This is a genomic window from Malaciobacter halophilus (assembly GCF_002837275.1).
Taxonomy (GTDB): Bacteria; Campylobacterota; Campylobacteria; order Campylobacterales; family Arcobacteraceae; genus Malaciobacter; species Malaciobacter halophilus.
This window is the reverse complement of sequence record NZ_NXIF01000002.1, coordinates 1-57,671: the sequence shown is the minus strand read 5'-3', so window position 1 is coordinate 57,671 and position 57,671 is coordinate 1. Positions and strand designations below refer to the sequence as shown.

Below are 57,671 nucleotides of genomic sequence, written 5' to 3'. Positions count from 1 at the left end.
TTTCAATAAATTATGAAGAATTATATAGCGATTGTTTTTAGTATAAACTTATATGAAGCACTATTTTTAAATTAAGTATAAAATTTAAGTTAAACTAAAGGTCTTTGATAAGTTCATCTCTTTTTTTTTCAAGAATATTACAAGCATCATAAAATCTATTTTTATCTTTTAATTTGGCATTTTGTAATAAAGGTTTATATTTTATATAAACAGGCCAAACTTTTATAAAACCTGATGGCCTTTTTTTTATATGATATAAAGCAAGAGCAGTCGCACCATTTATAAGTCCTTGTAAAGCTTTTGCTTCAGTAGTCTGTTTTTGTCTTTTAAAAGCTTTCCAATCATCTTCTAAAAGTTCATGAGCTTTTATAAACTCATGCTCTTCTAGTGCTTTAATAAAGTTATCAATTGCTCTATTATTTTTCATTTAACTCTTTATTTAAATAATATCCTGTATATGAGTTTGTTTTTTTATGAGTTTTTGCTAACTCTTCAGGTGTACCCTCTGCAACAACTTTACCACCTTTATTTCCGCCTTCTGGTCCAATATCTATAACCCAGTCAGAGTTTTTGATAATATCAAGATTATGTTCAATTACAAGTACAGAGTTTCCAACTTCTACTAAGTGGTGTAAAACTTTTGTAAGTCTATCTACATCTGCAAAGTGAAGACCAGTTGTTGGTTCATCTAAGATATATAATGTATTTCCTGTATCTTTTTTACTTAACTCTTTACTTAATTTAATTCTTTGTGCTTCTCCACCACTTAAAGTAACAGCATTTTGTCCTAAAGTAATATATCCTAATCCTACATCACTTAATGTTTTTAATTTTGCATATATTTTTGGAACTTTTGCAAAAAACTCTAAAGCTTCATCAACACTCATATTTAATACATCAGCAATACTTTTACCTTTGTATAAAATTTCTAAAGTTTGTCTATTATATCTTTGTCCATCACATTCATCACATTTAACCATAATATCTGGTAAGAAGTGCATTTCAATTTTTATTTCACCTTCACCTTGACATTTCTCACATCTTCCTCCTTTTACATTAAAAGAGAATCTTCCTACTTTATAACCTCTTAAACTAGCCTCTTTTGTTTTTGAAAATAGTGTTCTAATTTCATCCATTAGACCAGTATAAGTTGCTGGATTACTTCTTGGTGTTCTTCCAATAGGACTTTGGTCAAGATAGATTACTTTATCTAAGTTTTCTAGTCCTGATATTTCAACTCCATCAACTTTTTTTACTCTTTTTGCATGATTTAATAACTCTTTTGCTACTGGTAATAAAGTTTGTAAAATAAGTGATGATTTACCACTTCCACTAACTCCTGTGATTGATACAAGATTTTTAAGTGGAATTTGTACATCTAAATTTTTAATATTATTGATATTTACATTTTTTATTTCAATATATTTTTCTTGAGGTCTATTGTGAGAATAGGCTATTTGTTTTTTACCTGACACATATTGAGCTGTTAAAGTGTTTGCCTTTAGCATCTGTTTTAATGTTCCTGCAAAAACAATTTCTCCACCATATTTTCCAGCATTAGGTCCAATATCTACTATAAAGTCTGCTTCTTTAATTGTTTCTTTGTCATGTTCTACAACAATTACAGTATTGCCTTTTTCTTGTAAAGCTTTAAGTGTTTTTATTAGTTTATTTGTATCTCTTTCATGAAGACCAATTGAAGGTTCGTCTAGTACATACATAACTCCTGTAAGTCCAGAACCAATTTGACTAGCAACTCTAATTCTTTGTGCTTCTCCTCCTGAGATTGTCCTTGCATCTCTTCCTAAAGTAATATATCCAAGTCCTACATCATTTAAGAAGAAGATTCTTTCTCTAATCTCTTTTAAAATAGGAGCTGAAATCATTTTATTTTGTGCATTCAAATAATCAAAGTTTTTTTCATCTTGAAAAAATTTATGTGCATCTTCAATTGGAAGATTTATAATGTCTGATATTGTTTTTTTTGCTACATAAACACTTTGAGAAGAGGGCTTTAATCTATTTCCATTACATGAATCACATGTTTTTTCAGTCATATATTCTGCCATGTCTTTTTCATCTTTTACCATGTTATATGCAATTGTTACAATACCTTCCCATTTTCTTCTTAATTTATGTCTTTTCCAAGTAAATACAGCTTCTTCTACTCCACCATGTAATATGGCTTTTTTTTCATGCTCTTCAAGTTCTCTAAAAGTTTTATTCATATCAATATTTGCTGCTTCACAAAAAGCAGTTAGCATTTTAAAGTAGTAACCCTTATTGAAACCATAAATAATCTTAATAGCACCATCTTTTAGACATAAGTCTTCATTTATAATTTTTTTCATATCAAGTGAATATCTAATTCCTAAACCATCACATGAAGAACAAGCACCTTTGGGTGAGTTAAATGAAAAACTTAAAGGCTCTAATGGTTCAAAAGAGATTTTACAATCAAAACAAGCCATATGCTCAGAATAGTGCACATGCTTATCACAGTCTAACTCTTTGTGATTAATAATTTCTACTTCTAACTCTCCAAAACTCTCTTTTAAACCTTTTTCCACATCTTGTGCGATTCTATCTCTGTTCTCTTCTTTTACTACAACTCTATCTATTACTATTTTAATAGTATGCATTTTATTTTTTTCAAGTTCAATCTCTTCATCAAGTCTAACCATCACACCATCAATCATTGCTCTTACATAGCCTTTATTTCGAAGCCCTTCTAAAAGGTCTGCAAAAGTTCCTTTTTTTCTATTAATTAGTGGTGCTAGTATTACAATTTTTGCTCCATCTGGAAGTGAAAGAACTTGTTCAATTACATCTGAAGAACTCATTTGTGATATTGGTTTTCCACATTTATGACAGTGTTGTTTTCCAACTCTTGCATATAAAAGTCTAAAATAATCATAAACTTCTGTAATAGTTCCTACTGTTGAACGAGGATTTTTAGATGTAGTTTTTTGGTCAATTGCAATTGCTGGTGTTAATCCCTCAATTCTTTCCACATCAGGTTTTCCAACTTTATCTAAAAATTGTCTTGCATATGCAGAAAGTGATTCTATATATCTTCTTTGTCCTTCAGCATAAAGTGTATCAAATGCTAATGTAGATTTTCCAGAACCTGATAGCCCTGTAAAAACAATAAGTTTATTTTTAGGTATTTCTAAATTAATATTCTTTAAGTTATTCTCTTTTGCGTTATAAATTTTAATTGCATCTTTCATAAATAATAGTCCATTTTAAATAGGTTTTGTAAAAAATAAAGCTCATATTATACCAAAGAAAGATGAAACTAAATATATAAAAAATGTAAGTTTATAAATTTGTGTTTATTCTAAGAATCTTTATTGTTTAATATAAAAAATAATTAAAGGTAATAAATGAATAAACTAATTAAAATAATCGCTTTTTTTATTGCTTTATTTTTGATTCTTTCTTTACTATCTTTTGTAGTAGAGCCAAGAGCAATTAAGAATATTTACTCTTGGCAAGAGGTTTTTAAATAGAAATTTACTTAATAAATAGTTTTCTTGGATAATCACAAAGTGATTCACATCCATCGTCATTTATTAAGATACTTTCAGTTATTTCAATTCCCCAATCATCTTGCCAAATGCCTGGCATAAAGTGAAAGGTCATTCCTGATTTTAAAATTGTATCATCAGAAGCTCTTATACTAAAAGTTCTTTCTCCCCAATCAGGAGGATAACTAACTCCTATTGGATAACCACATCTTGCACCATGTCTATCAATGCCATATTTAAGCATTACTTTATCAAGTGCTTTTGCAATATCACTTGTCTTATTACCAGGTTTTGCTTGTTCAAGTCCTGCATCAATAGCCTCAAGAAGAGCTTTTTCTGCATTTAGAAACCTTTGGGAAGGTTTCCCCATGTATAAAGTTCTTGACATTGGGCAGTGGTATCTTTTATAACATCCTGAAACCTCAAAAAATGTACCTTCATTTGCTTTAAAAGGTTTATTATCCCAAGTAATATGTGAAGCAGATGCCTCTTTCCCTGAAGGAAGTAAAGGGACAATAGAAGGATAATCTCCACTATATCCATCAACTCCTTCAATTGCAGTTTCATAAATTTGTGCAACAACAAAACTTTTAGGAATTCCAACCCTTGCAACATCAAGTATTCTTTGATGAATTTTGGAAGTTATTCTACCTGCAATCTTCATATACTCTATCTCTTTATCAGATTTAATACATCTAGCCCAATTTACTAGATTTTGGCTATCTACGAATCTTGCTTTCCAAAGATTAGATACTAAACTTAAATGTGCTTGTGCAGAGTAGTAATAATTATCCATCTCTGTAGCAATAGTTGCATCATGCCATCCTCTAGCAAAAAAGATATTTTTTGCTAACCACTCCATTGGATGCTTATCAAGATTTTGAACATACTCTTCTGGATATGCAATTAATTTATCATCTTTCATATAACATCTAAGTAGTGCTGCACTTTTATCCATATGTCTTCCAAACCAAATAGGCTCTTCTTCATCTAAAGATACAATTACTCCTTGGTGTACATAAAAAGACCAACCATCATAACCAGTTAGCCAATTCATATTTCCAGGGTCAGTTGCAATAAGTACATCAATGCCTTTTCTTCGCATCTCTCTTTGTACTTTTTTTACTCTTTTTACATACTCTGCTTTAGGAAAAGCTAATTTCATTTTTCTCTCCTTACTAGAAGAAGTAAACTACCCTTTAGCTGGACCTATCCAAACTTGTTGTGTGTTTACAAACATTTTTATACCATGTGGCCCTAATTCTTTACCAAGTCCTGATTTTTTAACTCCTCCACTTGGAAGTCTAGGATCTGATTTTACTATACCATTTATAGATACTTGTCCTGTAATAATTTTTCCAGCAAGTTTTTTTGCTTTTTCTATATCTTTTGTCCAAATAGAGCCACCTAAACCATATTCTGTATCATTTGCAATTTTTATTGCTTCTTCTTCATCTTTTGCTTTTATTACTGCTGCAATTGGGCCAAAGGTTTCTTGACAAGATACAACCATACCTGGTTCAACATCAGCAAGAAGAGTAACAGGGAAGAAAAATCCTTTCCCTTGATGTTTCTCTCCTCCTAAAATTAATCTTGCTCCAGCCGCGATAGATTTATTAACTTGTTCATGCATTTGTTCTACTAACTCTTTTCTTGCAATTGGACCAATTACTGTTGTTTCATCTTTTGGGTCACCAAGTTTAAGTTTTTCAAATCTCTGTTTTAAAAGAGCGATGAATTCTTCATATATTGGTTCTTCAACAATAATTCTTTTAGCAGCTATACACGATTGACCTGCATTTATATATCTTGATAGAACTACTACATCTGCGGCTTTTTCTAAATCTTGTGTATCTTTTAAAATTATAGCTGGGTCACTTCCTCCTAACTCTAAAACTACAGGTTTAATTTCATTTCCTGCTATTGCTCCAACAGCTGCACCCGCTTTTGAAGAACCTGTTAAAGAGACACCTTTAACAATAGGATTTCTTATCATTGATTCTAAATTAGAGTGTCCTACAACAACATTTTGAACAACATTTTTTGGAAAACCAGCCTTTTGGAAAGCCTCAATGATTCTTACTGCACATAAAGGTGTATGAGAATCATGTTTCATAACACAAGTATTTCCAGACATAAGTGCAGGTGCTAAATATCTAAATGCTAACCAAAAAGGAGCATTCCAAGGTAAAATACCTAATGTTACACCTAAAGGTAAGTGTTGAACATAACTTTCAGTAGCATCTGATTCTAAATATTCAGTTTTTAAATACTCTTGTGCAAATTTTGCATAATGTTCTGCTGCCCAAGCTGCCTTATTTACTTCTCCTCTTGCTTCATTTATAGGTTTTCCCATCTCTTCTGTCATTGGTAAAGCATAATAGTCAAGATTGTCTTTCATTTGTTTTGCAACAGCATTTAAAAGTGATGCTCTTTGTTCAAAAGTTGTATTTATCCATTCATTACAAAATGCTTCTTGAGCATTTTGTAAAATCTCTCTTGTTTGTTCTAATGTATGCATAGGTATTTCATATACAACTTCTTCTGTATATGGATTTATTGATTTAAAGTGTGTTGTGCTGTATCCCATAATCTTCTCCTTTTAAGATAAAACAGCTTCAACAGAAGCAGTAAATCTTTCTAATCCTTTATTTAACTCTTCATCAGTAATTGTTAATGGTGGAATAAACTTAATAATCTCACCCGTAGAACAAGCACCTATAATTAAACCATTTTCATATGTTTTAGTAGTTATCTTTTTAACAGTATCTGCACTATCAAACTCAATTGCTAGCATCATACCTTTTTGTCTAACATCAACTACTTTTTCGTATTTTGAGTTTAAATTATCTAAAACTTCTCTTATTATATTTCCTTTTCTTATTGTTTCATTATTAAACTCTTCATCATTAAAATACTCTAATCCTATTTTACCTGCAACAAATGAGAGTCCTTGTCCTCTAAATGTACCTGTATGTTGTCCTGGATTCCATTGTTTATCAATTTCTGGTTTGTTTACTAACATCCCAATAGGAGTACCAAATCCACCTAAACCTTTTGCAAGAATGATAATATCAGGGTCAACATCTAAATCATCAAAACTAAAGTAACTTCCACATCTTCCACAACCACACTGAATACTATCTAAAATAAAAAGTGCACCTGTGTCTTTTGCAAGTTGTTGTACTCCTTGAAGCCACTGTTTAGTAGCAACTCTAACACCACCTTCTGCTTGTACAGGTTCAACTAAAAATGCGGCAGGAGGAAGCATACCTGATGCTAAATCAAACATTTTTTGTCTTAAATTTTCTAAAGCATCCATATCATTAAATGTATCTCTAATTACATGTGTTAAAGGTACTCCAGCACTACTTCTAAAAGCATTATTTGCTGTGCAAGCTAATGCTGCTAAAGTCATTCCATGAAAACCTCTATTAAATGCTACTACTTCTGTTCTTCCTGTAACTTTTCTAGCAAGTTTTAATGCAGCCTCTACAGCATTTGTTCCTGTAGGTCCTGTAAATTGAAGCTTTCTATCTTCCCATCCTCTTGGTTTTAATATTGTATTTGCAAATGTTTCAATAAAATCTCTTTTTACATCTGTAAACATATCAAGAGAGTGAGCAACACCATCTCTTTGTATAAACTCTATTAGTGCTTGTTTCATTTTTGGATTATTGTGACCAAAGTTTAAAACTCCTGCACCTCCAAAAAAATCTATAAACTCTTTATTATTTTCATCAATCATTGTTGCATTTGATGAAGCCTTAAATACAGTAGGTACCGCTCTACAATAAGCTCTAATTTCAGATTCATATGTTTCAAAAATTTCAGTATTGTTAGCTACCATTTTAGACTCCTTATTTATATAAATTCACATTCAAGATTTACAAGTTTTGTAAAAACTTTGCAAACAGGTTCTATTAACTCATCATTAAAATCATAATATGCATTATGACAAGGTTTACCATGTTTTTCTTGACCATCATTGCTTCCTATTAATGCAAATGCACCTGGTATTTCTTGTAAATAGTAACTAAAATCTTCAGATGCCATAATTGGAGTGGCAATATCGCTTTTATAATCTTTACCTAATACTTCTTCTAATTTTTCTCTCATTTTAGAAGCTGCATTTTCATGATTTATTGTAGGAGAATATCTATTTCTAAACTCTACAATAGCTTCCACATTATAAGCTTTTGCAGTATTTTGTGCAATTTGCTTTATTGATTGTGCTACTTCATCTCTTGTTTTTAAATCAGGTATTCTAATACTTCCTTCAATTTTTGCATGAGAAGGTATTGTTGTTAAACCACTTCTTGCATCAATTGAAGTAACAGAAACAACTCCTGCTTTTTGAGGAGCTATTCTTCTACTTACTATTTGTTGTAGTGCCATTGTTATAGCACTAGCAGCAAGTACAGGATCTTTTGATATTTCTGGCTGAGAAGAGTGTCCTCCTTGTCCATTTATATCAATATGAAAAGTCCCATTACCTGCCATAACTACTCCATCGGGGCATACTGCTTTTCCAAATTCTATTGCTGGCCAGTTATGCCATCCATAGATGAACTCAACACCTTTTAATGCTTCTTCTTCAAGCATTTTTTTTGCTCCATGTCCACCTTCTTCAGCAGGCTGAAAAACTAAAGAAACAGGACCTGGAAGTTTATTTTCATGTTGTTTTAACCAAATAGCAGTTGCTAAAAGAGTAGCTGTGTGACCATCATGGCCACAGGCATGCATACAATTTGGTTTTTGTGATTTATAAGGAACTGTTGTTTGTTCATCTATTTGTAAAGCATCAATATCACCTCTTAGTGCGATATGAGTACCTTTTGCATTTGGTGCAAGCGTAACAACAGTTCCTGTATTGGCAAACTCTTTATAGGGGGTATAGTGGGCTTTAAGTGCTGCTCTTATGGCTTTAGCAGTATCTATTTCTTCCCAAGTTAGCTCAGGATTTTTATGTAACTCTCTTCTAAAATTTTTTGCAAACTCTATTATTTCTATCCATTTAAGTTTCATAATACATCCTTAAATATTACCTAGATTGAAAAATTGTATCATATAAAAATGCAATTTACAACACTTTTTTAATTAAAGTCAAAATTTGTCTTATTTTAATTCTATTTTAACTATTATTTAAAATTGAACAATATTTATTACTCCCCAACATGGGGTGTTTACAGTTTTATATTAGCTTAGAGTGTGCAAGAATGTAACTTCTGTAAATCACTTTAGAATGTATTTATGTGATAGTATTATTTGCAAGTTTTATTTTGAACTTAAATAAACAGGAGTATATGTAAAAAGTAATATTATATTGTATAAGGAATATCTAGTGTAAAATTAGCACCTTTATCTTGATTCTCTTGATAATTTTCTACTCTTATTTCTCCTTTTAAATGACTTCTTATTATTTCTTGTGACATATAAAGTCCAATTCCAGTACCTTGAAGTTTATCTTTTGTTGTGAAGTATGGCTCAAATATTTTTTCCATAATATTATTTGCAATGCCACCTGCGTTATCTTTTATACTTAAATGTGTTAGCTCTTTACCTAAAGTATTTGAAATAATAACTTTTTTATTCTCTATGTTTTTTTCATGAAAAGCATCTTTTGAGTTATTTATTATATTTAACATTACTTGTACAAACTCATTTTCAACACCATATAATTTACAATCATTTATGTGTGTGATAATATCTATTTCATTATTTTTAAGTGAAGCACTAGATAATTGAACAGCTTTATTAATTGCATCTTTTATTGAAAACTCTTTTTTCTTATTTTGATTTTTAAAGAAGTTTGTAAAATCATCGATTGTTTCAGATAAGTATTTAGCAGATTTAAGAATTCCATCACAAAACTCTGGTATCTCTTTAGGTTCAAGAAGTTTTAACTCCTGTTTTAGTTTTAATCCAGATGCTGATGAACTAATAACACTTAAAGGTTGCCTCCATTGATGAGCAATATTTCTTAACATCTCTCCCATACTTGCCATTTTTGATTGTTGAAACATAATATGGTCTTTTTCTCTTAATAGTTGTTCTTGCTCTTTTATTTTACTAAAATCATTAAAAACAGCTATATAATTAATTGGATTGTTTTTTAAATCATAAACTGTATTTATTGTAAGCCACTGAGGATAGTTTTTCCCTTCTTTATTTTTATTTATTATTTCACCCTCCCAAAAGCCTTTAGATTTTATCTCCTCCCAAAGATTTGAATATAAAGAGTTTGGGTGTTTATGTGATTTTAAAAATCTAGGATTTTTACCAATTACTTCTTCTTTTTTATAGCCAGTAATATTTGTAAATGCTTTATTTGAAGAGAGTATATTTCCTTCTAAATCGGTTATAAAAATTCCTTCTTTTGTATTTTGATATATTGTATTTGCTTGTCTTAAAGCTTTTTGTACTTTAACTTTATTTGTAATATCATGTATTAATGAGTATAAAACTTTTCTATTTTTATATTTTAAAGGTCCTGAAAAAACTTCTACATCTTTTATTATTCCAGATTTTAATCGATGTTTAAAAATAAAACTATCTCTTTTTTCTTCATTAGCTAAGTGCATTTCATGATGAACTTCTTCTTTAGTCAATGTGTTAATATTAGAAATCTTTTCAGCTCTAATCTCTTCAAGTGTGTATCCATAAAATTTTAAGGCTGCTTTATTTGCATCTATAATATAGTAAGTTTGTGGATCTATAAATAAAACAGGAACTTTATTTGCTTCAAAAAGCCGTATATATGTTTTTTTACTCTCTTCAAGCTCTTTTTCTTTCTGTTTTTTTGAAGTTAAATCCCTTGAAATACCAAGTATTGCAAAGGGTTTATTTTGTTTATCTTTTACTAAAGTTTTTTTAGTTTGTATGAATCTTTGATTATTATTACCATCAGTTATCCACTTTTCAGAAAGTATAGACTCTTTTTTATTTAAAAGTTCATTATCATACCAATTTACAAAATTTGCTGTATCTTTAGTAAATATTTCGGAGTCTTTTTTACCTATAATTTGCTCTTTTTTTCTATTAACATAGTTACAAAATGCTTTATTACACTCTATATATCTAAAGTTCAAATCTTTATAAAATATAAAATCATCTATTGAATCAATTATATTAGTAATATTTTTTGTATCAAGTTTATAGTTTAGATTTTCAGTTATATCTTTACATGTACCAATATAGATTGATTGTTTGTTATGTATAAATTTAAAAGAAGAATCACTAAAAGTTCTTATTTTTTTATTTTTGTCTTTTATAAAAAAAACTATTTCTATAAAATCTTTATTGCTATTTTTTTTATCTAAAAATTCATTTTGAGAATCATCTGTTATTAATGAATAAAACTCTTCAAAGCAATCATTACTATTTTTTAAATTGAAATATTTATTTATATTATTGTGCCATTTTAAAGTTTTTGTAGAGGAATTAAACTCATATACTAAATCATTTGTACTTTTTAATAGTAGTTTAATATAATTATTTATCATAATTCACCTCTAAAAAATAGCTACTTTAATTATTATCATACACAAAAAGAGATTAAATAACTTATTAAATAAGTTATCTAATTTAATTTTACATTGAGTTGTTAAGTTTTATATAGTTTTGTAAATCATCATAAATAATACAGTTGTATTTAATAAAAGTATATATTTTTTATAAGAGTTTGAGTGTATTAATCCTTTTACTTTTATACCAATATAAACACCCAAAAGAGAAGCAATCCCTACTGTAACTCCTTCTACTAAAAGCATATGCCCATGAAGAGATAATGAAATAAATCCAGCAATTGATGAAAAAACTACAAAAAATAGTCCTAATGAAGTTGCTCTTTTTAAACTATAATGCATAAATCCTACTAATATTGGTGTTAACATAATAGAACCACCTATTCCTATACTCATTGCAATTAAACCAATAAAAAAACCAATTAAAATAAGTAATATTTTATTTTGCTTTTTTTGCTCTTTTATTGGTTCAGCAGGAGAGAAAAAGATTCTTAATATTGATAAAATTACAATTAGTATAAAAATATATTGTAATGAAGTGTTTGTAAAATTTGAGACAATATATCCACTAAAAAGGCCTCCAATCATACCACCTAAACCTATGAAAATACCATCTTTAAAAACTTGAGCACTCTTTTTTATATTTAAGAAACTTCCAAAAACTGAGCTAAATACCATTTGTACAATAGAAATAGAGATAGCTTCTTTCATATCAAAACCTACGTAAATTAGTAAAGGAACAAGTAACATTCCTCCACCAACACCAAAAAAACCAGAAGTAAATCCAGTCATAGTTCCTAAAAGAAGTAATTCAAACATTTTATTGTTTTATAGAGTTCATTGCTTGAATAAATCTTTCATAAATATCTTCAAGCTCTTTATCTTCACTAGTTAAATCTATACCCTCATATCTTTTGACTGCATTTTCAAGAATACCAACTCTTTTTAATAAGTAATCAAACATCTCTTTATTAATATCTGGTAAGTCATTATGAGATAGTTTGCATTTTTTGTCATCTCTTTTTATAACTTTTGCGGGTACTCCCACAGCTGTTGAGTTTTTAGGTACATCACAAATAACAACTGAGTTTGCTCCAATTCTTGAGTTTTTTCCTATTGTAATATTTCCTAAAACTTTAGCTCCACTGCCAATTACTGAGTTAGATTTTATAGTTGGATGTCTTTTCCCTTTATTTAAAGATACACCACCAAGTGTTACTCCTTGATAAATAAGTACATCGTTTTCTACAATAGTAGTTTCACCTATTACTACGCCAATTGCATGGTCTATGAATACTCTTCTTCCTATTTGGCAACCAGGATGAATATCTGTTTTTGTAAGAAAAGTTGAAATACCACTAATTATTCTTGAAAGTCTTTTAAAACCTTTTTTATGTAAAGCATTTGCAACTCTATAATTAATTATAGCCCAAACTCCTGGATAATTAAAAAAAAGTTCTAAGTTTGAGTGTAGGGCAGGGTCATTTTGTTTAGGAACAGAGAAATCCTCTTTGATTAGTTGCCAAAGGGTTAACTCTTCTTCTGTTTTTTCTGTCATCGTCAGCTCCAAGTTGTCTTTAAATACGAATTATCGTATAAATAATTTTCTAATATTGAATATATATTTTTATCTAATTTTTCATTTAATATAGATTTTATTTCATTTGTATCATAGTCAATATCATCTAATATATCAATAATTTTTTGAGATTCTACAACATCTTCTAACTCTACTTCTCCATTTTTATTAAAAATTACATTAACTTCTGTTGGGTGAGAGAAAAGATTATGTTTCATTCCAAGAACATCTTGATATGCTCCAACTTGAAAAAAACCTATAAAATACTCTTCTTTATCTAAGTCTACATCATGTAAATATAATGGTTTATTAGGATTAAACTCAATTTCTCCATCACTATCACAAGTAATATCCCAAATAGAAGCGCTTCTTGTGGGTTTTTTATCTAAGTGTGTAATTGGCATAATTGGAAACTCTTGTTTAATTCCCCAAAAATCTGGTAAAGATTGAAAAATTGAGAAGTTTAATAGATATTTTTCTTGAATTTTATTATCAATTCTTTTAAGCTCTTCATAATCATCAACTTCTAAGAATGATATGGCTTTTTTTATAATTAGATTTGTTAAAATCTCTGCATTTGACCTATCTTCTAAATCAATATATCCTAAATCAAATAGTTTTAATAAAGAGTCTAAATGGTCAATACTATCGTGCATATATTCTAAGGCATTTCTTTTTTTCATATCTTTAAATAGTTCATTTAGCTCTTCAATTAATGGAGGATTTTTCTTTTTAAGTCTTAAATGTGCTGCTTCATATTCTGCTGAAAAAAGTTCTAATACAGGAGTTATTAAAACAGCACTAGAAGCTGAGATAAATCTTCCTGACTCTGTGAAAATATTTGGTTCTTCAACACCTTTTTGTTTTGCAATATTTTTAAGTGTGAAGATAACATCACTTGCAAACTCTTGTAAAGAGTAGTTTATAGTTCTGTTAAATTGTGAATATTCAACGGCAAGTCCACCTCCAATATTAATTGCACTTAAATTTGTAGCTCCTAAATTTTTAAGTTCGGCGTAAATGTGACCAGACTCTTTAAGAGCATTTTTTAAAGGCTTAATACTATTCATAGAAGAGCCAATATGAAAGTGAATCATTGTCAAATACTCACAAAGATTGTTTTTTTCTAACTGGTCATAAGCTTCAAGAATCTCAGTTGAACTTAATCCAAATTTTGAATCAATTCCTCCTGATTTTGCCCATGCTCCACTTCCACTATTAAAAAGTCTAACTCTAATACCAATATTAGGAGATTCAAGTTTAGTCTCTTTTGCAACTTCAATAATTGTTTCTAACTCATTTAATCCTTCGATTATTAAAGTTATATTATGACCCATTTTTTTTGCTATAAAACCAAGATGAATCATCTCTTTATCTTTAAAACCATTAACAGTTATTGGTGCATTTTTATTATATGTCATAGCAATAAATAGTTCAGCTTTACTTCCAGCTTCTAAACCATAATTATGTTTTTCTCCAGCTTTTATTAAAGGTTTAATAAAAGTAGGGTATTGATTTACTTTTAATGGAAATACTGCATTAAAAGAGCCTTTATAAGAGTACTCTTTTATTGCACTATTGTATGTATCATAAAGTCTATTTATCTGTTTTTCTATTAAGTGTGGAAATCTAAAAAGCAAAGGCCCTTTATAGTTTTTATCCCTAATACTTTTTACAAGTGAAATTAAAGAAGGCTTACTTTTATAGTTAAGTTTTAATTTTCCCTCTTCAATAATAAAATTGTTATTACTCCATATATCAATTCCAAAATTTTTCAATATTAAAATTCCTCAAGTTTAATTGTTTTTTCTTCTTTTGTATCTATGTTTTTAGTATAAACTGTACCATTTTCTAGTTCATCTTCACCTACTAATACAACAACATTTGCATTTAATTTCTCTGCCAATTTAAAATGTTTACCAAAACCTCTTGGTGTATATTCCATGAAAGTTTGATTTGATTTTCTTTTTATATTTGCAAGTTTTGTAACTTGATTTAAAGCATTTTGGCTTAATGCTCCAATATAGTAAATATCCTCTTTTGACTCTTTGATTTTTACTAACTCTAAAAGTCTTTCAATACCAATTGCAAAACCTATACCAGCAGTTTCTCTACCACCTAAAAACTCAACAAGTCTATCATATCTTCCACCACCTGCAATGGCACTTTGTGCTCCGATTTCATCACTTACAAACTCAAAAGCTGTTTTAGAGTAGTAGTCTAAACCTCTAACTAAATTAGTATCTACTTCATATGAAATATCATTAAAATCTAATATCTCTTTTAACTTTTCAAAGTCTGTATCACAAGAATCGCATAAGTTATTTGTAATTTTTGGAGCATTAGTAAGTAGATTTTGACACTTTTCTATTTTGCAATCAAGTACTCTTATTGGATTGGTTTTTATTCTTCTATTACAATCTTCACAAAGCTCACTTTTAAAGCTATTTAAGTGTTCAACTAGTTTTTCTTTATAAGTTGGCATACACTCTTTACAGCCTAAAGAGTTTAATTGTAGTTTATAAGAGATACCAAAGAACTCTAAAATATCTTTTAACATCATAATTATATTTGCATCTTCATAAACAGAATTAACACCAAATACTTCTGCTCCAAATTGGTGAAACTCTCTTAATCTACCTTTTTGTGGTCTTTCATATCTAAACATTGGACCGTGGTAATACCATCTTTTTACTCCACCAGCCCTATCAAGTTTATTTTGAATAAAACTTCTTACAACTCCTGCTGTTCCTTCTGGTCTTAAACAAACATCATTTTCACCCTTATCTATAAATTGGTACATCTCTTTATTTACAATATCAGAGCTTTCTCCAACACTTCTTTTAAAAAGTGCAGTCTCTTCTAATATAGGTGTTTCAATATATTCAAAGCCATAATTTCTTGCAATTTTTGCAGCATTTTCACAAAAGTAAGTAAATAGTTTGCTGTCATTATCTAAAATATCTTTCATACCTCTTAGGCTTTGTATAACATCTTGTTTACTCATTTAAAAAATCCTCTATATCTTTTGAAGTTTCATCGATGCTTAAACTTGCATCTATAAATTTATAATTTAAATTTAGTTTTTTTATTGTCTCTTCCATTCTATTTTGAATACTCATTAAGTAATCAACTCCTCTAGCTTCTATTGAGTCATGCTCTTTTGAAGAGAGCCTTTTTTCTAACTCTTGCTTTGATAATTTTAATAAAATAACATGTGTTGGTAAGACACTTTTTGTTGCTATTAAATTTAAATCAATTACTGTCTGTAATGGTAAGTTTTGTGCATATGCAATTCCTGATATCATTGATCTATCTGAAATTACTATTTTGTCTTTATTTTTTAAAACAACTTCTTGCATATGTTCTGCTCTATCTGCTAAAAATAAAAACATTTCTGCTAGTTTTGAGTTTGCTTCTGCACTTAAAACCATTTGTCTTAGTTTTGAACCAATTTGTGTTCCACCAGGCTCTTTTGTAAATATTGCATTACTATATTTTTTAGCAAGAATATCTAGTTGTGTAGATTTTCCTGCTGTATCAATTCCTTCTATTACTACATACATTTTAATACTTCTTTTGGTATAAGATGACAAAAACTTCCGTTAAATCTAATTAATTCTCTAACAATTGTAGAACTAACGAAAGCATTTTCTAATGTGGGCATAAGATAAAGAGTCTCTAAATTTTTATTTATAGAAGAGTTTGCATATCCCATTTGTAATTCATATTCAAAATCACTAACAGCTCTTAACCCTCTAATAATTGTATTTATTTTCATTTGTGTTGCAAGGTCAACTAGTAAAGTATCAAAACCAATAACTCTAACTTTTTTCAAATCTTTAGTTGCTTGTTTGGCAAACTCTACTCTTTGTTCGTGAGAAAACATAGGTTTTTTTCTTTCACTTTTTGCTACTGCAATAACTACCTCTTCGAAAATACTTGAAGCTCTTCTTACAATGTCCATATGTCCATTTGTTATGGGGTCAAAAGTTCCACTGTAAATAGCCTTTTTATATGTGCCACCGTTACTTGTTTTTTCACTATTTTGCATATTTATTCCCATCTTTTGTATAAATTATTTTCAATACCTAGTAAATCAAACCATTTACCAATTAGGAAATTTTCCATATCTTCTAAAGTTTGTTGACTAGAGTAATAGCCTAAATTTGGAGGAGCAATAGTTACTCCTAGTTGAGACAATTTAAGCATATTTTCTAAGATGATTGTATTGTAAGGCATCTCTCTTGGTGCAAGAATAATATCTTTTTTTTGTTTTAACATTACAGTAAATGCTCTAGTAATTAAGCTATCTGATATTCCAACAGAACACTTAGCAAGTGTATTCATTGAGCAAGGTAAAATAATCATTTTATTTACACCAAATGAACCAGAAGCAATAGAAGCAGAAATATCTGAATCGTTAAAAATTGTAATATTTTCTTTATTTTGAAAATAGTTAGAAATTGATATATTCTCTTCTAATTTTAAAGCAGTTTTTGCACTTTTAGAAGCTACTAAAAATACCTCTACTTCTTTAGGAATATTATCTACAAATTTTAGAGCTAAACTTGCTCCACTAGCACCTGTAATTGCAACAGTTAATTTCAATACAAATCCTTTAAAGAATTATCTTATAAAAAGCAGAGTTTATCTAATTTTTACTTTATAGCAAATCAAAAAAAATTAAAAAACTAGATTATCAAAGGAGGTCTAAAGATTTCACATTTTCCTTTTTTCAAAATGTATAACATTAAGTCTGTATAACTAATTTGTCAAAACATCAAAAATAGGCTTTTGAAAAAAGATTGTTTAAGAGAACTTTTATGAAAATAGTAATAACATTTAGTATAACAAAAATTATTATAAGTATAACACTATGTTATATATTTATATTTATAATAATACTTATTGTAAAAGGATTTAAAGTGTCTAAAATATTTAGTTTTGTTCGAATAAATAAAAACAATGAGGCGTATACGAAGCAGCAAAATGAGATTTTAAGCGAGTATATAAATAAGCAAAATATTAAAATTTATCAAAATATTGAAATAGAAATCAATACTCCAAATGATGAAAAAAACATGTTAGATTTTCTAAAAAATTCACAAAGTAAATCAACTTTATTAGTTGCTGACTTAAATGTTTTTGGAAGAACAGTTGAAACTATTTTAGAGATTATAAAATTTTTATTAAGCAATAAAATAAGAATTATTGTAATAAGACAAAATTTAGATTTAATTGATGATAATGATATGTTAACTCAAATGATTTTAGGTGTTATTTCTATGACTTTAAAATTGGAAAAAGAGTTAATGAGTATTAGAACAAAAGAAGCACTAACTGCAAAAAAATTAGAGGGTGCTCATCTTGGAAAACCAAAAGGTACAATACAAAAATCAAAATTTGATGCACAAAGAGAAAAAATAGAAGAGTTATTATCTGTTGGTTTATCAGTTAGAAAAATTGCAAAGCTTTTAGGTTACAGTAATCATATTGGATTAAATAACTATGTAAAAAAGAGAAATATCAGAGAAAATTTGAAAAATACTCTTGATATTGCTAGCTAAATATCAAGAGTATAATTTTAAATAATTCTACTATTTTAGTTGTTTTAATAGTGTCAGAAAATCTGTAAAAACTCCATAAAGTAGTAGAGTTATTTTTACTAGCTAATATAAATTTAACTACAAAATTATTGTAAAAAATCTATAACTAAAATATTTATCATTATCATTTATATTCACTTCATCAAAGTTATTGTAGAATAATGTCTATTTAATTTATGTGGAGATATATTTATGAAAGTATTATTAATAAAAGATGTAAAAAGCTTAGGAAAAGCAGGTGAAGTAAAAGAGGTAAAAGATGGATATGGAAAAAACTTCTTAATTGGAAAAGGTCTTGCTTTACATGCTACTAATGATGTATTAAGAAAATATGAAGCTCAAAAGAAAAGAGAAAAAGAGCAAGAAGCAAAAGAGATTGCAGAAGCTGAAAAATTAGCTGAAACTTTAAACTCTACGAAATTAACTATTAAACACAAAGTTGGTGCAAATGGACATTTAATTGGTTCAGTTACAAATAAAGAGATAAGTGAAGCTTTAAGTAGTGAGTTTAAAATTGAATTAGATAAGAAAAATATCTCTTTAGAAAAGAAAATTAAAGCTCCAGGAATTTATGAAGTTACTTGTAAGTTAGGTCATGCAGTTAATGCAAATTTAAAAGTTGATATTATTGGAGAGTAGTTGAATGTTTGAAGCAACTACAATATTAGCCTATAAAGGTGAAGATAAAGCAGTAATTGGTGGAGATGGACAAGTTACTTTTGGTAATTCTGTATTAAAAGGTAATGCTACAAAAATAAGAACTTTATATAATGGAAAAATTCTAGCAGGTTTTGCAGGTAGCACTGCTGATGCTTTTAATCTTTTTGATATGTTTGAAGAACATTTACAAACTACAAAAGGAGATTTATTAAAAGCAGTTGTTGCTTTTTCTAAAGCATGGAGAAAAGATAAAGTTTTAAGAAGATTAGAAGCAATGATGATTGTTTTGAATAAAGAGCATATTTTTATTTTAAGTGGAAATGGGGATGTAGTAGAACCTGAAGATGGAAAAATAGCTTCAATAGGAAGTGGTGGAAATTTTGCTATTTCTGCTGCAAGAGCTTTAGATAAACATGCAAATTTGTCAGCAGAAGAGTTAGTAAAAGAGTCATTAATGATTGCTGGTGAGTTATGTATTTATACAAATCAAAATATTAAAATTTTAAAAATAGAGGAATAGTGTAATATGGATTTAACTCCTAAACAAATTGTTGAGTATCTTGATGATTATATTATTGGTCAAGATGAAGCAAAGAAAACAATTGCCTTAGCTTTAAGAAATAGATTTAGAAGAATGAGAGTAGAACCTACTTTACAAGAAGAGATAATGCCTAAAAATATTTTAATGATAGGAAGCACAGGTGTAGGTAAAACTGAAATTGCTAGAAGATTAGCAAAAATGATGGGACTTCCTTTTGTCAAAGTTGAAGCAAGTAAATATACTGAAGTTGGTTTTGTTGGAAGAGATGTTGAATCAATGGTAAGAGATTTGGTTTATGAATCAATTTCGTTAGTTACAAAAGAGTATGAATCTAAAATTGCTGATAAAATTGATGATGAAGTAAATAGAAAAATTATTGAAAAATTAGTACCACCTTTACCAGAAACAGCAACTGAAACAGCAAAAGAGTCATTTATTAAAACTTACAATAAGATGGAAGAGAAGTTACTAAATGGTGATTTAGATGATAAAAAGATTGAAATAGAGCTTCCAAAAAAGACTCATGTTGAGATTGTTGATTCTTCAATGCCAATGGATATGAGTTCAATGCAAGAGAGTCTTTCAAAAATGTTAGGTGGCTTAAATAAAGAGAAAATTAAAAAAGAAGTTTCAATTAAAGATGCAAAAGTGTTATTAAGAGATGAAGCAAGTGAAAATTTACTTGACCATGAAGCTATCAAAATTGAAGCAATAAAAAGAGCTGAAAATGGTGGAATTATCTTTTTAGATGAAATTGATAAAATTGCAACTGGAACTAAATCTCAAAATCAAGACCCATCAAAAGAGGGAGTTCAAAGGGATTTACTTCCAATCGTTGAAGGAAGTTCTGTTCAAACAAAATTTGGTCAAGTAAAAACAGACCATATTTTATTTATTGCTGCTGGTGCATTTCATGTATCTAAACCAAGTGATTTACTTCCTGAACTTCAAGGAAGATTTCCTCTTAGAGTAGAATTAGACTCTTTAGATGAAGATGCATTATATAGAATATTAACTAATACAAAAAATTCTCTTTTAAGACAATATGAGGCATTATTAAAAGTTGAAGATGTAACATTAGAGTTTAGTGATGATGCAATTCATGCTTTTGCAAAATACTCAGTTACTGCAAATGAAAAAACTGAAGATATTGGGGCTAGAAGACTTCATACTGTAATTGAAAAAGTTATTGAAGATATTAGTTTTAGTGCTGATGAGAAAAAAGGTGAAACAGTTGTAGTTAATAAAGAGTTAGTTGAACAAAAGCTTGAAGATATTGTTGAAAATGAAGATACTGCAAGGTATATCTTGTAATATTTTAATTTTTTATTTGATAAAATTAAGTAAAAGTATAGAAAACAGGGAGCAATTATGAATATAGTAACATTTTGCAATGTAGATGAGTCGTTAATTGATAGTAGGCATAGTGTTGAACATTTTGATAGTGGAATTACAAAAAAAGCTGATATTGCAATTTTAGATATTAATTCAATTTTCGATTTTGAAGAGAATAAGCATGATGCTTGTAATGAAAAGTTTGTATCTATTGCAGTTATTGATGATGATAGTGATTATGATGCATTTAAAAATTTTGGAATTGATGCTTGGATAAAGGGTGAGGATATTCAAGATATTAACGGAATTATAAATCTTGTAGAAAAGAGATTCTTATCATAATAATAGATACACATTGTCATCTTGACCATGAGCAATATAGTCAAGATGTGCATGAAGTAATTTCAAATGCATTAAAATCAAACGTAAAAGGTTTTTTAATACCTGGTGCAGATCCAAAAGATTTACCAAAAGCTGTTGAATTAGCGCAACAATATGATGAGGTGTATTTTTCTGTGGGAGTTCATCCTTATGATGCACAAGCATATGATGAAGAGGTATTAAGAAAATATGTTTCTCACCCAAAATGTATAGCAATTGGAGAATGTGGTCTAGATTATTTTAGGCTTCCTGAAGATGAAAGTGAAAAAGAAGAAGAGATAAAAAGACAAAAAGAGGTTTTTATAAAGCAAGTCAATTTTGCAAGAGAAGTAAACAAACCTCTTATTATTCATGTAAGAAATGCTTCTAATGATTCTAAAAAAATACTTTTAGATAATAAAGCTGGTGAAGTAGGAGGTGTTTTACACTGTTTTAATGCAGATGAGCAACTCCTAAGCTTAGCAAATGAAAACTTTTACTTTGGAATAGGTGGAGTTTTAACTTTTAAAAATGCAAGAAAATTAGTACAAGTTTTAAGTAAAATTCCAAAAGAGAAAATTGTAGTAGAAACAGATGGTCCTTATCTTACTCCTCATCCTTTTAGAGGTAAAAGAAATGAACCGTCATATACAAACTATGTTGTTGAAAAAATTGCAGAACTTTTAGAAATGGAAGTTGATGAAGTGAAAACTTTAACTACTAAAAATGCTAAAACTTTATTTAAGGAGTTCTCTAATATAAATTAGATAAAATATAGGCTATTTTAACAATTAGGAATGTATTTGTATAAGCTAGTCGTATTTTTATTTATAATAGTAAACTACTCATGGGCTTCTTTAATAGGGGCTAATTACAATCAAAGAGATATGCAGATTTTAGAGGATTTACAAATTAAATCCTCTTTTATCACAGATTATAAGCTACAAAAAACTTACAATAATTTACTAAGAGAACATAATCAAACTAACTATGTAAAAAAGCTTAGTGATGCTTCATTGTTTGTTCCAAAAATCAAAAAAATCTTAAGAGAAGAGAGCGTTCCTTCGGTTTTTTTGTATATGGCAATGGCGGAATCTGATTTTACAATTGATGCAAAATCAAATGTAAAAGCTACTGGAATTTGGCAGTTTATGTCAGAAACAGGAAAACATTTTGACTTAGATATTAATCTTTATGTTGATGAAAGAATGGATTTAGTTAAATCAACTAAAGCTGCAACAAAATATTTAAAGTATTTACATAAAAGATTTGATAAATGGTATTTAGCAGCTCTTGCTTATAATTGTGGAGAGGGAAGAGTAATTGAAGCAATTACTAGAGCTACAATAGATAAATATATTCAAGAAAATCCAAGTAAAAAGAATAGTAATAAGATTAAAGAGTTTAGAAGAATTATTTACTATTACCAAAGAGGAAGCGAGCCATTTTATAAATTAAATAATATTTATAAAGAGGTAAAAAATTGGAATATTCCTTTAGATATTGATGATTTTTTAAGAGTGCAAAAAAATGTATCAAGACAGTATATACCAAGTGAAAGTAGAATGTATATTAGAAAAATAATTGCCCTTGGAATGATGAATAATCAAAGCTTTATTACTGAAAATGATAATGCACATCTTTTAAATATTGGTGCAACTTCATCTGTTGCTACTATTAGTGTAAAAGGTGGCTTACATCTTAGATCAATCTCAAATGCAGTTGGAATTGATTATGAAGAGATTAAGAATTTAAATAAACACTTAAAACTTCAAATTGTACCTCCTTATGAAAAAAAATATGATATTTATATTCCTTATAGTAGGCTTGCTAGATACCAAGCAAATAAAGATTTAATTAAAGATAGTAAATATTTAGTGTATGTAGTAAAAAGAGGTGACTCTTTACATAAAATTGGAAATAAATATAATGTTTCATATAAAGTAATAAAAGATTTTAATAGATTAAAAACAAATCTTTTGTCTTTAAAACAAAAATTAATTATCCCAATATCATCAGAAAAAAGAGCAAGTAGAAAAAACATAAGACTTGCAGACTCATCTAATAAAAGTAGTTCAACATTAGTTTATAAAGTTAAAAATGGAGATACTTTATACTCAATTGCAAGAAAATATAAAGTTGACTTAAAAAAACTAATGAGTGATAATGGCTTAGAATCAAACTTTATTAATATTGGAGATAAAATTGTTATTAAAAAGTAGTTTTTCAAAAACTTGTTTAAAAAGTGCAGTAATTGTAAGTTCAACACTTTTATTTACAGGGTGTTTCTCTTCTTTTAGTAATCAAGGATATTCATATAATGGTTATGGAAATAGCGGTGGGTTTAAGCATATTCCAAAAGAGAAAATGAAAAATTCAAAAGCTATGCACAGAGCTACTATGAGACCTTATAAAATATCAGGAAAGTGGTATTATCCTACACTTGCAAAAGTAGGTGATGAACAAAAAGGAATTGCTTCTTGGTATGGACCAAATTTTCATGCTAGAAAAACTTCTAATGGGGAAACATATAATATGTATGCTATGACAGCTGCACATAAAACTTTACCTATGAATACTATGGTAAAAGTTGATAATCTAGAAAATGGAAAGTCAACAGTGGTTAGAATTAATGATAGAGGACCTTTTGTAAGTGGAAGGATTATTGATTTATCAAATAAAGCAGCACATAAAATAGATATGGTTAAAAAAGGGACAGCTAATGTAAAGGTTACTGTTTTAGGTTTCCATGGAAAAATTGCCCAATCAACATCAGAGAAAAATGAAATTATGTCTGTTGGAAGATATTATGTTCAAGTTGGGGCATTTAGAAGATATGCAGGTGCGAAAATTACAAAAAGAAAATTTGAGAATATTATTGAAAATAATTATAGCGTAGTTATTAAAAAAGGCTATTATGATGGCAAACCAATTAATAGAGTTTGGGTAAGTGGCTTTAGAAGTGAAGAAGAAGCAGTTGACTTTAAAACTAGACTAGGTATTAGTGGTGCAATGATTATTGCTCAATAGGGAGAAAAAATGGTTGAATTAAGTAGAAAAACAAAAGAAACAGATATTAAATGTAAACTTGATATTACAAATAGTTTAAAAACAAAAATAGATACAAAAATAGGTTTTTTTGACCATATGTTAGAAGCTCTTAGTAAGCATAGTGGTATTGCTATAGAGTTATCTTGTATAGGTGATTTGCATATTGATTATCATCATAGTGTAGAAGATTGTGGAATAGTATTGGGTAAAGCTTTTAAAGAAGCAGTTTTTCCTATTCAAGCTGTTGAAAGATATGGGAATGCAACTGTAGTAATGGATGAAGCAGCCGTTACTTGTGCTCTTGATTTAAGTAATAGACCTTTTTTAGTTTATGATATTAATCTTTCTGGGAAAGTAGGAGAGTTTGATGTTGAATTAGCAGAAGAGTTTTTTCATGCTTTTACTATGAATGCAGGTTTAACATGTCATATAATTTATGAAAGAGGAAAAAATAAACATCATATTCTTGAGGCGGCTTTTAAATCTTTAGCAGTTTCACTTAGACGAGCAATGGTAAAAAATGAAAACTTAGGGATTCCTAGTACAAAAGGTATTTTATGATTGAACTTCTTGTGCTAGATGTTGATGGTACTTTAACAGATGGAAAAATTACTTATACAAATAATGCAGACGAATTAAAATCTTTTGATGTTGCTGATGGTCTTGCTATTGCAACATGGACTAAAAAACTTGGTAAAAAAGTTGCAATAATTACAGGTAGAACTTCTAAAATAGTTCAAAGAAGAGCTTTAGATTTGCAAATAGAGTATCTGTATCAAAAAGTTGATAATAAAGATGAAGTTTTAGAAGCAATCTTGCAAAAAGAGAAACTTTCATGGGAGCAAGTTGCTGCAATTGGTGATGATTTAAATGATTATAAAATGCTAAAAAAAGTTGGACTTTCATTTACTCCTGCAAATGGTACAAGATATTTAAAAGAGTTTGTAGATGTAGTTTGTAAAAATAGTGGTGGAAATGGTGCTGTAAGAGAGATGGTTGAGTATATAGTTAAAAAAGAGGGTATTGAACAGGAGTTCTTAAAAGCATGGTTATAAAATCGTTTATTTATTCTCTTTTAGTTATAGCAGTGGGATTTTATTTTGTTCCTATTGATAATGCTAATAGTAAAGATGACAAAAAAGATATTGCTCTTGTAAGTTTTAATGACTCTACTATGTACACTTTAAATGAAGAAACAACAACAAAAATAGTTAACTCAAAAAAAGTATCAAGGTTTAAAACAAAAGATATTATGTATGAGGGAGATTTTATTTTAAAAGCAAATGATAAAAAAGTTGAAAATGCAACTGATTATATTAGTGCAAATGTTATAATTAAAAGAGATGCAAATTTTACTTTTTTAGATGATGTAAAGTTTAGAAGAAATGATTTTATATCTTTAGATACTGAAGAACTTTACTATAATGAAAATACGCAAGTTGCAAAAAATAGTGTGGCTTTTAAAGGTTATTACTATAAACACAAAATAGATGGTAAAAATCTATATTTAGATATGAAAAATGAAATCATGAGAGCTAAAAGTTCTCATTTTGAAATAGAAACAACAAGATAATAAGGATAGGACAATAACAATGAGATATTTACTTTTAACTTTTTTAGCCTCTTTAACTCTTATGGCAAATGAAGGTAAACTAATAATCGATGCAAAAAAATTTGAAGCAAATGATGCTAAGGGTGTATCTATTTTTACAGGAAATGTAAAATTAAAAAAAGCAAAAGATAAACTTGATTCAGATAGATTAGAAGTATATATGTCTGCAAAAGCAGCAAATAAAAAAAGAGTTCCTCTTAAATATATTGCAACGGGAAATGTTTATTTTGAAATAGTTTCACAAGATAAATTTTATGAAGGTAAAGGAAATAAAGTTATTTATTATCCAAATAAGCAACAATATGAGATTATAGGAAATGGATTTATTAAAGAAAAAGTTGAAGATAGAAAAATATATGGTGATAAAATCTATATTAATCAAGTAACAGGTGAAGCAAAAGTTAGTGGAACTGATAATAAACCAGTTAGATTTATTATTAATATTGAAGATAAAAATGAAAAAAAGGCTAATAAATAATGAAAATAGTTGAAGCATCATTTTTAACTTCAGCACAAAGTATAAATGATTCACCAAGTCCAGATATGGCAGAAGTTGCTTTTCTTGGAAGAAGTAATGTTGGTAAGTCATCTTTGTTAAATACTTTAACAAATAGAAAAGGTTTAGCTAAATCATCTTCTACTCCTGGAAAGACTCAACTTATTAACTATTTTGATATTAAGTTTAAAACAAAAAGTGAAGAGTTACCATATTTATTTGCAAGATTTGTTGATTTACCTGGTTTTGGGTATGCAAAAGTATCAAAAGGTCTAAAAAAAGATTGGAATAAAAACTTAACTGGCTATTTAGAACAAAGACCTTGTTTACAAGTTTTTGTGCATCTACTTGATGCAAGACATCCTCACTTAGAGATTGATAAAAATGTTGATGAATTTTTAGAAGTTATAAAAAGAGGTGACCAAAAGATTATTCATGCCTTTACAAAAATAGATAAATTAAAACAGAATGATTTAGCAAAATTAAAAAGAGCATACCCTGAAGGTATTTTTATCTCAAATCTAAAAAAAAGAGGTATGATAGATCTTCAAAATGCTATAACGGAGCACCTTTTTGGAAATCAAATTTTTTAAACCCACAGTAAAACATATTAAGCAGATGCAAGAGCTTGTAAAACCAGAAGTTGACAATGGTAATATATTATTAAGAACTGAAGATGAAATGGCTAATACAATTAGGTCATATACTGTTGTAACAGTAGATAATAAACTTGCAGGCTTTACAGCTTTACATATTCATTCATGTAGATTAGCCGAAGTTAGAAGTTTAATTATTTCAAAAGAGTTTAGAGGTTTAAAATTAGGTAAAAAACTTGTAGAAGCTTGCATAGAAGAGGGTAAAAAATATGAGTTAGAACAGATTTTATCTTTAACTTATGAGCAAGGTTTTTTTGAAAGTGTTGGTTTTAGAAAAATAGAAAAAGAGAATATTCCAGAGCATAAAATATGGGCAGATTGTATTCGTTGTAAACATTTTCCTATATGTGATGAAATTGCAATGGTTTATGATTTATAATTGAGCTTGTATCCACCACATTCTTGCATATAAGCCAAGTGTTGAAGTATATCCTACTTCACTAAATTTTAGATTTTTTTGATTATCATAAATTAGTGTTGTAGGAAAAGCTTTTATATTAAACTTTTTAGAATAATATCCCTTTGTATCGTCAACTACTTTAAAACTTAGTTTATTATTTTCTAAATACTTTTTAATATTTTCTTTATTTTTTGATTGTACTGCAATAGTTATAACTTCATAATCTTTTGACAATTTTTCTATATTAGAAGCTTCAAGTTTACATGTTGGACACCAAGTAGCCCAAAAATGAATTATAACTGGTTTATCTTTAGGTATGTTATATTTTTTCTCATTTAATAATTTAAAACTAAATATTTGTAAATTATTTTTATTTAAATTAAGTGATTTGTAATAACTTATGATGTTTAGTATAACTGTTAAAGTAATAATAAAAAATAGAATTTCTTTTATATATTTTTTTATTTTGTTTTTCATTTAATTCCTTTAAAACCTAGTAATAATTTTAATTACTAGATTTTATCAACTTATTGTAAAGTTAGTGTTTATTAAAGTAGTTTTTTTATATGATTTTTTATAATTACAGGAACAAAAAACATTGATACGACATATGAAATAAGAGTACCACCAATAAGAGCAACTCCTAAGCCTCCAAAAACTGCATCTGTTGCAAGAAGAGATGAAGCAAAAACCATAGTTAAAACAGTAAGTATAATAGGTTTTGACCTTGTTGCCGTTGCTTTGGCAATAGCTTTATTAATAGGCATATTCTCTTCTATAATAAGCTGTTTTGAGAAATCAATGATTAGTGTTGAATTTCTTGAATTTATTCCAATAAGACCAATAAAACCAATTAAAGATGTTGCTGTTAAATAAAATGTATCTTCTGTTATTAAATCCATTATTATGTGTGCTAGAATAACTCCAATAATAGAAATAAAACTTGCAAGTACAATTCCTCCTGAAATAGCATAACTTTTATAATACATTACCATTAAGAAAAAAATCAAAACTAAAGCTATAATAAAAGCTCCACCTAAATCTCTAAAAGTATCAAGTGTAACTTTTAATTCTCCATCAAAAATCAAATCAAATCTTTCTTTACTCTTTTTATCTATAAAAGAAAGATTTAGCATATCTGTTTTTATAATTTCATAGTCTTTACTTAGTTTATCAATCATTTCACTTCTTGCATCAAGTAAAGGGTAGATTTGACTATCTTTATTTGTTTCGGCAATTACATTTATCATCTGTCTTAAATTTTTTGAACTTAATTCTGGCTCTTTAATACTTTCTTTTACATTAACAAGTTCAGAAACACTTACCATTTGGTTGTATTGGTTTTTAAGTTTTAAATTTTTTAATCTATCATTTAATGATTGTTTTGTCTTTTCATTTATAACTCTAGTATTATCTAATCTTAGAAAAATAGGTATTTGGTTTTGGGCTTTTTTATCATTTACTATTGAGATTGGCATACCTTCATATGCAAGATAGATTATCTGTTTTATTTGTTCTAAACTTATGGCACTTTTTTTGATTTTTTCATTATCTAAAATCAGTTCATATTTTATAAAATCTTTACTTGCCATTACATCTACATCTACTAAAGTTTGTTGATTTTTAAAAATATCTGCAATTTTGTATGCAAAATCTCTTTTACTATAAAAATCTTTTCCTCCATAAATTTCTGCTACTATTGAGGCTAAAACAGGAGGCCCCGCAGGTAGTTCAATAAATTTTATAGTAGAATCATACATACTGCATCTTTTTTTTACTTCATCTCTTAATTTTGAGACTAAGTTGTAGCTTGAAATATCTCTATTTGCTTCTCTTTTAATGTTTACCATCATTTCTGCTTGCCATTGCTTATCTTTTAAGGCACTTTGCTTTACTAATGCTGCAAAATCTAAAGGTTGACCTTCACTTATAAAAACAGAGATGTTTGTAATAGTATCATTTTCAAGTAATTTTTTTGAAATACAATTTGTTACTTCTTTTGTATGTTCTTTACTGTATCCATCTTTTAAATCAACATATACAGAAAAAGTATCTGAATCTTTACTAGGAAGCATTTTTACTTTTGTTATTTGTGTTGGAAATGTAGCTATACTTAATAAAAATAGAATTAGTGTTATTAAATATACTAAAACTGATTTAGATTTTGATTGTAAGATTTTATATATAAAGTTTTCTAGTCTATTCATCTATAATCCTATAAAAATTTTTTTATTAAATATGGTGTAAATGCATAAGCAACAACAAGAGATACAATAAGAGCTATAGGGACAAAAACAGGAAGAGGGTGCATAAATTGTCCCATCATACCTCCTACAAAAAACATAGGTAAAAAAGTCATTATAATAGCTATTGTTGCTATATTTGTAGCATTTCCTATCTCATTGGTTGCATTAATTGATATAACTGTAATATCTGCATTTAAATTACTTTTTCTATGCCTATGAATATTTTCAATAACAATAATAGCAGCATCTACTAACATACCAAGAGATACAATAAGTGCAAAAAGTGTAATTCTATTTATTGTTTCATCTAATAAAAATCCAATAAATAAAGTCAATGATAGAATCATAGGAACTGTAAGTGATACAATCATAGCCTCTTTAAAGCCTAATGTAAAAATAAGTAAAATTGCAATAATAACAATAGATATTAAAAGATTTTTTACAAGTGAGTTAACTGCATTATTTGCTGTATATCCATCATCTCTTGTGATTGTAAATTTAATATTTTTATCTAATAACTCTTGTTTTATGTTTTCCATATAAGAAAATATCTCTTTATTTATATCAACAGAGTTTGTACCTTTAAGTTTTGAAATCATCATAGTAACTTGAGCAGTTTTATTGATATTGCTCTTTTCATTTTTTGTATATAAATAGGCTTCTTTATTATTTTGTATATCATATGACTTTTCTACTTTTGCAATATCTTTTAAATATATAGCAGAGTTATTTTTATATGAGATTATAAGATTTTGAATATCTTCTTTTGATTCAATTGCTTGTTTTATTCCAAATACTACAAGCTTATTATCTTTTGTTTTTCCTTTTATATTTGGAGTTTCATATGCTAAAGCTTGTACACTTTTTACTACTTCATTTAAAGATAGTTTATATTCAGAGATTTTATTTGAATCAATCAAAATATTATATTGTTCTTTCTTTTCACCTTTTAACTCTATTAAAGCTACATTATCTATTCTATTGATTTTTTTAGATAACTTATCAATTTCTTTAAATAGTTTAGTTTGAGAAATTAAATCTTTGTTATTACTTTTTTTTGAATAAAATGCAATAGTTGCAATAGGAATATCTGTATCTATATCCATAGTCTTAACTATTGGTGGTAGGGCTTCTTTGGGCATCATATCCATATTTCTCATAACTTGGTCATATAGTTTCAAGTTTGAGCTTTGTTTGTCTTGACCAATATAGTATTGAACTTGTACTATTCCAACAGAATCTTTTGCAAATGAGTAAATATGTTCAATTCCTTTTATTTCTCTTAGTTTCTTTTCTAAAGGGTCAATAATTACTTTTTGTATTTGACTTGGCTTTGCTCCAGGTAGTGCTACAATAACAGCACCCCCACTTACTTTTATTTGAGGGTTTTCTTCTCTTGGCATTACAATTAAAGATATATAACCTAAAGCAAGTATTAAAAAAATTGCAACTGCAGTTAAAGGATGATTTATAAAATTTAAAGATATTTTTCCTGCTATATTTAAATTAGGATTAATTTTTTTTGAAAACTCTTTTTCTTGCATTATTTATCCTGTTTTAGGTTGATATTAAGTTTTACATACATTCCTGGATAGATTGCTTCTTGCTTTTTATCAAAAGATATTTTTATTATAAATGAGTGTGAAGTTGTATCTATATTTGGAATTATTGCTTCAATTTTTCCTTTTGTTTTAAATTTTATTGAAGGAAAAAATATTGATACTATTTGATTCTTACTTATAAGCTTTAAATCACTTTCATTTATTGAACTTTTGATTTTTAAACTTTGTAAATCAGTAAGTATTAAACTAGGAGTTCCTGGTATTGCCATTTCTCCTTGTTTAATTGATTTTTTTATTACCATAGAGTCATTAGAGGCTTTTATATTTAAATATTTATATTCATTTTGAATCTGTTTTAATTTTGTTTTTGCAATAAACACTTGATTTTTTAGATTTAAAAGATTTAATTGTAATTGTTCTAAATCATATTTAGCAATTAAATCTTGTTTATATAGTCTTTTATATCTTTCATAATTTAATTTTATATCTTCTAATTTATTTTCTAAAATCTTTAGGTTTAATAAAGCCTCTTTTTTTTGAGAATCTAAGGTACTAGAGTCTATTTGATATAAAAGTTGACCTTTTTTTACATAAGAACCTTCATTTACAAATACTTTTTTGATATAACCAAAGTGTCTGCTTGTAATAACTTTTTCATTATCTGAAATAACTGTTCCTGATGTTTGTATCTCTTGTGCATAAGATGATATAAATAGTACGATTAGTAAGAGGCTTCTTATCATTTTAATCCTTTAAAATCTAAATTAACAATTTTTGCAATTTTTGCTTTTGCAATCTCTTTATTATATTTTGCTTCAATTAGTTCAGCTTTTGCTTTTTGGAAGTTTGCTTTTTGTTTAAGTAAATCTGTCATTGAAATTAGGTGATTTTTATACATCTTTTCAGATTGAATAAAAATAGCTTTTGCTAATTTTAAAAACTGCTTTTTTTGAGAAAGAACAATTTGTTTTGCACTTAACTCTTCAAATGCGTTTGAGAGTTCAAGCTTTAAATAATCTTTTTGTTTCTCATAATTTATAGATGCCTTATGGTAAAGTATTCTACTTTTTTGATACTGGGTATCTCTTGTATTGTCAAATAGTGTATATTTTATAGCTATAACTGCATTATAATAATCATTTTGATTAGAAAAATCTATGTTATTATCATTATATCCATATTCTAAATGAGAGTATATTTGAGGATAGTATGTACTTTTTGCTATATCAATACTTTTTTTAGTAATACTCTTATAAAGTTGCATTACTTTTAGCTTATCTTTTTGAGTCAATGCTTTTGAGTAAAGATTGTTTTTTTGAGTTAAATCTAAGTTTAAATATTCAAAAGAGTTTACATCTGTTATATTTTTATTTGAACTTAAAAATCTTAAGTATTCAAGGGCAAATAAGAAGTTTTTTTTAGCTTCTGCTAAACTAGCTTCAATTTGAAGTTCATAAGCTTTTGCTTGTTTTACATCAATTGAAGTAATTAGTCCTTCTTTATAAAAAGAGCGTGAAGAGTTTAATACTTTTTGTACACTGTTTTTAGACTCTTTTAATGCTTGAATAAACTGTTTTGCTACAACTACTGCATTATATGCTTTAAAAACTTCAAAAGTCAGTTCGGTTTTATTCATACTATGTTTTAGTTTATTGACTTTTTTTTCAAGTTTTAAAATATCTTTTTTTGTTTTAATCCTAAATCCAGTAAATAGTGCTAAATCATATGTAAGTTTAGTATTTATATTTGTTCTACTTGAAGGATAGTTTAAATCCTTTGGTTTAGTATTTATAGGTTCATTCATTTGAGCAAAACCAAAATCTTTAAATGTAGCTTCTCTTGAAGATAGTTTTGAGTTAAAAACATATCCTGCATGATTTGTTCTATTTGTTTTATTTATAATAGATAGTTTTCCAAAGTTTAATGAGTCTGCTTCTTTTATATTTAAATCACTAAGAGTTATATTTAGTTTTGAGTTTTTTAAATCTTTATTATTTTGAAGAGTATAGTTTAATACTTCATTAAAAGTAACTGTTTGTCCAAAACAGAAAGTAATAATTAAAAAGTATAAGTATATTTTATGCATTTATAGCCTTTATATCTAAAATAAGGACTATTATAGTGCATTAATATAAAAATATTTGTTAAAAATACAAACTAATAATATAAAAATTAGTTATATTACTAGGGCTTATACTTATAATAAAATGGCATTATTTAAAGGATTGGGCAAGATTTCCTATTATTAAAAACCATCCATCAATTACAATAAAGAAAATAAGCTTAATAGGTAAGGATATCATTACAGGTGGTAGCATCATCATACCTAAACTCATAAGAATAGAAGATACAATAATATCAATAACTAAAAAGGGCAGAAATACTAAAAAGCCTATTTCAAAAGCAGTTCTAAGTTCACTTACAATAAATGCAGGCATAAGTAAAGTTAAAGGTACTTCATCAATATTTTTAGGATTCTCTTCTTTTTTTATTCTATAAAATAAAGCTAAATCAGTCTCTCTTGTATTTTTTATCATAAACTCTTTAAAAGGTTTAGTTCCTCTTTCAAAAGCAACTTCATAACCAATTTTTTCATCCATGTATGGAACAATAGCATCATCCCAAGATTTTTTAGCATAAGGTTCCATAATAAAAAAAGTTAAAATTAAAGCCATTGATACAATTACTTGAGAAGGTGGCGTTTGTTGTAAACCTAAAGCTTGTTTTAAAAGTGAGAATACAATTAAAAATCTAGTAAAACTTGTCACCATTAATAGTAAACTTGGTGCAAGAACTAAAAGTCCTAGAATAATTGCTATGTTTATTGTTCTTACAAATTGTGCTGGTTCTTCAAGTGCAGCAACAGATAGATTTACAATAGGAGGTGTGTCTGCTGCAAAAATTAGTGATGTAAAAAGTAATAAACTAATTAAAATTCTCAAAATAAATCCTCTTTTTTTCTGTGCAAAATAATAACTAAAAAACTATTAAATGCCTATTTTTTAATATAGCCTAAATGATATAATTTATCATAGATTTTACTAACCATAGGTCCAGCAGCTGAACCTCCATGTCCACCATGCTCAACAAGTGCAACTACTACATATTGTGGATCATCATAAGGTCCATATGTATTTAACCAAGCGTGTGAACGATGATAATACTCTAATTCACTCTCTTTCATTCTTTTTTTCTCTGATTGTGGAATAGAAATAACTTGAGCTGTTCCTGTTTTTGCTGCAATTTTTACTTTTGATCTTATATGTCTTTGTGCTGTACCAAATCTTTTGTTTGCTACTTCATACATACCTTCTCTTATAATTTTTAGATGTTTAGGGTCAGTTGGAACTTCAATAGGTTCTTCATAATTGTCTTTATAAAAGTGTGGTCTTGGAAGTTTCCCTGTTGCTAAAAATGCAGTATATCTAGCAACTTGCATAGGAGTTACTAAAGTATATCCTTGCCCAATTGAACTAATAACTGTTTCTCCTATATACCAAGGTTGGTCATATCTTTTTCTTTTCCATTTTTTATTTGGGTTAACCCCAAAAAATTCATTAATTTGATCAACTCCTGTTTGTTGTCCAAAGCCATATTTTTCTAATGTTTTAGATATATTGCTAATTCCTACTTTTAAACTTGCTTTATAAAAAAAGTCATCACAACTCTCTCTTAATGCCTTTGTAAAGCCTGTTCTTCCATGTCCTGTTTGTTTCCAGCATCTAAATTTTCTATTTCCTATTTTTAACTCACCATTACAATATACAGTATAATTTGGTTTAATACCATGCTCTAATAAAGCTAAAGCTACACCCATTTTATGAACTGAACCTGGAGGATATAAACCATTTACAAGCTTATTTGTAAATGGATGGTCAAAACTATTTCTCATCTCGTCCCACTCTTTTTGAGAAATACCTCCAACAAAGATATTATTATCAAACTCAGGAAAAGATGCCGCTGCTAAAAGCTCTCCATTTTTTGCATTCATTACAATAACAGCACCACTTTCATGAGTAAATACTTTTTGAATATATTTTTGTAACTCAACATCAATGGTAATTTTTAGATTATTATTTTCATTTGGTTTTTTCTCTTCAAGTATCTCTAACTCTTTATTTAAAGCATTTACTTTCACATCTTTATAACCAAGTGTTCCTTGAAGTTTTTTATTGTAGTATTTTTCTAAACCATTTTTACCAATTATTCCACTATATTTTGATAATTCATTATTTTGAATATCTTTTCTTGAAGCTTTTCCTACATAACCAATAATATGAGAAGCAACATTATGGTAAGGATAATATCTTTTAACCGATGGTTCAACTTTTATATCTTCAAGTGAATTAAATAGAGTAAATTTTGAGAAAAAATCATCATATGCAATATAATCAATAAGATTTACAAAATCATGTTTATATGCTGAATCTAATCTTTTATATTTTTTTATTAATTCTTCTTTGTCATATTCAGGAAAATGTTTTGAAATAATTTCTACAACATCTAATAGCTTTTGTTTATTTTTGTATGACCTTAAATGTGGTCTTACAGTAATAGAAAAACCTAGATTATTAATAGCTAAAGGAATTCCATTTCTATCTTCAATAAGACCTCTTGATGGTGCTTCATAAACTCTTTTTATGTAGTTTTGTTTTGAAAGTTCTTCATAATATGTATTTGATTTAATACTTAGAAAATAGACTCTTGCAAGTAATATAACCATTAAAACAGCAATAAATAGTAAAATAAAATTTAATCTTTTCATATCATTAGTCCAACAATTATAAAATCAATTACAATATTTATAAAAATAGTAAAAAGAAGGTCATATGAATATGTATTATTTGTAATATATAAAATAGTAAATCCAAAATAAAACACTAACATATAAATATAATTATTTAAGTGTGAAAAGGATACAACTCTTTTTATATAAGGTGCAATAAAGGCATATATAAAAAAGCTTAACAATAGTAAACTAAAGGGTTTAAATCCATTATTTAACTCTAAAAATAGCATAGCAAGCATTAAGAAAAATGCACTATAATAATACTCTCTTTTTAAAATATGCATAAATGTTAAAAACAGTACACCAGCTAAAAATATAGGGTTAAAATAGATTGATGATATAAAGTTTACAAATATTGTAAAAAAAAATACAAAAACAGTTGTTAAAATATTATCAAAAACGTTTCTTTTCATTAGCCCATTTACTTCTTTTATTAATGGGCGATTATATTATAATAACTCTTATACTTGTATCAAAACCATATCTTATTTTTTATAAGGCTCTTTATTTTTTTTTGTTAAGTCATAAATAAAGCTAAATATCTCTGCTACTGCTTTATACATACTTGAAGGAATCTCTTTATCTATATCAAGTTTTGATAATAACTCTATTAAGTCTTCATCTTTTCTTATTGGAAGGTCATTCTCTTTTGCAATTTTTATTATATTTTTTGCAACTTGTTCTTGACCCTTTGCAACAAGTTTAGGTGCATTGTCTTTTTCTAAATCATATTTTAGTGCTGCTGCTTTTTGAATTTGTTGTTTTTCCATTTTAAGCTCTTATATCAAGTCCCATTTTAAAGTCATCATTTTTTTGTGAGTAAATATTTTGTGTATTTTCTTGTTGTTTTATTCTTTTTTCTAAATCAATTAATTTTATATCCATAGGTATTAAACCCGCACCATTTAAAGACTGTTTTAAAGTTGTAAGATGTTCTTTTAAAAGTTTTTTAAAATTATCTCTTGAAGCAAAAATTGTTAAATCTAATTTGTTTTTTTCATACAAAGCAAGAAGTAATTGAACTTGTCCAAAATCTTTTAATGTTAAATTTATTTCACAATAAAATTTTTTTTCATTTATTTTTTTCATACCAATTGAGCCATCTTCTAGCATATCCCATAAAAAAGGTAAATATACATAGTTTGCATTTGAACTTAAAGATAGTAGTTGATAATAATCCACTTGGAAAAGTAGTTTGTCAATATTTTTTGAGGCTTCTGTTAAGCTGTTTGAATCAGAAGTTTTTGAAGCTAATTGTTCTTGCATTTGTAAAAGTATAGTTTTCATATCATTTTGGATTGCACTATTATCACTTTTAATATTTTGTAGATTTGATGTTGTTAAAATACCTTGTTTTAAAGCACTTTCAATCATATCTACTGTTTTTAAAATTTCATTTTGTAAAAAAGATGAATTTGGATTTGATGAAATATTAGTTATGCTTTGTTTTAGATTTAATAAAAGAGCATTTATATTTGATGAGAAATTACTTTGAAATGTAGATAGACTATTATTTTGTGTTTGAAGTAGTTTAAAATCATTTGGAATCTCTAATTTATCAAAAAGAGTTTGCATATTTAAAAGTTTGTCTATTGTTTGAATTAAAACTTTTGATTGAATAGTATTTGCTTGTAAGAGCTCATTTTTTAATAGATTTAAGGTCTCTTTTATTTGATTTAAAACTGTTGTTTTTTCATTTGTTACAAGTTGGTTATTTGAAATTTTATTTTCAATTGAAATAATATCATCATTTAAATTTTTTAATTGATTTACTAAATTTGATATATTACTATTTAATAAAGAGCTGTTTTTCATTTCTGTACTATTTAAAAGCTGATTTAGTAAAGTTTTTGGCTCTAAGCTATTATTATTTGAAAAAATATCTTTTTGATTTAATATATTGTCTATTTGAGTTAGTAACTTTTGTGGCTCGATATTTTTATTTATTAATACTTCATTTTTTAATTGTGATAAAATATCTTTTAACTGAGTAGTTATTTGTTGTTTTTGCTCATTTAATGCTTCTGTATTTAAGTTTGTTAAATTTGAGCTTTGTAATGCTTGTGTTAATTTATTTGCTAGTTCTTGAAGATTTGGATTTTTTATACTACTACTTTGAAACTCAAAAGATTGTAAAGTATTAAGCAAAGCATTTTTTATTTGTGGTTGTTCTAAATCCATCATACTTAAGCTAGTTAGATTTTTTAGTACAGTTGCAGCTTCTAAGCTTTTAGTTTGTGTTAGTTCAAGTTTTAAATTTGTGATTAAATCTTTAATATTTTGTGTATTTGAACTATTTTGAAGTTTTGATTCAATTAATTGAGCATCTAAGTCTAGTGATTTTAATTGGTTTGTAAGATTATTTAGATTTTGTATATTTTTATCATTTAAACTTTTAGATAAATCTTGTAACAAATTAATAATTGATTTAATATCTGTTTGCATAGAAGTAGCTGTTTGATTTGATGATGTTGTTACTTTAGATATTAGTTCATTTATTTGTTTTGTTTGTGGTGTATCAATATCTTTTAGAAGATTTTTTACTTGATTTAATAAATCTTGTAGTTTTGTAGGAAGGTTAGAGCTATTTGCTTTTTCTAAAATTTTAGATTCTAAAAATATTCCTGATTTTGAAAGAAGTTGTTTTAAGCTATTTTCATCTAAATTATCTATTTGTGTTAAAAATGATTCTAATAAAGGTTTATATTTATTTAAAGAGGGTTCTGTTGATATTTGAGATAATAAAGATTTTAAACTATTTGTAAAGCTACCTAAATCTTTAAATAAAGAAGAGTTTTTTAATATATTTTGAATAGTTTCATTACTTTTATTACCACTTTTAATATCATCAAATAGATTTTTTAAGACATCTTGAATTGATGCATTATTTTTCATCATACTATTTAGTGCTTTTGCATCTGCTTCTTTAAGCACATCTTTTAGTACCTTATTATCTTGGTTTGGTAAAAGAATATTTAAAAGTGAATTACTATTTCCAACTAACATAAAATAAAGTATAGCATAAAATAGAAGTTTTTCTCAAATTGACTTATACAATTTGTTTTTGTAAAATATTTTATCTATATTACAAAGGCTATAACTTATGCAGTATGATGTAGTAGTAAGTATTGATGGTTTTGAAAGTGAAAAAGGATTTACTTTAGAAAAGATTGATGATTTTTTCTCAATTATAAAAGGTGTAGATACAGATGCTACATTAAGACTTATGAGTTTTGGAGCTTTAAAATCTTTAAATTTCCAGTTACCCGATGAGTTTAAAGATAAACTACAAATATCTAGTATTGATGAAATATCAATTTATTATATTTTTGTACTTCAATCTCATAATAGTGATAATAGTCTAAATACTTTTGCTCCAATAATTGTAAATAATAAAACAAAAAAAATGGGACAGATACATTTAGATTTAAAAGAGTTAGGATTAGAAGGATTAAATGACTTACTTCCAAATTTTTGAAATCTTGCAGTTTGTAATAATTTATATTGGATAAAATTTTTTTTGGTATAATCTTTTAAAAATGAAGGAATAAAGGATTATAATGCAAGATGTAACTATTTGGCACAATCCAAGATGTGGAAAATCAAGAGATGCTTTAAAGCTTTTAGAAGAGAAAGATTTAGATATAAAAATTGTTAAATATTTACAAGATACACCAAATGAACAAGAGATAAAAGATGTACTTTTAATGTTAGGCATTGGTGCAAGAGATTTAATAAGAACTAAAGAATCTATATATAAAGAGTTAAAACTAAAAGATGTTACTTCAGATGAAGAACTTATAAAAGCAATGGTAAATAATCCTAAATTAATACAAAGACCAGTTGTTATAAAAGATGGTAATGCAGTAATTGCAAGGCCAAAAGAGAATATTTTAAAGTTATTTATGTAATGCACGAAAAACAACAAAGAATTAGATACATAAGAGTCTTAGAGAAGTTTTTTACAAGAACTCTATCTTTACTTAAACTTGAAGAGTTTGATAAAGAGCTTTTTATAATAAGAACTAAAAAAAATTATGAAGATTTACATAGAGTAAAAGCAGTTGAACTTCATTCAAACTATTTAACTCAATTAAAAGAGTTTATAAATAAAACCATGTCTTATATACAAAACTCTACTGATAGTTTTGAAGAAGAAAGAGCAATACTTTTAAAAGATGCAAATCTACTTCAAAAAGAGAAGAAGAAAAAAACTTACAAAAAAGAGAAGCACAAAAAATCAAAATTCAATGATGGATATTAATGGAAGAGCAAAAAAGTTATAAACTATCAGGAGTATTAAAAAAAGTATTTTATAAAAATGAAGAGACAAAATTTATTTCTGCAGTTTTAGAAAATAATCAAAGAATTTGTGGAGTATATTTTGATACTGATATAGAAAAGATTGTTGGTGAAGAGATTATACTTACAGGTAATTGGGTTACTCATAAAAAGTATGGAGTACAGTTTGTTTTTGATACATTAGAGATAAAAGAGGCTGAGTTATACTTTTTTTTAACTAAAATCGTCAAAGGAATAGGGCAAAAGTTTGCTAAAGAGTTATTAGAAAAATATAGTGAAGAAGAGTTAATAAAAGTTTTAAATGAAAATCCAGAAGAGTTACTTAAATTTAAAGGAATAAAAGAAAAAAAACTTGAAAAGATTGTCTCTTCATGGCAAAAGTTTCAACACCTAAGAGAGCTTGGTAGTTTTCTATCAAAATATGGAGTTAGCTCAAATCTAATTACAAAAATCTATTCAAATTTTGGAGAGATTGAAGACTTAATTGAGAAAATAAAACAAAATCCATATATTTTAATTAATATAAAAGGAATAGGATTTAAAAAAGCTGATGAAATTGCTAAATCTTTAGGAATTGATGAACGTTCAGAGTTTAGAATAATGGCTTGTTTAAATTATACTTTAAAAGAGTTTTGTGATAATAATGGGAACTCTTCTATTGATAAGTATCATTTATATAGGCTTTTAGATGAGTCATTAGGATTTTGTAATGAAGAGATTTTATATGAAAACTGTATAGTTCAAATGCTTGCAAATGAAGAGCTTTTTACAACTAGTGAAAATAGAGTTGCTTTATCTATGCTTTATAGAGCAGAAAAAAATATTTTAGAGTTTTTTAAAAGAAGAAAAGATGAAAGACACTTAAAAAATATTGTTTCAAATATAGATGATTATTTACAGAAAAAAGAACAAACTTTAGGGTTTAAATTAAGTGTTGAGCAAAAAAAGGCAGTAAAACTTATAAATGAAGGTCAAAATACACTATTTTTAATCGGTTATGCAGGAACTGGTAAATCTACATCAAGTAGAGCTATTTTGGAACTTCTTGAAGAAATAGTAGGTTATGATGATATTATAACAATTGCTTTAAGTGGTATTGCAAGTCAAAGAATTGCCGATACAACAGGCTATGAAAGTTCAACAATCCAATCTTTATTAGTAAAACATAAAGAGAAAGATTTTTTTCCTTATAAGGTAGTTTTATTAGATGAAGCATCTATGGTTAACTCAGTTACTTTTTATCAAATAGTTTCAAAAATTTCTGATGATTCAATTTTTATAATAGTTGGAGATGATGGACAGTTACCTGCAATTGGAGCTGGAAATATTCTTTCTGATGCAATTAAATATGACCTTGCATCTGTTTGTAAACTTACAAAAATATATAGACAAAATGAGAATCAAGCAATTGCAGTTATTGCAAATGATATTAGGCAAGGTAAAGTTCCTGAGTATAAACAAAACTATGAAGATTTTAAATTTATTGATGTATCTATTGATAACTATTATGCAATTAAAAATTCTGTATCATCCAATGATTTTGCTTCAATAAGAGTTAAAAACTCTGATATGATATTAAATAATATTCTAAATATCTCAGCTAGTTATATAAAAAAATTTTATACTTTAATAAAAAATAAAGATATTTCAAAAGCTTTAACACTTTTTCAAGTTATAACCCCTATGAAAGGTGGTCTTTTAGGTGTAGAAAATTTAAATATGCAACTTCAAAAATTATATAATAGTTCAAGAGAACAATCAGTAAAAACTAGATTGTATGAATATAAATTGAGTGATAAAGTTATTCATATAAAAAATGAAAATATGAAGTGTCAAACAATGAATATGTACAAATCAAACTCACAAGATTTTTTAGAAAGAAGAGTTTTTAATGGTCAACTAGGTTTGATTATTAAACTTGATTTTGATGACAAAAAATGTATTGTTTTATATCCAAATGATGATATGGTAGTTTTTTATGATATGGATGATTTAAATTCATTATTATCTTTAGCTTACTGTTTAACTATTCATAAAACACAAGGAATGGAGTATGATAGTGCTTTGATTCCTATGAGTTTTTCTCACTATATTATGCACAATACAAAGCTTTTATACACAGCAATAACAAGAGCAAAAAGTATGTGTTATATTGTAGGAGAAGATGATGCTTTTAAAAGTGCTTGTAAAAGAATTGAAACTACAAAAAGAGAATCAGTAATAAATGATTTGATGCAAACTACAATTTAACGTAACTAAAAGCAACTTTTCTGTAATATATTTAGAAAATTTTTAGAGGAATATATTATATGATAACTTGGATGCAAAGACATAAGAAGTGGCTAGTAAGTACTATTTGGATTAGTACGATAGCTTTTGTTGGTGCTGGATTTGTAGGTTGGGGAAGCTATGACTTTGGTAAACAAGGTGGAGCAGTTGCTGTAGTTGGGGATAGAGAAATTTCAGTAAGTGAATATCAAAGAGAGTACTCAACTTTATATGAACAATACTCAAGAATTTTTGGAAAAGATTTCAACCAAGAAATGGCAGATAAACTAAAATTAAAAGATTTAGCATATAAAATGTCAATTGAAAAAAATCTTATTTTATCTTATGCTGATGAATTGGGACTGCAAGTAACTGATGAAGATATAGCAAAAGAGCTTTTAAAATATGATGCATTTATAAAAAATGGAAAATTTGACAAAGACACATATATTAAAGTTTTAAATAGAAATGGAACAACTGCAACTGAGTTTGAAGATTCATTAAAAAGAAGTATTCTTCTTCAAAAAATTGAAGGTTTATTTCAAGTTTCGGCAACAAATACGGAAGTTAAGCTTTTAAATCAATTACTATTTTTAGAAGATAATATTGACATTAAGATTTTAGATGCAAATAGTATTGTTGTTAAAGAAGATGATAATAAGATTAAAGAGTATTGGGAAAAGAATAAAGCAAACTATTTATCAGATAATTCATATGATTTTGATTATGCAGTAGTTGATGTAAAAAAAGCTAATCACTCTTTAGAAGATATGAAAAAATATTATGAGAATTTTAAAACTGATTTTAGAAAAGAGAATGACAAAATTAAGAACTTTGAAGAAGCTAAAGATGATGTTCAATTTGCCCTTGATTTAAAAGATACGAAAAGAGATGCATTAAAAGAGTATATTAAATACAAGAAAAATCAAAAAGAGTTTACTAAAAATATAGTTCTTTTTGAAAATCAGTTACCATATGGTAAAAATAATACTATAATTACTAAAGCAAAAGCTGGTGATTTGAAAAAACCTTTTTTACATGGTGATAAATATATTATTGTAAAATTAAACAAAAAGATGTTTCCAAAGCAGTTAACTTTTGAGCAAGCAAAGGCAAAAGTAACTCAAGATTTTATAAATAATGAAAAATCTTTAAAACTAAAAGCGCTATCTAAGAAAGAGTTAGATAATTTTAAAGGTACAAACATAGGTTGGGTTAGTAGAAGTTCTATCTCAAAAGTAAGTGGTTTAAATCAAATGGAGGCTTCACAATTTTTAGAAAAACTATTTAATACTGAAACTAAAAAAGGTGAAGTAAGAATAGGAAATAAAGTAGTACTATTTAAAATTAATGATTCAAGATTTGCAAACTATGAAGAATCAAGAGATGCAAGTGTTAAGCAAACTCTTGAAAACTTACAAAATTCAGAGCTAATGAATAACCTAATAAAAAGACTTGAAAATAGATATGAAATTCAGTCTTCATTAGAAATAAAGGAATAGTCATTGAGTAATAAGACTCTTTTAGCCATAGACGTTGGTTCTACTAGTATAACAGCGGTAATAGCAAAAAATAATTTAGATGGTAAAATAAATATATTAGGTACGGGAACAAGTAAAAGTGAAGGTATAAATAAAGGGTCAATTACAAATATTGAAGTGGCTTCTAAAGCTATTAAGAATGCAGTTAATATAGCAAGAGGAAGTACATCAGAAGTAATTGACTCCTCTGTTATATCTATTTCTGGTGCATATACAAAAGGTTTAAGAAGTTTAGGCTCTGTAAATGTTCCAAATGGACTTATTACAGAGACTGAAATAAATCAAGTTATGCAAATGGCTTTATATAATGCAACTATTATTCCAGAGTATGAAGTTGTTCATGTATTACCAATATTTTTTAAAGTTGATGATTCAAAAGATGTTGAAAATCCATTAAATATGAATGGTTCAAGACTTGAAGTAGCTGTTTATATTGTAACTGCTAAAAGAACAGCTTTAACAAATGTAAAATCAGCATTAAAGCAAGTAGGAATTGAGCTTACAAATTTTGTATTAGATGGATATGCAAGTGCAATATCTTTATTAGATGAACAGCAAAATAAATTTGGAGCAACTGTAATAAATATTGGAGGTACAACTACGGAGTTTGTGTCTTATAAGGGGAGCTCAATTGTTTACAATGGCTTTATCCCTGTTGGTTCAAATCATATTACAAATGATTTATCAGTAATGTTACACACTCCTCCAAATGCAGCAGAAACACTTAAAATTAAATATGGAAATTTACTAAAATCAAATGAAAATGAAGATTTAACGATTAAAAAAGTTAAAATTCCAAGAATTGGAGATGAACAAAGTACTTCTGAAGTTTCACTTGATCATATCCAAACTATAATTCATGCAAGAGTTGAGGAGATTTTAGTACTTGTTAAAAATAAATTAAAACAAAGTGGTATACAAGAGAATATTGGTGCAGGTATTGTTATAACTGGTGGTATGAGTCAACTATCAGGTATTAAAGAGCTTGCTACAAAAGTATTTGAAAATACTCCTATAAAAATTTCAAATCCAATAAATATTAAAAATGGATATATGAATTTTGATGACCCAACTATGTCAACAATTGTTGGGCTTCTTTTTTATGGTCTTGATGATAATAGAACTTATGAATTAGATTCTAATAAGAAGCTAATGAAAAGAGCGGTGAAGAAAGAGGAGCTAACTATTCCTCCTGTACAAAAAGAGGAACCAGTAGTTAAAGAAGAGAAATTAAAAGAAAAAATCAATGAGACTTTAGAAAAAGAAGATAGTACTAAACTACCAACATTATCAAAAAAAGATAAGGGTAAAGGTATGTCTAGATTCTGGAGTAAAGTTTCGGAGTGGTTTTAATGGATAATTTATTTAATGTGGATGATATTACAGTGGAAATGCCTAATCAGACAATCGGGGAAAATATAGCTAAGATTTCAGTAATTGGAGTCGGTGGAGGTGGTTGTAATATGATAAACCACATGATTCAAGAGGGAACTCATAAAATTGACTTAATTGCTGCAAATACAGACTTGCAAGTTTTAAATATATCAAAAGCACCCAAAAAGATTCAATTGGGTGTAAAACTTACAAAAGGTCTTGGGGCTGGAATGAAACCTGAAATAGGTAGAGACTCAGCTGTTGAGAGTTATGAAGATATAAAAAATGCTCTTAAAGGGACAGATATTATATTTATTGCTGCAGGACTTGGTGGTGGAACAGGAACAGGAGCTGCTTCAATTATTGCAAAAGCTGCAAAAGAAGTTGGTGCTTTAACTGTATCTGTTGTAACTAAACCTTTTACTTGGGAAGGTAAAAAAAGAGCAGGGCTTGCAAATTTAGGACTTGAAGAGCTTAAAAAAGTAAGTGATTCAATTATAGTTGTTCCAAATGATAGATTATTAGATATTATTGATGAAAATGTTGGTATGAAAGATGCCTTTAAAATTATTGATAATATTTTGTATCAAGCTGTAAATGGTATGAGTGAAGTTATATTAAATCCAGGAAACTCAGATATTAATACAGACTTTGCAGATGTAAAAACAATTATGCAACATAAGGGAATGGCTCTTATGGGTATAGGAAAAGCAAAAGGGGAAGATGCTGCACTTAGAGCATTAGAAGATGCAATTGAATCGCCATTGCTTGATAAAGTCTCTTTAAGTGGTGCTAAGGGTATTTTAATTCATTTTAATATTCATCCTCAAGTGTCACTATTTGCAATTAATAATGTAATGGGCTCAATTCATGATAATATTGATTCTAATGCAGAGATAATTTTTGGTACAACTACTGATAGTTCTTTACAAACAGATGAAGTTAAGATTACTATTGTAGCAACTGGGTTTGAATCTAAAAATGAGATAGATGATGATTCAGACAAAAATAAACAAGAAGATAATGCAAATGTTAAATTATCAGTTAATGATGAAAACTATTTAGATATTCCACCATTGATGAGAGAGTATGTAGTTCAATATCAATTATAGATGAAGAGTATGAGTTTACTCTTCAAATATAACTATATCGTATGAACTTTTTTTTATCACTAAGGCTTTTGAGTTAGGAACTACTCCAAAATTATTTATCTCTTTTAATCTATTTTTATATTTATTTACATCATTTTCTAATTTCTCAATTTTTTCGTTTAATCTTAATATTAAATCAACTCCAGCTAGATTAATTCCAAGTTCTCTTGTTAGTGTTAAAACATATTTGATATGGTCAATATCTTTTTGAGAATATAGTCTAATTTTACCATTTGTACGAGAAGGCTTGATTAAGCCTTCCCTTTCATATTGTCTTAAAGTTTGTGGATGAATATTAAGTATTTGAGCCACAGCTGAGATAAGATACACAGGCTCAGTATACGCTTTATTTTCCATTTGTTACTCCTTTGGTAACTTCTCTTTAAGTAATTGTACTAAATCTTCATCTAATTGTTCAACTTTTGGAAGTTTGATATTTGCTTTTAGATAAAGATCACCTTTTTTACCTGTTTTCCTATCATAAACACCAAGTTCTCTTACTCTAAACTTTTGATTCTGTTTTGTATTTTCAGGAATCTTTAAAGTAATTGTTTTATGAATAGTTTTGATTTCAACTTTACCACCAAATAAAGCAGTAATTAGTGGAATATCAAAAGATTTGATAAGCGTAGATTCATCTCTTTCATATTCAGGACTAGGTGCTACATTAACTTTAATAATTAAATCACCTCTTTGTGAACCTAAAGCTTTTCCTTTACCTTTTGCTCTAATCTTTTGACCATCTTTAATACCTTCTGGTATTTTAATGTCAAAAGAATCATTATTTAATGAGATATGTTGTTTGCCACCTAAAATAGATGTGTCAAATGCAATAGTAATTTGTGCATTCATATCTAAATCGGGCTCTTCATATCCACCAAAGCCACTGCTTCCAAAGCCTCCTTGGTTAAAAGCGCTTGAGAAGCCACCACCTCCAAAACCACCTTGTTGACCAAACATCTGTCTTAGAATATCATCTAAGTCTATTCCAGAACCTGCCTGTCCTCTTGCAAAGTCATGGAAGTTTTGACCACCAAACATAGAGTCTCCAAATTGATCATATTGCTGTTTTTTCTCAGGATCACTAAGAACTTCATATGCAGCATTAATCTCTTTAAATTTTTCTTCTGCTTTTGGGTCTTTATTAACATCTGGATGGTATTTTCTTGCTAATTTTCTATATGCTTTTTTTATCTCATCTACAGATGCATGTTCATTAATTTCTAGTGTTTCATATAAACTTTTTGCCATTTATACTCCATTTATAATTGTTTGTATTTAAATAATATTATATCAAAAAAGTTGAGTCTATGTCAATCAACTTAAAAAAAGTATTTGGCATAATAGACTCAAAAATGCTTATATTATAGGAAGAGTTAGTTTAAAACAAGCACCATAATAAGTTAAGTCATTGTAGCTAAACTTTTTGTTAAAAGCTTCAATTTTACCATTCATACTGACATCAATTAGTTGATGAGTCATATATAAACCAAGACCTGTTCCTACATCTTTATGTTTAGTTGTAAAGTATGGTTCAAAGATTTTATCTATTATTTGTGGTTCAATTCCACCAGCACTATCTTGTATTTTTAAAATTATATTTTCATGTTTTTTATAAATATCAATTACTATTACTCTTTTATCTAAATCAATATTTTTATCTAAAAAAGCATCTTTTGCATTATTGATTATATTTAAGAAAGCTTGTGTGAACTCATTTGGATAGCTTTTTATAATATAACTTTCTTTGCAATTTAGTATTAGTTGAATAGATTGATTTTTCAAAGTTCCTTCTAAAATAGTTATATTTCTTTGAATATTCTCTTTTATATCAAATTCAACTTTCTTTTTGTCACTTTTTAAAAAATCTCTAAAATCATCAATCGTTTGAGAAAGATGTTTCGAGTTTCTAATAATTGCATGAATTGATTCTTCAAAAATCTCTTCTGTAATAATATCTAACTCTTTATGCATTTTAAGACCACTTGCTGCTGTACTAATTGTACTTAAAGGTTGTCTCCATTGATGGGCAATATTTCCTATCATTTCTCCTAGTGCAGCCATTTTTGTTTGTTCTACTAAAAGTTTATCTTTTTGTTTTAGTTCACTTAAATCCATTACTGTTAGGATTTTAAACATTTTATTTTTAAGTTTAGTGTCTTTTATTCTTGTTAGTGCAGGAAAAGTTGAATTATCTTTTTTTGTCATTTTTAATTCAATTGGTTTTTCATCAATTTGAATTATTTTTTCTAGTGATTTTGAATCAATAAAATCATAAATCTCTTTATTTAATACTTCTTCTTTATTTGAATAATTAAATAGTTCTAAAGCAATTTTATTTGCATTTACACACTTATCATTTTCAAATAAGAAAATAGCTTCTAAAGTAGTGTTTAAAAGAAGACTAATCTCTTCTAATGAGTCCTCAAGATGATTTTTAGTTTGTTCTAATTCATGATTTGTTTCACAAAGTATTGTATTATCATAAATATATAAAACTACAAGTTTATTTGTTTTATCATATGGTGTAATTGTGACACCTTGTTGCATATTATCAAAAACTTTATTTGCAACTTTATTTAGCTCAATATTTAGTAAATACTTATTTATACCTGTATGATAAAAAGTCGCTGAATTTAAAGCTAAAGATGCTTTTATTTTTCTTTTTAAAGTTTTTTCATTTATATCTTTAAAATAGTCTATTAAGTTTTTTGATACTATATCATCTGCTTTTATATTGGTTCTTGTTTCTAGCCAACTATTCCAAAAGTAAACTTTTAACGTATCATCTAATATAATTACACCATTATCGACTGTATTACATATAAAATCAAATTTTTCAAATTTCATTTTAAATCTCTTCAAGAAGTCTATTTATTACTGTTTTTATGTAGTCAATAGATTTATCTGTTGTTAAAATCATTAGTTGTCCATCAATATCCAAATCTTCAAATTTTAGTTTTGTAGAGATAATAATTACATTTTGGTATTTTTCAATAAATTGATTATCAAGTTTATTTATATTATCAAGTATTTTTACATCTGGTGGAGAAAAAGATACTTTTGCTTCCATATCTTCAGCAAGTTTACTAATAGTAGAAGAAGAAAGAATATTTGTAATCTCTAATATAATATCACAAAGCTCTTCATTTGTAATCTCTTCATTATCTAAGCCAAATTTAATAGCAATATTTCTAGCAGAATTATTGTCAATTACGAAAAGGTTTTCTCCAGCAATTGGGCCATTTATTTGTTGCATACATACAAAATGAGTAGATTCTAAGTTTAGCTCTTTATTTAGATGTTTTTTTAAATCTGTTGTTTTTATAACTTCAATTTTAGGAATACTTAATGTTGCAAATGCATCAAGTATTTCAGTGATTGCAGCAGTTGCTGAACCATATGCTATATTCATAAGTTCTTGTAAACAATCTTTTTCATCTTCATTTAGTATTATGTTATTAGTCATATTTTATTACCCTATAATATCTTTTCTACTATTTTATCCATTTTCTCTAAACTAATAGGTTTTTTAACAAAATCAATTGCTCCAAACTCTCTTACTTTATCCATTGATGTTTTTTGAATATCTGCTGATACTACTATAACTTTCGCATTTTTATCAAATTTTTTTATTTCTTGTAGTGCTTGAAAACCATCCATAACAGGCATTGTTAAATCTAAAAAAACAAAATCAATTTGATTTTGTTTATAAGCATCTAGTGCTTCTACTCCATTGCACGCTTCAATAATATTTATATCTATATTACTTAGTGTCTCATTTATTGATTTCATTACGATTTTTCTAGCCATTCTAGAGTCATCTGCAACAAGTATATTCATATATTAAGCCTTATTTTGTAATCATTCGTTATCCAATAAATTTTATCCAAAAAATAGTTAAATAGGTATGAAAAATGTTAGAAAAAGATGAATGGACACAAGAAGAGTTATTTAAATACTCAAAAGAGTTGAAAAAGCAAGGTAAAAAAGTAGTTGTTATTGACACTATTTTAAAGCCATTAGATAATATTGAAACTATTACTTACAATCCTTTTGAAATGAAAGACTATCCTCATGGAACAGTTTTTGTTTTTTATTGTGATACTGGAAAAACTACTAAAGAGAGATTGAATTTTTATAGAAAAAAGTTTCCTGAGTATGTTTGTGTTAGTTTAAGAGGAGGAAAAGGGTATTGGAGACCTAATTTTCAGTTATTGCAGGAGTTAAAAAAGAATGTATAAAAAGTATGAGTATGTAGTAATTGGAGGTGGAATTGCAGGTATTTGTACTGCATATTTTTTATGTAAACATAGTAATAGTGTTTTATTAGTAGAAGAAGATAAAGCAGTATTAAATCAAGCAAGTAAAGCTGCAGGTGGGTTTTTGTCTCCACTTTTAGGTAAAGATAATACTTTTAAATCATTAGTTAATAATGCTTTAAAATTTTCCGTAGATTTTTATAAAAATATTTTAAAAGATGATTTTGAAAATAAAGGAGTTTATAGGCTTGCTAAAAATGAAGAAGATAGGCTAAAATTTGATAGTTATAAACCTTTTATGGATTTTGATTATAAAGAGTATGAAGATGGATTTTTCTTTGATATTGGCTCTAAAGTATCTGCTAAAGATGTAGCAAATGCTCTTTGTAATGATTTTGAAATAGCTTTAGAGTATAAAGTTAAAAATATAAAACAAAATAAAGATGAAAAATGGATTATAAATAATGAAATTGAAGCTTCAAAAGTAATACTTACAACTGGCTATAAGACTGATTTAATTGATGAAAGCTATTTTCAAATTAGAGCTGTTTGGGGCCAAAGAATTGATATCTTAACTTCAATGCAAAATAGTATTAATTATCATAAAGAGTGCTCTGTAAGCTCTTCAAAAAAATATAATAATAAAAATCTTATTTGTATTGGAGCAACTCATCATAGACTAGATAATTATACTAATTTAGAAGCAAAAGAGTTTTTAAAACAGACTCAAAAACAAAATACAGAAAAACTTTTATCTTTAGCTGAAGATATTATAAAATTAGATGATATTGAAGTAGTTAATACAAAAATTGGTGCAAGAGCATGTAGTGTAGATTATTTTCCTATTGTAGGTGAGTTAATAGATAGTAAAAAGACAATTGAAAAATATCCTCATTTAGTTAATGGAAGTTTTGTAACTGATGACAAACTAATCAAAAAAAAGGGTATTTATGTATTAAATGGTATAGGAGGAAGAGGTTTTGTTTTATCTCCTTATTTAGCCAATTGTTTAGTAGATTATCTAGTAAATAATAAACCTATTCAATATGAGGTTTTAGCTAATAGACTCTTTAAAAGATGGGTTAAAAAAATAAAGTTAAATAACTGTTAATATTAATAAGATAGAATTTTTTAAAAAAGATAGGAAGATTAAATGAAAAACGTTTTGAAAATTGTTATTTTAGGTGTAATCGGTTTTGGTTTTTTAGTTTATGCAACAGCAGAAAAGCCAGCACAAGTTAAGCAAGTGCTTGAACAAAGCTCTTTAAAACTATCAGATTTACCAGAAAAATTTGAAATTGTAGGTAAAGATGACGAAGTTTTAAAAGCTGATTTATTTGAAAAAGGTGCGAAAAGTTTAATTGTAGTAGGAAATCATGACTCTTTAGCAGTAGTAAGAGAACTACCAAAATTTTATGAAATGACTATTCCTTATGTTATGGTTGCAAATATTTCAAGTGCACCTTGGTTTGTTAAAAAAATGTTTATTCCAGGTAAACTTGAAGAGTTAGTAGAAAAAAGAGATACTCCAATGATTTATGATTTTGATGGGGATATGGTAAAAGCATTAGGAGTTACAGATAATGCAAAAACTACATATGTTGCTTATCTAGTAAATGAAAATGGTTCTATATCAAAAATTTTAAAAGGAAATGTTAAAGAAGGAGCACTAGATGGTTCTATGACTCAAGATGAAATGAAAAAAGCTCTTGAGCCTTTAGCAAACTATTTAAAATAGTTATAAATCAATTTAAATAAAAAAGGGGAAAGTTAAAAACTTTCCCCTTTTTTTTGTTTTATTAAATGTTTATATAGAATCTATAATACTATTTAATGTTGCTGATGGTCTCATAGCAGCAAATGCTTTTTCATCATTTGGTAAATAATATCCACCAATATCTGATGGTTTACCATGGTTTGCTACAAGCTCTTCTACGATTTTATTTTCATTCTCTTTTAATGCTTTTGCAACTGGCTCAAACTGTTTTTTAAGTTCTTCATCATCATTTTGTGCTGCAAGCTCTTCTGCCCAGTACATTGTTAAATAGAAATGACTTCCTCTATTGTCAATTGAACCTAGTTTTCTAGCTGGAGATTTGTCATTTTCTAAGAATGTTCCTGTTGCTTTATCTAGTGTATTAGCTAATACTCTAGCTTTTTCATTATTTTGTGAGTTTGCTAAATGTTCAAATGAAGCTGCTAGTGCCATAAATTCACCTAATGAATCCCATCTTAAATAAGACTCTTCAACAAATTGTTGAACGTGTTTAGGAGCAGAACCACCAGCACCAGTTTCAAATAATCCACCACCTTGCATTAGTGGAACAATTGATAACATTTTAGCACTTGTACCAAGTTCTAAAATTGGGAATAAGTCAGTATTATAGTCTCTTAAAACATTTCCTGTTACAGAAATAGTATCAAGACCTTTTCTCATTCTCTCAAGAGATTTTTTAGTAGCTTCTAATGGAGTCATAATAGAAATATCTAATCCAGTAGTATCATGTTCTTTTAAGTATTCATTTACTTTTTTGATAAGTTCTGCATCATGAGCTCTATTTTCATCTAACCAAAAAATAGCTGGAGTATTTGATAGTCTTGCTCTTGTAACTGCTAATTTAACCCAATCTCTTATTGGAGCATCTTTAGCTTGGCACATTCTAAAAATATCACCTTCTTCAACATCAAATGCAAATACTTCGTTTCCATCTTTATCAGTAACTTTAATAGTTCCTTTAGCTTCTGCTTGGAAAGTTTTATCATGACTTCCATACTCTTCAGCTTTCTTAGCCATAAGTCCTACATTTGGAACAGTTCCCATTGTAGTTGGGTCTAGTGCACCATTTTCTTTACAATCATCAATAACTGCTTGGAAAGATTTTGCATAACATCTATCTGGAATCATTGCTAAAGTATCTTCTTCTTTATCTTGTGCATTCCACATTTTACCACCACCTCTAATCATAGCTGGCATAGATGCATCAATAATCACATCAGAAGGAACATGTAAGTTTGTAATACCTTTATGAGAATTAACCATAGCAAGTCTTGGTTGTTTTTCATAGATTGCAGCTATATCTGCTTGGATTTCTGCTTTTTTATCTGCATCAACTTTATCTAAGCATGCATATAAATCACCAATTCCATTATTGAAGTTTACACCTAATTCATCAAATAAAGCTCCATGTTTTTCAATTAAATCTTTAAAATATACCTTAACAGCATATCCAAACATAATAGGATCAGAAACTTTCATCATAGTTGCTTTAAGGTGTAAAGATAGTAGTACATCTCTTTTCTTTGCTTCATCAATTGCTTCTTGATAAAACTCTTGTAATGTTTTTGCTCTCATTCTTGTAGCATCAATAACTTCACCAGCTTCTAAAGGAGTTGAAGCTTTTAATACTTTTTCATTTCCATTTTCATCAAAAAAAGAGATTTTAACATCATTCTCTTTTTCCATAGTTGTAGAAACCTCTGCACCATAAAAATCGTCTTTTTTCATATATGCAACATCTGTTTTTGAATCTTTTTTCCACTCTCCCATTCTATGTGGGTTGTTTTTTGCATAGTTTTTAACAGCACTTGGAGCTCTTCTATCTGAGTTTCCTTCTCTTAATACTGGATTTACAGCACTTCCTAATATTTTTGCATATCTTGCTGTTATCTCTTCAGATTCATCATAATTAGGTACATTGTAACCTTTTTCTTGTAGCTCTTTAATTGCTGCTTTTAATTGTGGAATTGAAGCAGAGATATTTGGTAATTTAATAATATTTGCATTTGGATCTTGTGTTAACTTTCCTAATTCACTTAAGTGATCACCAATTTTTTGGTCTTCAGTTAAATTTTCTGGAAAGTTAGCGATAATTCTACCTGCTAATGAGATATCTTTAGATACCATCTCAATATTTGAGCTTTTTGTAAATGCTCTAATGATAGGTAAAAAAGAGTAAGTTGCTAATGCTGGGGCTTCGTCAACTTTTGTGTAAATTATCTGCGATGTTTGTTTTGTCATGTTTCTTCCTCAAGTTTTAGTTCAATTAATTTAGGTTAAATCAACCAAATTCAAATGTACACAATAATAACATGTGTTTATTTTATAGCATTTGAAATTCTAAGAGGAATATAATTTAATACTATGTTTGTTTCATAAATTCACATAAACTATTTCACATTTTCAAAAAGAGATTTTATTGATTTTGTGTTTTCTTTAGAATTGCTTTTAGGAAATACGTAGAGTTCTTTTTTAGGGCTTTCTTTAGCTTTTTTTATACTCTTTTTCTTTTGTATTTCTTCTGTTTTTTTACTTCTTTTTTTCTTTAAATTTCTTTTAATAATTCTATTTTTGTTAATATTATTCACATGTTCTTTATAGCTTTTTGAAAAAATGTGTAACCCTGTTTTTTCACTTTTTACGAAATATAAATAATCTGTTTTAGCTGGAAATATTGCAGCTTTTATTGCATCTACACTCACTGCACATACAGGATGGTCAGGAAGACCTCTATTTTTATATGTATTATATGAACTATTGTCTTCTCTAATTCTTTTTGCAGTTACTTTTACATGGGAATATTGTGCATAATTTAAAGTTCCATCCATTTGAAGTTTCATACCCTTTTTTAATCTATTGTGAATTACACTAGATACAATGGGCATTTCATCTTTATTAGCTGCCTCTTTTTGAATTACAGATGCAAGAGTAATATAATAATACCATCTATTTTTGTTATATGTTCCAAATATTTTATTGGAAATAACTTCATACTGCTTATTGGTATTTGAAAATAGATAAAACAGTAAATGGTCTTCTTTCATTCCATATGGTAAAGAGTATGTATCTGCTAAAATATTTCCATCTTGTTTATAGGCATATTTATCATAAACTTTTTGTAAAGTTTTTCTTGATAAATTCATTCTTTTGGAAATATCATCTAAAAATATATGTGCAGTCTCCCCTGGAATTAAAGTGATATCTTTTAACGCTGCTTTTGATGTAGTGATTTTATATAAAAAATCTGCTTTTGTAAGATAGTTTTCTTTAATATCAATCCATCCACTTTGTGGGTATCCTAAAAATCTTAAATAGACTTTATCTATAATTCCTAGTTCATATCCTGATTTATTTAAATATGTTATAATGCTATTTGTAGTACCTTTAGGAATAAATATAACCTTTGTAGTACTTAAAGGCAATGTTAAATAAAATAGAACAACTATAATTAAGACAAGGAATAACTCGATAATGTCCAATAAAATTAAACTTTTTTTTCTTACACTTGTCTGTTTAGTTTTTGCATTTGTTTTTTTCTTATTTTTTGGCATAAAAATTGATTCAATCTCTTTTGGTGAAGTTTCAGTTTCGAAATTGTATATAAAGTTTGATAAAAAACTTATTGTAAATATAGAACAGTTAACATATAAATCAAAAAAACAAGGTTCAAGTAGTTCAATTGAAGATTTGAAAACTAACATAAGAAGGCTTCCTTCCTTACTTAAATACTTCAAAGAGATAAATATTGAAACTTTAAAAGTAAATGACAATACTTTTACAATTTATTTTGATAAAAAGAATCTTTATTTAGATAATAAGTATATTAATCTTTCATCAAAAGTTAATGTATATTCAAAAAGTGTAGTTTTGGACCTTTACTCTTTATACTTGAAAGATTTAAAGCTTTTTTTTAAAGGAAAAGCTAAAGTTGATATGTTTAAAGAGATAGTAACTTATCTTGGAAACTATTCATATAAAGATGTAATAGGTGAGCTTAATTTACAAGTTGATAAGGACTATTTTAGTTTTTATACAAATACAAATGAGTTAGAAGATATAAAATTTATAAAAGATTTTGTGCGACTATCAAGCGGTGTAGCTGAAGCATGGATGTATGATAATGTTACTGGGAAAATGAAATTAAATTATCTTTATGGAAAATTAAAAACTGATAATTTTGAACCAGTTTTGGACTCTTTTAAAGGTAATGCTACTATTGAAAATGCAAAAATAAGATTTCATAAAAATGCAAATACAGTAAATACTAAGAAGTTAACAATTGATTATGAAGATGATAAACTACTTTTTTCTATGTTGAAACCTACATATAATAATACAAAACTTTATGGTAGTTCTGTTGTAATAAATAATTTAACAAGTGAAGCAAAAGGTGAAGTTGTTGTAAATATTAAAACAAAAAGTGCTTTAAATGATGATATTTTAGGTATTTTAAAAGCTTATGATATTCATTTACCTTTAACACAAACATCTGGTACTACAAACTCTACTTTTAAATTAGTCGTTCCTTATTTACTTGAAAAACAGATGAAAACCACAGGCTATTTTCAAGCTAAAAATTCAACTTTTAAACTTAAAGATTTTGAGTTTTTTACTAAAGATGCAAAAGTAGAGTTAAAAGGCTCAAATGTAATAATAAAAGAGTCTCATATAAGACATAAACAGATGTTTGAAGGAAAAGTAAATCTAAATATAGATACATCTAAATCTTTAGCAAAAGGTAGTGTAAAATTAGACTCATTGATTATAAAAAATGCAGATGATGAAATAATTAATGCAAAAGATATTAATACAACACTTAATATAGATTTTAAAGAAAACACAATATTAAATTTTAATACATTAGACACAAGTTTAGATATTAAAAAGCAGAGTTTAGATATCAATATAAAAGATTTAAATAAAATATATGAACACTCAAAATTATTAAAAAATCTAAATATAAAAGATGGAAGTATTAAGTTATTTGTATATGATAATGAAAAAATTGATTTTGACTTAGTTTTAAATAATTTAGATTATC

Annotated in this window: 56 protein-coding genes and 1 pseudogene; 26 read left to right on the top strand and 31 right to left on the bottom strand. The window is 27.3% G+C overall.

Translation table 11 applies throughout. The features are described from left to right. Positions 1-94 precede the first annotated feature (94 nt). A complete protein-coding gene (locus CP960_RS00295) occupies positions 95-427 on the bottom strand; it encodes a DUF309 domain-containing protein (RefSeq protein ID WP_101183181.1) in 333 nt (110 codons plus the stop codon). Next, positions 417-3,233: an excinuclease ABC subunit UvrA gene (gene uvrA / locus CP960_RS00290; protein ID WP_101183180.1), complete on the bottom strand. Its 2,817-nt coding sequence runs from the start codon at positions 3,231-3,233 to the stop codon at positions 417-419. Before uvrA ends, CP960_RS00295 begins: the two co-directional genes overlap by 11 nt. Positions 3,234-3,389: 156 nt before the next feature. Here uvrA and CP960_RS14030 point away from each other — a divergent pair, with 156 nt between their 5' ends. Beyond that, positions 3,390-3,515: a hypothetical protein gene (locus CP960_RS14030; RefSeq protein WP_265734441.1), complete on the top strand. Its 126-nt coding sequence runs from the start codon at positions 3,390-3,392 to the stop codon at positions 3,513-3,515. A gap of 4 nt (positions 3,516-3,519) precedes the next feature. Here CP960_RS14030 and CP960_RS00285 read toward each other — a convergent pair whose 3' ends face one another. The 12 genes from CP960_RS00285 to CP960_RS00230 form a co-directional block, all read right to left on the bottom strand. Continuing rightward, positions 3,520-4,698, bottom strand: a complete 1,179-nt coding sequence (locus tag CP960_RS00285) for a M24 family metallopeptidase (protein WP_101183179.1) — start codon at positions 4,696-4,698, stop codon at positions 3,520-3,522. A 27-nt stretch (positions 4,699-4,725) separates the two neighbouring features. Beyond that, positions 4,726-6,123, bottom strand: a complete 1,398-nt coding sequence (locus CP960_RS00280; protein WP_101183178.1) for an NAD-dependent succinate-semialdehyde dehydrogenase — start codon at positions 6,121-6,123, stop codon at positions 4,726-4,728. Between the two features lie 12 nt (positions 6,124-6,135). Further along, entirely contained in the window at positions 6,136-7,383 is a 1,248-nt protein-coding gene (locus CP960_RS00275; RefSeq protein ID WP_101183177.1) for a diaminobutyrate--2-oxoglutarate transaminase, read from the bottom strand. Between the two features lie 14 nt (positions 7,384-7,397). Next, positions 7,398-8,561: a N(2)-acetyl-L-2,4-diaminobutanoate deacetylase DoeB2 gene (gene doeB2 / locus CP960_RS00270; RefSeq protein ID WP_101183176.1), complete on the bottom strand. Its 1,164-nt coding sequence runs from the start codon at positions 8,559-8,561 to the stop codon at positions 7,398-7,400. A gap of 293 nt (positions 8,562-8,854) precedes the next feature. Beyond that, positions 8,855-11,038, bottom strand: coding sequence for a PAS domain-containing sensor histidine kinase (locus CP960_RS00265; protein WP_101183175.1), 2,184 nt, complete (start codon positions 11,036-11,038; stop codon positions 8,855-8,857). A 108-nt stretch (positions 11,039-11,146) separates the two neighbouring features. After that, entirely contained in the window at positions 11,147-11,878 is a 732-nt protein-coding gene (locus tag CP960_RS00260; protein ID WP_101183174.1) for a sulfite exporter TauE/SafE family protein, read from the bottom strand. Position 11,879: 1 nt separating this feature from the next. Beyond that, positions 11,880-12,617: a serine O-acetyltransferase gene (gene cysE / locus CP960_RS00255; RefSeq protein WP_101183173.1), complete on the bottom strand. Its 738-nt coding sequence runs from the start codon at positions 12,615-12,617 to the stop codon at positions 11,880-11,882. Positions 12,618-12,619: 2 nt separating this feature from the next. Next, complete coding sequence (speA, locus tag CP960_RS00250; protein WP_228151961.1) at positions 12,620-14,416, bottom strand: biosynthetic arginine decarboxylase; 1,797 nt, start codon at positions 14,414-14,416, stop codon at positions 12,620-12,622. A 2-nt stretch (positions 14,417-14,418) separates the two neighbouring features. Further along, positions 14,419-15,645, bottom strand: a complete 1,227-nt coding sequence (gene hisS, locus CP960_RS00245; protein ID WP_101183171.1) for a histidine--tRNA ligase — start codon at positions 15,643-15,645, stop codon at positions 14,419-14,421. Next, positions 15,638-16,204, bottom strand: coding sequence for a dTMP kinase (tmk, locus tag CP960_RS00240; RefSeq protein WP_101183170.1), 567 nt, complete (start codon positions 16,202-16,204; stop codon positions 15,638-15,640). The genes hisS and tmk overlap by 8 nt, the downstream gene beginning before the upstream one ends. Further along, a complete protein-coding gene (coaD, locus tag CP960_RS00235; RefSeq protein WP_101183169.1) occupies positions 16,195-16,692 on the bottom strand; it encodes a pantetheine-phosphate adenylyltransferase in 498 nt (165 codons plus the stop codon). Before coaD ends, tmk begins: the two co-directional genes overlap by 10 nt. Before the next feature lie 2 nt (positions 16,693-16,694). Further along, positions 16,695-17,249, bottom strand: a complete 555-nt coding sequence (locus tag CP960_RS00230; protein WP_101183168.1) for a UbiX family flavin prenyltransferase — start codon at positions 17,247-17,249, stop codon at positions 16,695-16,697. A 317-nt stretch (positions 17,250-17,566) separates the two neighbouring features. Here CP960_RS00230 and CP960_RS00225 point away from each other — a divergent pair, with 317 nt between their 5' ends. From CP960_RS00225 to CP960_RS00160, 14 genes are all read left to right on the top strand, one after another. After that, entirely contained in the window at positions 17,567-18,208 is a 642-nt protein-coding gene (locus tag CP960_RS00225) for a recombinase family protein (protein WP_101183217.1), read from the top strand. 231 nt (positions 18,209-18,439) lie between these two features. Continuing rightward, entirely contained in the window at positions 18,440-18,886 is a 447-nt protein-coding gene (rplI, locus tag CP960_RS00220; RefSeq protein WP_101183167.1) for a 50S ribosomal protein L9, read from the top strand. A 4-nt stretch (positions 18,887-18,890) separates the two neighbouring features. After that, a complete protein-coding gene (gene hslV, locus CP960_RS00215; RefSeq protein WP_101183166.1) occupies positions 18,891-19,427 on the top strand; it encodes an ATP-dependent protease subunit HslV in 537 nt (178 codons plus the stop codon). A 6-nt stretch (positions 19,428-19,433) separates the two neighbouring features. After that, entirely contained in the window at positions 19,434-20,762 is a 1,329-nt protein-coding gene (gene hslU / locus CP960_RS00210) for an ATP-dependent protease ATPase subunit HslU (protein ID WP_101183165.1), read from the top strand. Between the two features lie 57 nt (positions 20,763-20,819). Continuing rightward, positions 20,820-21,125: a hypothetical protein gene (locus CP960_RS00205; RefSeq protein ID WP_101183164.1), complete on the top strand. Its 306-nt coding sequence runs from the start codon at positions 20,820-20,822 to the stop codon at positions 21,123-21,125. Further along, entirely contained in the window at positions 21,122-21,910 is a 789-nt protein-coding gene (locus CP960_RS00200) for a TatD family hydrolase (RefSeq protein ID WP_101183163.1), read from the top strand. Before CP960_RS00205 ends, CP960_RS00200 begins: the two co-directional genes overlap by 4 nt. Before the next feature lie 36 nt (positions 21,911-21,946). Next, positions 21,947-23,365, top strand: coding sequence for a lytic transglycosylase domain-containing protein (locus CP960_RS00195; RefSeq protein WP_162919085.1), 1,419 nt, complete (start codon positions 21,947-21,949; stop codon positions 23,363-23,365). Next, entirely contained in the window at positions 23,349-24,173 is an 825-nt protein-coding gene (locus CP960_RS00190) for a septal ring lytic transglycosylase RlpA family protein (RefSeq protein ID WP_228151960.1), read from the top strand. The genes CP960_RS00195 and CP960_RS00190 overlap by 17 nt, the downstream gene beginning before the upstream one ends. A 9-nt stretch (positions 24,174-24,182) precedes the next feature. Next, positions 24,183-24,755 (top strand): imidazoleglycerol-phosphate dehydratase HisB, encoded by a 573-nt coding sequence (gene hisB, locus CP960_RS00185; RefSeq protein ID WP_101183161.1) that lies wholly within the window; start codon positions 24,183-24,185, stop codon positions 24,753-24,755. Further along, the gene (locus CP960_RS00180; protein WP_101183160.1) at positions 24,752-25,249 is read left to right on the top strand and encodes a KdsC family phosphatase; all 498 of its coding nucleotides are present in this window, start codon (positions 24,752-24,754) and stop codon (positions 25,247-25,249) included. The genes hisB and CP960_RS00180 overlap by 4 nt, the downstream gene beginning before the upstream one ends. Further along, positions 25,240-25,767, top strand: a complete 528-nt coding sequence (locus CP960_RS00175; RefSeq protein WP_101183159.1) for a hypothetical protein — start codon at positions 25,240-25,242, stop codon at positions 25,765-25,767. The genes CP960_RS00180 and CP960_RS00175 overlap by 10 nt, the downstream gene beginning before the upstream one ends. A 19-nt stretch (positions 25,768-25,786) precedes the next feature. Then, positions 25,787-26,284, top strand: coding sequence for a lipopolysaccharide transport periplasmic protein LptA (gene lptA, locus CP960_RS00170; RefSeq protein ID WP_101183158.1), 498 nt, complete (start codon positions 25,787-25,789; stop codon positions 26,282-26,284). Next, positions 26,284-26,895, top strand: coding sequence for a ribosome biogenesis GTP-binding protein YihA/YsxC (yihA, locus tag CP960_RS00165; RefSeq protein ID WP_101183157.1), 612 nt, complete (start codon positions 26,284-26,286; stop codon positions 26,893-26,895). Before lptA ends, yihA begins: the two co-directional genes overlap by 1 nt. After that, the gene (locus CP960_RS00160) at positions 26,876-27,337 is read left to right on the top strand and encodes an N-acetyltransferase (protein ID WP_101183156.1); all 462 of its coding nucleotides are present in this window, start codon (positions 26,876-26,878) and stop codon (positions 27,335-27,337) included. Before yihA ends, CP960_RS00160 begins: the two co-directional genes overlap by 20 nt. Here the strand turns inward: CP960_RS00160 and CP960_RS00155 are convergent. The 10 genes from CP960_RS00155 to CP960_RS00110 all read right to left on the bottom strand — a co-directional run bounded on the left by CP960_RS00155 (position 27,332) and on the right by CP960_RS00110 (position 38,961). After that, complete coding sequence (locus tag CP960_RS00155) at positions 27,332-27,835, bottom strand: redoxin domain-containing protein (RefSeq protein WP_101183155.1); 504 nt, start codon at positions 27,833-27,835, stop codon at positions 27,332-27,334. The genes CP960_RS00160 and CP960_RS00155 overlap by 6 nt on opposite strands. A 71-nt stretch (positions 27,836-27,906) precedes the next feature. Further along, positions 27,907-29,565, bottom strand: coding sequence for an efflux RND transporter permease subunit (locus CP960_RS14025; protein ID WP_101183154.1), 1,659 nt, complete (start codon positions 29,563-29,565; stop codon positions 27,907-27,909). Between the two features lie 8 nt (positions 29,566-29,573). Then, complete coding sequence (locus CP960_RS14020; protein ID WP_101183153.1) at positions 29,574-31,148, bottom strand: efflux RND transporter permease subunit; 1,575 nt, start codon at positions 31,146-31,148, stop codon at positions 29,574-29,576. Continuing rightward, positions 31,148-31,909, bottom strand: coding sequence for an efflux RND transporter periplasmic adaptor subunit (locus CP960_RS00140; RefSeq protein WP_101183152.1), 762 nt, complete (start codon positions 31,907-31,909; stop codon positions 31,148-31,150). The genes CP960_RS14020 and CP960_RS00140 overlap by 1 nt, the downstream gene beginning before the upstream one ends. Then, a complete protein-coding gene (locus CP960_RS00135) occupies positions 31,906-33,252 on the bottom strand; it encodes a TolC family protein (protein WP_101183151.1) in 1,347 nt (448 codons plus the stop codon). The genes CP960_RS00140 and CP960_RS00135 overlap by 4 nt, the downstream gene beginning before the upstream one ends. Positions 33,253-33,379: 127 nt before the next feature. Continuing rightward, on the bottom strand, positions 33,380-34,111 hold the full coding sequence (fliP, locus tag CP960_RS00130) for a flagellar type III secretion system pore protein FliP (RefSeq protein ID WP_228151964.1): 732 nt from the start codon (positions 34,109-34,111) through the stop codon (positions 33,380-33,382). Positions 34,112-34,161: 50 nt separating this feature from the next. Continuing rightward, positions 34,162-35,931 (bottom strand): penicillin-binding protein 2, encoded by a 1,770-nt coding sequence (mrdA, locus tag CP960_RS00125; RefSeq protein ID WP_101183149.1) that lies wholly within the window; start codon positions 35,929-35,931, stop codon positions 34,162-34,164. Then, entirely contained in the window at positions 35,928-36,368 is a 441-nt protein-coding gene (locus CP960_RS00120) for a hypothetical protein (protein ID WP_101183148.1), read from the bottom strand. The genes mrdA and CP960_RS00120 overlap by 4 nt, the downstream gene beginning before the upstream one ends. Before the next feature lie 72 nt (positions 36,369-36,440). Further along, the gene (locus CP960_RS00115) at positions 36,441-36,725 is read right to left on the bottom strand and encodes an EscU/YscU/HrcU family type III secretion system export apparatus switch protein (protein ID WP_101183147.1); all 285 of its coding nucleotides are present in this window, start codon (positions 36,723-36,725) and stop codon (positions 36,441-36,443) included. Between the two features lies 1 nt (position 36,726). Continuing rightward, positions 36,727-38,961: a flagellar hook-length control protein FliK gene (locus CP960_RS00110; protein ID WP_101183146.1), complete on the bottom strand. Its 2,235-nt coding sequence runs from the start codon at positions 38,959-38,961 to the stop codon at positions 36,727-36,729. Between the two features lie 97 nt (positions 38,962-39,058). Between CP960_RS00110 and fliW the strand changes: the two genes are divergently transcribed. From fliW to ftsZ, 7 genes are all read left to right on the top strand, one after another. Beyond that, positions 39,059-39,433, top strand: coding sequence for a flagellar assembly protein FliW (gene fliW / locus CP960_RS00105; RefSeq protein WP_101183145.1), 375 nt, complete (start codon positions 39,059-39,061; stop codon positions 39,431-39,433). 82 nt (positions 39,434-39,515) lie between these two features. Next, positions 39,516-39,866 carry an arsenate reductase (glutaredoxin) gene (arsC, locus tag CP960_RS00100; protein ID WP_101183144.1) on the top strand — a complete coding sequence of 117 codons (351 nt, stop codon included), beginning with the start codon at positions 39,516-39,518 and terminating at the stop codon, positions 39,864-39,866. Then, positions 39,866-40,219, top strand: a complete 354-nt coding sequence (locus CP960_RS00095; protein ID WP_101183143.1) for a hypothetical protein — start codon at positions 39,866-39,868, stop codon at positions 40,217-40,219. The genes arsC and CP960_RS00095 overlap by 1 nt, the downstream gene beginning before the upstream one ends. Further along, positions 40,219-42,507, top strand: coding sequence for an AAA family ATPase (locus CP960_RS00090; protein ID WP_101183142.1), 2,289 nt, complete (start codon positions 40,219-40,221; stop codon positions 42,505-42,507). Before CP960_RS00095 ends, CP960_RS00090 begins: the two co-directional genes overlap by 1 nt. Positions 42,508-42,566: 59 nt before the next feature. Then, a complete protein-coding gene (locus CP960_RS00085) occupies positions 42,567-44,027 on the top strand; it encodes a peptidylprolyl isomerase (protein WP_101183141.1) in 1,461 nt (486 codons plus the stop codon). A 3-nt stretch (positions 44,028-44,030) separates the two neighbouring features. Beyond that, positions 44,031-45,419, top strand: coding sequence for a cell division protein FtsA (gene ftsA / locus CP960_RS00080; protein WP_101183140.1), 1,389 nt, complete (start codon positions 44,031-44,033; stop codon positions 45,417-45,419). Next, positions 45,419-46,552 carry a cell division protein FtsZ gene (ftsZ, locus tag CP960_RS00075; protein ID WP_101183215.1) on the top strand — a complete coding sequence of 378 codons (1,134 nt, stop codon included), beginning with the start codon at positions 45,419-45,421 and terminating at the stop codon, positions 46,550-46,552. Before ftsA ends, ftsZ begins: the two co-directional genes overlap by 1 nt. Positions 46,553-46,567: 15 nt before the next feature. On the opposite strand, the gene CP960_RS00070 is transcribed toward ftsZ, so the two are convergent. The 5 genes from CP960_RS00070 to CP960_RS00050 form a co-directional block, all read right to left on the bottom strand. After that, positions 46,568-46,948 (bottom strand): heat shock protein transcriptional repressor HspR, encoded by a 381-nt coding sequence (locus CP960_RS00070; RefSeq protein ID WP_101183139.1) that lies wholly within the window; start codon positions 46,946-46,948, stop codon positions 46,568-46,570. A gap of 3 nt (positions 46,949-46,951) precedes the next feature. Next, positions 46,952-47,842 carry a DnaJ C-terminal domain-containing protein gene (locus CP960_RS00065; protein ID WP_101183138.1) on the bottom strand — a complete coding sequence of 297 codons (891 nt, stop codon included), beginning with the start codon at positions 47,840-47,842 and terminating at the stop codon, positions 46,952-46,954. Between the two features lie 108 nt (positions 47,843-47,950). Beyond that, positions 47,951-49,441 (bottom strand): PAS domain-containing sensor histidine kinase, encoded by a 1,491-nt coding sequence (locus tag CP960_RS00060; RefSeq protein ID WP_101183137.1) that lies wholly within the window; start codon positions 49,439-49,441, stop codon positions 47,951-47,953. A gap of 1 nt (position 49,442) precedes the next feature. Beyond that, complete coding sequence (locus CP960_RS00055) at positions 49,443-50,060, bottom strand: chemotaxis protein CheX (protein WP_101183136.1); 618 nt, start codon at positions 50,058-50,060, stop codon at positions 49,443-49,445. An 11-nt stretch (positions 50,061-50,071) separates the two neighbouring features. Beyond that, the gene (locus tag CP960_RS00050; RefSeq protein ID WP_101183135.1) at positions 50,072-50,434 is read right to left on the bottom strand and encodes a response regulator; all 363 of its coding nucleotides are present in this window, start codon (positions 50,432-50,434) and stop codon (positions 50,072-50,074) included. A 74-nt stretch (positions 50,435-50,508) separates the two neighbouring features. Between CP960_RS00050 and CP960_RS00045 the strand changes: the two genes are divergently transcribed. Genes CP960_RS00045 through CP960_RS00035 form a run of 3 tightly spaced genes read left to right on the top strand, consistent with a single transcriptional unit; the run spans position 50,509 to position 52,591 of the window. After that, positions 50,509-50,835, top strand: coding sequence for a type 1 periplasmic-binding domain-containing protein (locus CP960_RS00045; RefSeq protein ID WP_101183134.1), 327 nt, complete (start codon positions 50,509-50,511; stop codon positions 50,833-50,835). Then, on the top strand, positions 50,828-51,964 hold the full coding sequence (locus CP960_RS00040; protein WP_101183133.1) for an FAD-dependent oxidoreductase: 1,137 nt from the start codon (positions 50,828-50,830) through the stop codon (positions 51,962-51,964). Before CP960_RS00045 ends, CP960_RS00040 begins: the two co-directional genes overlap by 8 nt. A 42-nt stretch (positions 51,965-52,006) precedes the next feature. Next, positions 52,007-52,591, top strand: a complete 585-nt coding sequence (locus CP960_RS00035) for a hypothetical protein (protein WP_101183132.1) — start codon at positions 52,007-52,009, stop codon at positions 52,589-52,591. Positions 52,592-52,660: 69 nt separating this feature from the next. Here CP960_RS00035 and CP960_RS00030 read toward each other — a convergent pair whose 3' ends face one another. Both CP960_RS00030 and mltG read right to left on the bottom strand, forming a co-directional pair. Beyond that, a complete protein-coding gene (locus CP960_RS00030) occupies positions 52,661-54,871 on the bottom strand; it encodes an NADP-dependent isocitrate dehydrogenase (protein WP_101183131.1) in 2,211 nt (736 codons plus the stop codon). 332 nt (positions 54,872-55,203) lie between these two features. After that, positions 55,204-56,181 (bottom strand): annotated as a pseudogene (gene mltG, locus CP960_RS00025) (endolytic transglycosylase MltG); the annotation flags it as partial. 136 nt (positions 56,182-56,317) lie between these two features. On the opposite strand from mltG, the gene CP960_RS00020 reads away from it, so the two are divergent. Then, the coding region (locus tag CP960_RS00020) for a YhdP family protein (protein WP_265734440.1) at positions 56,318-57,671 on the top strand (1,354 nt) is incomplete at its 3' end.

Excerpts from the sequence above, each read along its gene's own strand:
- yihA (WP_101183157.1), top strand. The coding sequence starts at position 26,284 with ATGAAAATAGTTGAAGCATCATTTTTAACTTCAGCACAAAGTATAAAT.
- hslV (WP_101183166.1), top strand. The coding sequence starts at position 18,891 with ATGTTTGAAGCAACTACAATATTAGCCTATAAAGGTGAAGATAAAGCA.
- CP960_RS14020 (WP_101183153.1), bottom strand. The coding sequence starts at position 31,148 with ATGCAAGAAAAAGAGTTTTCAAAAAAAATTAATCCTAATTTAAATATA.
- CP960_RS00280 (WP_101183178.1), bottom strand. The coding sequence starts at position 6,123 with ATGGGATACAGCACAACACACTTTAAATCAATAAATCCATATACAGAA.
- CP960_RS00260 (WP_101183174.1), bottom strand. The coding sequence starts at position 11,878 with ATGTTTGAATTACTTCTTTTAGGAACTATGACTGGATTTACTTCTGGT.
- CP960_RS14030 (WP_265734441.1), top strand. The coding sequence starts at position 3,390 with ATGAATAAACTAATTAAAATAATCGCTTTTTTTATTGCTTTATTTTTG.
- CP960_RS00085 (WP_101183141.1), top strand. The coding sequence starts at position 42,567 with ATGATAACTTGGATGCAAAGACATAAGAAGTGGCTAGTAAGTACTATT.
- lptA (WP_101183158.1), top strand. The coding sequence starts at position 25,787 with ATGAGATATTTACTTTTAACTTTTTTAGCCTCTTTAACTCTTATGGCA.
- CP960_RS00140 (WP_101183152.1), bottom strand. The coding sequence starts at position 31,909 with ATGATAAGAAGCCTCTTACTAATCGTACTATTTATATCATCTTATGCA.
- CP960_RS00090 (WP_101183142.1), top strand. The coding sequence starts at position 40,219 with ATGGAAGAGCAAAAAAGTTATAAACTATCAGGAGTATTAAAAAAAGTA.
- CP960_RS00035 (WP_101183132.1), top strand. The coding sequence starts at position 52,007 with ATGAAAAACGTTTTGAAAATTGTTATTTTAGGTGTAATCGGTTTTGGT.
- CP960_RS00060 (WP_101183137.1), bottom strand. The coding sequence starts at position 49,441 with ATGAAATTTGAAAAATTTGATTTTATATGTAATACAGTCGATAATGGT.
- doeB2 (WP_101183176.1), bottom strand. The coding sequence starts at position 8,561 with ATGAAACTTAAATGGATAGAAATAATAGAGTTTGCAAAAAATTTTAGA.
- CP960_RS00095 (WP_101183143.1), top strand. The coding sequence starts at position 39,866 with ATGCACGAAAAACAACAAAGAATTAGATACATAAGAGTCTTAGAGAAG.
- hisB (WP_101183161.1), top strand. The coding sequence starts at position 24,183 with ATGGTTGAATTAAGTAGAAAAACAAAAGAAACAGATATTAAATGTAAA.
- CP960_RS00295 (WP_101183181.1), bottom strand. The coding sequence starts at position 427 with ATGAAAAATAATAGAGCAATTGATAACTTTATTAAAGCACTAGAAGAG.
- CP960_RS00155 (WP_101183155.1), bottom strand. The coding sequence starts at position 27,835 with ATGAAAAACAAAATAAAAAAATATATAAAAGAAATTCTATTTTTTATT.
- CP960_RS00120 (WP_101183148.1), bottom strand. The coding sequence starts at position 36,368 with ATGAAAAGAAACGTTTTTGATAATATTTTAACAACTGTTTTTGTATTT.
- CP960_RS00180 (WP_101183160.1), top strand. The coding sequence starts at position 24,752 with ATGATTGAACTTCTTGTGCTAGATGTTGATGGTACTTTAACAGATGGA.
- CP960_RS00110 (WP_101183146.1), bottom strand. The coding sequence starts at position 38,961 with ATGTTAGTTGGAAATAGTAATTCACTTTTAAATATTCTTTTACCAAAC.
- tmk (WP_101183170.1), bottom strand. The coding sequence starts at position 16,204 with ATGTATGTAGTAATAGAAGGAATTGATACAGCAGGAAAATCTACACAA.
- CP960_RS00135 (WP_101183151.1), bottom strand. The coding sequence starts at position 33,252 with ATGCATAAAATATACTTATACTTTTTAATTATTACTTTCTGTTTTGGA.
- CP960_RS00205 (WP_101183164.1), top strand. The coding sequence starts at position 20,820 with ATGAATATAGTAACATTTTGCAATGTAGATGAGTCGTTAATTGATAGT.
- CP960_RS00050 (WP_101183135.1), bottom strand. The coding sequence starts at position 50,434 with ATGAATATACTTGTTGCAGATGACTCTAGAATGGCTAGAAAAATCGTA.
- CP960_RS00045 (WP_101183134.1), top strand. The coding sequence starts at position 50,509 with ATGTTAGAAAAAGATGAATGGACACAAGAAGAGTTATTTAAATACTCA.
- uvrA (WP_101183180.1), bottom strand. The coding sequence starts at position 3,233 with ATGAAAGATGCAATTAAAATTTATAACGCAAAAGAGAATAACTTAAAG.
- CP960_RS00175 (WP_101183159.1), top strand. The coding sequence starts at position 25,240 with ATGGTTATAAAATCGTTTATTTATTCTCTTTTAGTTATAGCAGTGGGA.
- rplI (WP_101183167.1), top strand. The coding sequence starts at position 18,440 with ATGAAAGTATTATTAATAAAAGATGTAAAAAGCTTAGGAAAAGCAGGT.
- CP960_RS00040 (WP_101183133.1), top strand. The coding sequence starts at position 50,828 with ATGTATAAAAAGTATGAGTATGTAGTAATTGGAGGTGGAATTGCAGGT.
- CP960_RS00275 (WP_101183177.1), bottom strand. The coding sequence starts at position 7,383 with ATGGTAGCTAACAATACTGAAATTTTTGAAACATATGAATCTGAAATT.
- coaD (WP_101183169.1), bottom strand. The coding sequence starts at position 16,692 with ATGCAAAATAGTGAAAAAACAAGTAACGGTGGCACATATAAAAAGGCT.
- CP960_RS00285 (WP_101183179.1), bottom strand. The coding sequence starts at position 4,698 with ATGAAATTAGCTTTTCCTAAAGCAGAGTATGTAAAAAGAGTAAAAAAA.
- CP960_RS00070 (WP_101183139.1), bottom strand. The coding sequence starts at position 46,948 with ATGGAAAATAAAGCGTATACTGAGCCTGTGTATCTTATCTCAGCTGTG.
- hslU (WP_101183165.1), top strand. The coding sequence starts at position 19,434 with ATGGATTTAACTCCTAAACAAATTGTTGAGTATCTTGATGATTATATT.
- CP960_RS00065 (WP_101183138.1), bottom strand. The coding sequence starts at position 47,842 with ATGGCAAAAAGTTTATATGAAACACTAGAAATTAATGAACATGCATCT.
- CP960_RS00265 (WP_101183175.1), bottom strand. The coding sequence starts at position 11,038 with ATGATAAATAATTATATTAAACTACTATTAAAAAGTACAAATGATTTA.
- CP960_RS14025 (WP_101183154.1), bottom strand. The coding sequence starts at position 29,565 with ATGAATAGACTAGAAAACTTTATATATAAAATCTTACAATCAAAATCT.
- hisS (WP_101183171.1), bottom strand. The coding sequence starts at position 15,645 with ATGAGTAAACAAGATGTTATACAAAGCCTAAGAGGTATGAAAGATATT.
- fliW (WP_101183145.1), top strand. The coding sequence starts at position 39,059 with ATGCAGTATGATGTAGTAGTAAGTATTGATGGTTTTGAAAGTGAAAAA.
- cysE (WP_101183173.1), bottom strand. The coding sequence starts at position 12,617 with ATGACAGAAAAAACAGAAGAAGAGTTAACCCTTTGGCAACTAATCAAA.
- ftsZ (WP_101183215.1), top strand. The coding sequence starts at position 45,419 with ATGGATAATTTATTTAATGTGGATGATATTACAGTGGAAATGCCTAAT.
- CP960_RS00055 (WP_101183136.1), bottom strand. The coding sequence starts at position 50,060 with ATGACTAATAACATAATACTAAATGAAGATGAAAAAGATTGTTTACAA.
- mrdA (WP_101183149.1), bottom strand. The coding sequence starts at position 35,931 with ATGAAAAGATTAAATTTTATTTTACTATTTATTGCTGTTTTAATGGTT.
- CP960_RS00115 (WP_101183147.1), bottom strand. The coding sequence starts at position 36,725 with ATGGAAAAACAACAAATTCAAAAAGCAGCAGCACTAAAATATGATTTA.
- arsC (WP_101183144.1), top strand. The coding sequence starts at position 39,516 with ATGCAAGATGTAACTATTTGGCACAATCCAAGATGTGGAAAATCAAGA.
- CP960_RS00030 (WP_101183131.1), bottom strand. The coding sequence starts at position 54,871 with ATGACAAAACAAACATCGCAGATAATTTACACAAAAGTTGACGAAGCC.